Below are 41812 nucleotides of genomic sequence, written 5' to 3' on the forward strand. Positions count from 1 at the left end.
TGGAAGCACGCGCTCTACAACGCCTCGTACGGTCTGATCAACGGCTCGCTGACCTGGATATGGCGGCTGTTCGGCAGCGCGGACCCGCCCCAGCCCGACTGGATGACCACGTCGCCGCTGGCGGCGGTCGAGGTGGCGCTGATCTGGCAGTGGACGCCGTTCATGATGCTGATCCTGCTGGCCGGGCTGCAGAGCCGGCCCGCCGACGCGGTCGAGGCCGCACGGGTCGACGGCGCCTCCGCGTTCGACGTGTTCCGCTACCTCACCCTCCCCCACCTGCGCCGCTACCTGGAGCTGGCCGCGCTCCTCGGCACGATCTACGTGGTGCAGAACTTCGACGCGGTGTTCACCATCACCTCCGGCGGCCTGGGCACGGCCAACCTCCCGTACACGATCTACCAGACCTTCTACCAGGCGCACGACTACGGCCGGGCCTCCGCGCAGGGCGTCGTGGTCGTGATCTGTTCCCTGCTCGTGGCCGCCTTCGCGCTGCGCACCGTCTCGTCCCTGCTCCGCGAGGAGGTCACCCGATGAGCGCGACCACGGTACGGGCCGTCTCCCCCGCCACCCGGCGACGGCGGCGCACCGGTAGCCTGCTGGGCCTGGCGGCCTGGCTGTGCGGCATCGCCTTCTTCCTGCCCGTGGCGTGGATGGTGCTCACCTCCTTCCACAGCGAGACGGACGCGGCCACCAACCCGCCGAGCGTCGGCGCCGGGCTGACGCTGCACGGCTACCGCGAGTTCTTCGGCGCCGCCACCGGCGTCAGCCCCTGGCCGCCGCTGATCAACTCGCTGACCGCGTCGGTGGCGTCCACGCTGCTGGTGCTGGTGCTCGCCGTACCGGCGGCATACGCGCTCTCCATCAAGCCGGTGCGCAAATGGAGCGACGTCCTGTTCTTCTTCCTGTCCACCAAGATGCTGCCGCTGGTCGCCGGGCTGCTGCCGGTCTACCTCATCGCCCAGAACACGCGGATGCTGGACAACATCTGGTTGCTGGTCATCCTCTACACCTCGATGAACCTGCCGATCGCGGTGTGGATGATGCGGTCCTTCCTGGCCGAGGTGCCGGTGGAGATGCTGGAGGCCGCCTCGATCGACGGCGCCGGGCTGCCGACGACCCTGGTGCGCATCGTCGCCCCCGTCGCCCTGCCCGGCATCGCGGCCACGGCGCTGATCTCGTTCATCTTCAGCTGGAACGAGCTGCTGTTCGCCCGGGTGCTCACCGGCATCGTCGCCGGCACCTCACCGGTCTTCCTGACCGGGTTCGTGACCAGCCAGGGCCTGTTCCTGGCCAAGGTGTGCGCCGCCGCCACCGTCATCTCCCTCCCGGTGCTCGCCGCCGGGTTCGCCGCCCAGGACAAGCTCGTCCAGGGCCTCTCCCTAGGAGCCGTGAAATGAAGGCCGCAGTGATCAGCGCACCGGGCCGCGTCGAGGTCACCACCGTCGACGATCCGGCCCCAGGGCCCGACGAGGTCGTCGTCGCCGTCGCGGGCTGCGGGCTGTGCGGCACCGACCTGCACATCCTGCAGGGCGAGTTCGCCCCGACGCTGCCCGTCGTGCCGGGCCACGAGTTCGCCGGTACCGTCGTCGCCACCGGCGGCGAGGTGACGACACTGGCCGAGGGCGACCGGGTCGCCGTCGACCCCTCCCTCTACTGCTACCGGTGCCACTACTGCCGCATCGGCCGCAACAACCTGTGCGAACGGTGGGCCGCCATCGGGGTGACGACGGCGGGCGGCGCCGCCGAGTACGCCGTCGCGCCGGCCGCGAACTGCGTCAAGCTGCCCGAGCACGTGCGCACCGAGGACGCGGCGCTCATCGAGCCGCTCTCCTGCGCCGTACGGGGGTACGACATCCTGCGCTCCCAGCAGCTCGGCACCCACGTGCTGATCTACGGCTCCGGCACGATGGGGCTGATGATGCTGGAACTGGCCAAGCGCACCGGGGCGGCGGGCGTCGACGTGATCGACGTCAACCCGCGGCGCCTGGCGACCGCGCGGCAGTTGGGCTGCGGCAACGCCGCGGCCTCGGCCGACGAGATCGCCCGCCCCCGCGGCTGGGACGTGGTCATCGACGCCACCGGCAACGAGCGCGCCATCCAGGACGCGCTGGGCCGGGTCGGCAAGGGCGGCACGTTCCTCCAGTTCGGCGTCTCCGACTACGCGGCGCGCGCGGTGATCGAGCCGTACCGCATCTACAACCAGGAGATCACCATCACCGGTTCGATGGCGGTCCTGCACAGCTACGAGCGGGCCGCCGAACTCTTCGCCGCCGGCGTCCTGGACCCGGACGTCTTCATCAGCGACCGCCTGCCCCTGGACCGGTACGCGGAGGCGCTGGACCGTTTCAAGGCCGGCCAGGGGCGGAAAATCCAGGTCACTCCCTGAAAGGGAGCGGGCCAACCGGGGGATTGACGGGGGCCGATCGCCGCTGACGCGCACGTCCTGAGGCCCGTGGTGCGGGAGGTGCTGGAGCCTGGTCGGAACGCGGGGACCACGGGCCCCGCCGGCTCGTACGGGAAGCGGACGAGAGGACGGCGATGGACGACGCGGCGCTGCGGCCGGAGGGCGCCCGGCCGGTGGTACGCGCCTTCGCCGCGGGCGACGGCGGCCCGCTCGTCGCGGCCTGGGCGCGCAGTGCCCCGTGTGACCCCGTCACCCGGGAGCGCTTCCGGCGGCACGTCCTGCTCGACCCCAACTTCGACCCGGCGGGCCTCCTGGTCGCCGTGCGGGACGGCGACGTGCTGGGCGCCGCCTACGGTGTGTGCCGGCAAGTACCGGTGGCCGGCGGTGATCTGGAGCCGGCGCAGGGCTGGATCCCGTTCTTCTTCGTCGACCCGGCCGTCCGCCGCGCCGGACTCGGGCGGCGGCTGCTCACCGGCGTCCTCGACTGGCTGGCCTGGCACGGCCGCACCCGCGTCGACTTCGCCTCCTACACGCCGCACTACTTCCTGCCGGGACTGGACCGGGACGCCTACCCGCACGCTGGCCCGCTCCTGGCCCGGCTGGGCTTTCGCCCGCGGCTCGAAGCCGCGGCGATGGACCGCGGCCTGGTCGGCTACCGGATGCCCGGCGCGGTGCGCGAGCGCGCCGCCGCGCTGGCCGCCGAGGGCTTCCGTTTCGGCACGCCGCGGGACGACGACCTGGTGGGGCTGCTGCGGCTGGCCGGGGACGAGTTCGGCCCCGACTGGCCGCAGGCGATCCGCCGGGCGCTGGACGGCGGGGCGCCCCTGGAGCGCATCGTGACGGCCCACGACCCGTCGGGCCGGGTCGTGGGGTGGGCGATGCACGGGGCGTACGAAGGGCTGGTCGAACGGTTCGGGCCATTCGGGGTGCGGGCGGACCAGCGCGGCACCGGACTGGGCAGGGTACTGCTGCACCTGACGCTGGAGCGGATGCGCGCGGCGGGTGCGCACGGGGCATGGTTCCTGTGGACCGGGGAGCGGAGCCCGGCCGGGCGGCTGTACCGGTCGGCGGGATTCGCCACGACCCGCACGTTCCAGGTCTTACGACGGGAGGTACGGCCATGAGGCGGCGGCGCGTCCTGGCGGGGCTCGCGGGGGCGGCGGCGACCGCGGCGGGCTGCGGCGCGCCGGGCCGGGACGGCAGTGGCCGGCCGGGCGACCCGGTCGTGCTCACGCTGCTGTCGCACTACGCGACGGAGCCGCTGAAATCGGCGCTGCAACGGACGGTCGACGCCTGGAACGCCGGCCACGACCGGGTGCGCGTGCAGACGGCCGCGGTCCGCTTCCAGGATCTGCTGACCACGCTGATGGTGCGGCAGGCCGCGGGCCAGGGCGCGGACATCATCCATCCGTACAGTCTGTGGGCCGGGCAGTTGGCGCAGGCCGGAGTGGTACGCCCGGCGCCTGCCGAGGACGCGGCGCGCATCGGGCGCGGCTTCGCACGCGCCGCGGTCCGGGCGGCCTCGGTGCGCGGCCGGGTCATGGGCTACCCCACGGAAGTGCAGTCCTACGCGCTGTACTACAACAAGCGGCTGCTGCGCGCGGCCGGCGTGGCCGGGCCGCCGCGCACGTGGCGGGAGCTGGAGGAGGCCGCGTACCGCACCGCGCGGCGCGACCGGCACGGCAACATGCTCGTGCAGGGCTTCGGCCTGTCGCGGGCCGACGACTCGACCGTGGTGAACCAGACCCTGGCGCTGCTGGCCTCCCGTGGAGGATCGTTCCTTCGCGCCGACGGCACGCGCAGCGCCCTGGACTCCCCCGCCGGGCGCGCCGTCTTCGCGCTGGAGCGGCGGCTGATCGACCGGGGCGCGAGCGACCCCGGAACCGACCTGCTGAAAGCCTTCCCGGCGGGCCGGGTGGCGATGGCGGTCAACGGCGGCTGGTGGACCGGCAGCCTGCGGCAGACGATGGGGCGGGACTACCGCGACGTCGGGGTGGCGCCGGTGCCGGGACCCGCGCCCGGCAACCGCGGCACCCTCACCACCGGTTTCCTGCTGGGCGTCAACGCGCAGAGCCGCCACCAGCGGGAGGCGTGGGAGTTCCTGCGCTGGCTCAACGACGAGGTGGTGCCCGCCGGGCCGCAGGCGGGCCGCGCCGCCGCCGTACGGGCCACCCGGATGAGCGTCCTCCAGATGTCGGTCGGCACGATGACCGGCCGTACCGGCGACATGCGGGCGCTGCTGGCCGCCGGCGGCGACCCGAACCTCGGCCCGTTCGCCGACGCCCTGGAGTACGCCACGCCGGAGCCGAACGGACCGCGCGCGCAGAAGGCCAAGGCGCTGCTGCGCAAGAACGTCGAGGAACTGTGGACCGGCCGCCGGTCACCGGACGACGCCGTACGCAACGCCGCCCAACAGGTCGACCAGGAGCTCTCCCGCTGACCGAACGGCCCGCTCGCCGCGGGCCCCGCACGTCGGTTCGCCCGTCAGGAAAGGCTGGTGCCGGATGGCGACAACGGTCACACATGCGGACGCGGACAGCGGCGGCCCCGGAGATGGCAGCCCGCCACGGCGAAGGCCCCGCCCCCGTCCCCGTCCCCGGCAGACCGTCGTCGCCTACCTCTTCCTCACCCCCAGCCTCCTGTTCTTCACGGTCTTCCTCCTGCTCCCGCTGCTGTTCGCGGTGCTGCTGTCGCTGTCCCGCTGGGCGGGCTTCGACCTCGCCGACATCCGGCCGGCCGGCCCGGACAACTTCGCCGCCCTCTTCGCCCGCGGCTCGGCCTTCCTGACGCCGGTCCTCACCAACACGCTGCTGTACGCCCTGGGCACCGTGGCCCTGGCACTGGCCGGCGCCGTCCTGGTCTCCCACTGCATCACCCGCCTGCGCTTCCAGGGCCTGTGGCGTACGCTGTACTTCCTGCCGATCGTCACGACCGTGGTCGCGGTCGGCAACGTGTGGAAGTACATGTACGAGCCGGGCGGCCTGGTCAACGGCGTGCTCAACGCGCTCGGCCTGGACTCCGTCGCCTTCCTCCAGAACCCGGCGACCGCGCTGCCGTCGGTCGTGGTGGTCCAGGCGTGGGCCTCCCTCGGTTCGGCGATCCTGGTCCTCACCGCGGGCCTGAAATCCATCCCCCGCTCGTACTACGAGGCGGCGGAGCTGGACGGTGCCGGGCAGCTCACCGTCTTCGCGCGCATCACGCTGCCGCTGCTGCGGCCGTCGCTGCTGTTCGTGTGCGTGACCCAGTTCATCGCCGGCCTCCAGTCGTTCGCGCTGATCATCGTCATGACGGGCGAGGGCGGGCCGGGCGACGCGACCAACGTCGCCGCGCTGGAGATGTACCAACGGGCGTTCAAGTACGGGGACTGGGGCTCGGCGAGCGCGGCGGCGCTCGTGCTGTTCGTGCTGATCCTGGTGATCACGCTGGCGCAGCTGTGGCTGTTCCGGCGGAAGGGAGCGGACTCATGAGGCGGCGCAGGCGCTTTCCGTGGCTGTCGTACCTGCTGGTGGCGGCGGGCGCGGTGGTGACGGTCGTACCGTTCCTGGACATGCTGCTGACCTCGTTCAAGGGGCCGGGCGAGTACGGCAGACTGCCGTACCGCTTCCTCCCGGAAGCCTTCGCGCTCTCCAACTACCGGGAGGCGTTCGAACAGCTGAACCTGCCGCTGCTCTTCCGCAACAGCGTGGTCGCCACGGCCGTGATCACCGGTTCGGTGCTGCTGACGTCCTCACTGGCGGGCTACGCCCTGGCGAAGCTGCGCTTCCCGGGGCGCGACCTGATCTTCCGGCTGGTGCTGGCGACGATGATGTTCCCGCCGTTCGTGTTCTTCATCCCGCACTTCCTGATCCTGGTGCACTGGCCGCTGGCGGGCGGCAACGACCTGCTCGGCAACGGCGGCGCCGGGCTGACCGTGAGCCTCGCGGCCCTGGTCGTGCCGTTCCTGGTCTCCGGGTTCGGGATCTTCCTGATGCGGCAGTTCATCGTCTCCGTGCCGGACGAGGTGCTGGAGGCGGCCCGGATCGACGGTGCCGGGGAATTCACGGTGTGGTGGCGCATCGTCGTACCGCAGACCAAGCCGGTGGCGGTGACCCTCGCCCTGCTCACCTTCGTGAGCGCCTGGAACGAGTACATCTGGGCCCTGCTGGTCTCCACCGCGAACCCCGGCCTGATGACCCTCCCCGTGGGCATCCAGACCCTGCAGAGCTATCTCGACCCGAACCGCATGGTGCCCGTCATGATGGCCGGCCTCATGCTGAGCGTGCTGCCGGTACTGCTCCTGTTCCTGCTGCTCCAGAAGCACTACATCCGCGGCGTCATGCTCAGCGGCCTCAAGTAGCCCAGCGGCGCCGGCTCACGCCGCGGTCCCGCCCCACTCTTCCTTGAAGGTGACCAGGGGCCTGACGGCGGGGGCGGCGACGCCCGGCAGCAGGTAGCGCCACAGGGTGGTCACCCGCTGGTGCAGGTCGGCCCGCCCGGTGGAGATCTGGGACAGCAGCTGGGTGCCGGAGTAGGAGCTGACCAGCACCCAGGCCAGGTCGTCGACGTCCACGTCCGGCAGCAGTTCGCCCTTCCGGCGCGCGGCGTGCAGCTGCCCGGCGAACTCCTGGACCCAGTACTGGTACGGGGCGTCGTCCTGGACGCCGAACTCGCCCTGTTCGATCGCGAGCCGGACACCGGCCCGCAGCGCCGGGTTGGTCTGCAGTTCGCCGGCGAGGTACAGCGTGATGTCGACCAGCCGCTGCAGGCCGTCCTCGCCGGGCGGCATCTCCAGCCCGTTGCCCTGTTCGATCATCACGGCATGCGCCAGCGCCTCCTTGGACGGGAAGTGGAAGTACATTCCGCCCTGGGTGACCCCGGCCCGCTTCATGATCTTGCTGACGCTCGCGCCACTGAACCCGTACTCGTCGAACACTTCGGAAGCCGCCCGGAGGATGGCCTCCCGCGTCTTGACCGCCCGCTCCTGCACTGACCGCACCATTTCCCTCGGCAAACACCTGAATGGTACGGAGAAAACGCGCCCCCTGCCGCACCGGGGGCGACGCGGGACGTGATGTGGATCACTCGGATGGCCGGCGTCGCCACCCACGCGTCCGGGCGGTCGGTCCGGAGCGGCCGGGCGCAGCGCGGGCGGGCCTTCGTAACAGGCCGGAGCAACCCGTTCGCCGGTCTCCGCGTGCGGGCGGCCCCCGTCCGGGTGAGGCTCGTTCTAACAACCCCTCCCCCTAGGAGAGAGAACATGCGTCGCATAGCGATAGCCCTCGTCGGTATCACCGCTGCCGGCTTCATGGCCGCCACTCCCGCCTCCGCCGCCCCTGCGGACGGCTGGCACAAGCATCTGCACAAGCACGCCTCCCACCACCACGCGGCCGCCCATTACGAGGGCCTCAACGTGGGCGGGTCCGTCGCCTACTACGAGGCCGACGCCTCGTGGGACGCGAAGCACAAGGACCTCGAAGCTCACAAGTACCACTACCGGCACTGGGTGCGCTGACCACTCGCCACCCGGCCGCACGTTCCCGAGCGGCCCACAGCTGCCATGAAGCGCGGCCCTTCCCACCGGCTCCCGGTGGGAAGGGCCGCGCCGTGGCGAGCGGCCGGGACGATCGGGTCACCGCCCGCCCCGGGCTCAGGCCGCGGCCCGGTACTCCTCGTCCTGGTGGCGGGTGACCTCGGCGCGGACGCGGGCCAGGGCGCGACTGATCAGCCGGGAGACGTGCATCTGGGAGAGGCCCAGCTCGGTAGCGATGGCGCTCTGCGTCATGTCCTTGAAGAACCGCAGGTACAGGATGCGGCGTTCGCGTTCGGGGAGCTTGGCCAGGGCTGGCTTGACCGCTTCGCGGTCCTCTATGAGCCCGAAGCGGCCGTCCGCCGAGCCGAGGGTGTCCATCAGGGTGTAGTCGTCGTTGTCGCCACTGCGGTCCAGGGCCACGTCCAGCGACAGGGACCGGTAGGTCTCCAGCGCCTCCAGGCCGAGCAGGACGTCCTCCTCGGGCAGCCGGGCGTGCTCGGCGATCTGCGCCACGGTCGGCGACCGCCCGTCCAGGGTCGTGCTCAGTTCACGTACGGACTTGCGCACCTTGTTGCGCAGTTCCTGGGTGCGCCGGGGCACGTGCACGTCCCAGGTGTGGTCGCGGAAATGCCGCTTGAGCTCGCCGGTGATGGTGGGGATGGCGAACTGTTCGAACGCGTCGGCACGCTCGGGGTCGAAGCGGTCGACCGCCTTGACCAGGCCGAGGGCGGCAACCTGCTTGAGGTCGTCGAGCTGCTCCCCGCGCTCGCGCAGCCGGACCGCCTGACGGTGCGCCAGCGGCAGCCAGGCGGTGATCACGCGGTGGCGCAGTCGTTCCTTGCGGGGCCCGTCCGGCAGCGTGACCAGCAGCCGGAGCTCCTCGGTGGTGTCGGGGTCGTGGGCACGGCGCCCGTGGGGACGCGCGATTGTGGTGGTGGCCATCGCCGGCTCTCCTTAGACGCGGGTGGGCGGTTCGCAGGCAGTTGAGTGGCCACTCACCGGAAAACGGCAGACTGGCCCCTCTGAAAAGGGTGCCTGCTGTTCCGAAGCACTGACGCTCTTCTGTCCACGCTTTCGCGGCTCACACTCCGCGTCCCGAGATTTTCGAACGGCCGTTGCAGGAACCAGGACGAGTCGTCTTACGTTGCGCTATGTGAAGATCTTTTTGGATGTACCTGTCCAGCGGTTATCGAAAGGCGCGCACCATGACGACCCCCACCCCCGCCACGCCCTCCGTCCTGACCCTGACCAAGGAGCACGGAGCCGCCGACCTGGACGGCGTGACGAAGATGGGCATCGGCGCCTCGTGGGACGCCACCAGCGGTACCAGCGGTGGCTTCATGGGGAAGCTGAAGAAGGCCCGCGGCACCGACCTGGACGCGTTCGCCATCCTCCTGAACGGCGACGACCCGGTCCGGTTCGCCGGCCTGGACGTGACCGACCCGCTGCAGAACGGCGCGGTCACCACCACGGGCGACAACCAGACCGGCCGCGGCGACGGCGACGACGAGCTGATCGAGGTCACCTTCGACAAGGTCCCCGCCCAGGTGACCTCCATCGTCTTCGTCTGCGCCGCGTTCAAGAAGGGCAGCGACTTCGCGAAGGCCGCGAACGTCTCCTTCAAGGTGTACGACAGCACCGGCGGCAGCACCGCGCAGGTCGCCGACATCTGGCCGTCGCTGCTCGGTTCGGGCAACGCGATCGCCGTCGCGAAGGCGTACCGCGCCGGTGCCTCGTGGAAGCTGGAGGTCATCAACGAGCGCGGCACGGTCAAGCAGGGCGACCAGGAGAGCCTGCTGCGCTTCGCCATGGGGAGGTGACCGCCCCGGGCCCGGCGCGCGGGCCCGCGTTCACCCCTCGTCCAGCACGATCTGCCCCAGCACCGTCGTCGTCAGGCCGAAGTAGTCGGCGTGCACCAGCCGCCGGCCGACCGGCCGCGTGGTCCCGTTCGCGGTGACGGTGCCGGTCGCCGTGGTCCGGTCGGTGAAGTACGTCTCGTTCTCCTCGACGAGCAGCCGATGGGGCGAGGGGAAAGGGAACTGCCCTGGCGGCGGCGTCAGCTCCCCGGCCCAGACGAAACCGGTGCCGCGTGCCGTGCAGGTCAGTTCGGTGGTGGCGGCGGTCGCCGCCCATTCCAGTTCGCCGGCGGTGCGGCTCCGCTGCTGCACGGTCGCGACGACGCGGCGGCTGGCCGCCATCCCCGCCAGGCCGGAGCCGGTGAACTCCCCGACGTCGTTGGCCGCGGCCGGGCCGCTCAGCTCGACCCTGATCCGGCCGCCGGCCGTCATGGCGGCGGTGACCGTGCGGTCCGGCATCAGCTGGACGAACTCGGCGGTGACCACCTTCGACAGGTGGAGGGGGTCCACGGCGTACGGCTGGTAGCGGGCGAGGGCGGCCCGCAGGTAGGGGAAGTAGGCGGGGCTGTCGGCGAGGTCGCCGAGGTCCACGTCGATGTCGCAGGCCCACAGGCCCAGCCGCTCGTCGTACACGGGCGCGAAGGCCGCGACCGAGACCGTCGCGGGCGCCTCGCCGACGGTCTCGGCCAGGACGCGGCCGGTGGCCGTGACGGCGGCGTTGGGGAAGTTGGCGGTGCGCAGGCGCGGCAGGACGGAGTCGTCCGCCCACACGGGGTCGATGCCGCAGCGGGTGACGAGTTCGGCCGGCAGTTTGCTGCCCGGGTCCAGGACGACGGCGAGCAGTTCGTCGTCGCCGGAGCTGAACCACGGGCGGCGCAGGTAGACGCGGATGCCCGCGGCGCGCCGGACCCTGGTGACCCGGTGCGCGGCGGAGTCCACCGTGCGTTCCCAGGTGAAGGTGGGCACGACGTGGCTGACCTCGGGCGGTTCGGGGCGGCGGGTGGCCGGGACCGGCCAGCCCCGCCCGGTGGGCCCGGCGGCGGCGGGTCCCTTGCGGGTGATCAGTTCGGTGCGGTCGGTGATCGCCGGGTGGAAGTACTCGCGGAAGCGGGTGGTCGCGGTCGGCGTGTAGGTGACGTTGCGGTGGCGGGTGTCGCGGAACTCGTGCCGTACGTCGCCGAACGTGCGGGTGTCGAGGCGGGGGCCCGGGGTGAGGTCGCCCACGTGGTCGTAGCCGGTGACCCGGCGCGGCGCGGCTTCCTTGACGTCGTCGAGCCACTCCTGCCAGGTGGCGTCGATGTCGATACGGCCGGTGCTCTTGGCGTGCAGGGACAGCGTGCCGGAGACGCGCGCGGAGGTCTCCCCCGCCGTCCGTTCGAAGCGCAGGTCCGCCAGGGCCGGTGGTTCCAGCGGCTTCTCGACGGCGTGGACGAGGGTGAGTTCCGTCCACGGGGTGATCATCCAGTTCTCGCCGGCCGCCGAAGCCGCCGTCAGCTCGCGCTGCTTGTCCGGGGTCATGCGCACCGGGTCGTGCCACAGCGCGGAGCCGGTCAGCAGCTGCCAGACGCGGAACAGGCCGAGGTCCGCCTCGGCGATCCGGCAGCTCATCCGTACGGTCACGGCCTCGGCCTTGGGAACGTACACGGTCAGCACGCCGCCCACCGGCGGGTCGGGCGGGCGGTCCCCCTCGACGATCCGCAGCCGCAGCGGCCTGGCCTGCGGCCAGGTCCCGGTGAAGTCGTACGTGCGGTTCGGGTCGGCGCCGGTGCCCGGCAGGCCGCGCAGCGAGACGCCGCGGGCGAGGACGTCGGGCAGGTAGGGCAGCAGCAACTGGCCCGCGTCGTGGACGACGTACTCGCCCGTGTGCAGGCCGCTGCCGCGCGCCACGGGCAGTTCGGTCAGCGGTGAGGTGTCGCGCGGGCTGTGCTTGGCGACGTGGATCTCGCGGGCGGCCTTGAGGTCGCGGGTGACACGGGGGTCTTCCGGGAGGCTGACCACGGTGTCGAGGTAGCTGCCCGCCTCGCGGGACGCCGCGGCGAAGTACTGGCGCCGCAGCGCGTCCGGCTTGCCGGGCCCGAAGACGCCGTCGTACATGCCGTGCTGCTCGGCCATCTGGAGGGCGGTCTTGGGCGGGCTGATGTGCCGTTCGTCGAAGGCCCGGTAGCGGCGGTCGAGCCCGTCGGCGGGCGACTCCTTCTCGTGGTCGGGGACCTGCGGGTTGCGGAGGGCGGCCCACTCCTGGGGCGTGAGCGGGCGTCCGGAGTCCTCGACGGTGCTGCGGATGACCAGGTGCGGTTCCGACTCGCCTTCCAGGAAGGGCCACCGCGGGACGATCACGGGCGGCGGCACAGGCTCCCACCGGGCGTAGGTGAGCGGTTCGGTGGCGGTCCCCTCCACGGCGGGGGCGCCCGGGCCGAGGCTGTTGCCCGCGAGGTCGACCAGGCGGGCGCGCAGCCGGTAGGTACGGCCGTACCTGAGGACGGGCAGGGTGCCGGGCGTCGGCCGGAACGCGGCGGAGAGCGGGAAGCGGCCCGAGATCCCGGGGTCGGGCACCCGCGGCCGGTCGTCGGCGCCGACGGTCCGCCCGGGCGGCGGTGCGGCCAGGCTCCAGCCGTGCCAGCCGAAGAGCGCCTGGTGGACGTAGAGCTGCCGGTCGGCCGCGCGGTCGCGGGTGACGGCGGTCGCCTTGACGTGCCCCTCGTCGGGCGCTGCGGCGAGGGGTACGGGCGGCGCGCCCGGCCGCCGGATGGCGTACGTGCCGGTGCGGGCGCACAGCGGGTACCACGCGGCGACGCGGCCGGTCGCGGCGTCCACGACGCCGACGTCGACGCGCAGGCCCCGGACGAGGTGGGCGGCGTCCAGGACGGCGGCGGTGGCGGGGCTGCCGTCGGGGCCGACGCCTGCGGTGTGCCGTGCGTCGGCCTCCATCTGGTCGGCCAGTACCTGGTCGCGGTTGTCGTGGACGACGGTCAGGCCCGCGCCTTGAAGCGCCGGCAGCGCGGTGGGGTCGGCGGCGACGGCAGCGCCGGGTTCGCTCACCCCGCTCAGGTACTGGTCGATGACGCGGGAGAACTCGACGAACTTCATCGCCGCGCCGTCCAGGTCGAGGTCGACGGTGTGGACCTCGTCGGCGCCCAGCTTGAGCATCCGGTGGCCGTGGAAGCCGTCGTCGGCGGCGTACGGTTCGAAGCGCCGGCCGGGGACGTGGCGCAGGGCCGTCCAGGGCCGCAGCTTCTCGTCGTCGTTCAGCTGCCCTTGGGCGGCCGCGAAGGTGACGCGCGCCTGCCACCGGTCGGCCAGTCCGGGCGGGGGTGTGACCAGCAGGTCGAGCGCGAGGCCGAAGCGACGCAGGAGTTCGGGGTAGTCCGCGAGGAGGGCGCACGCGGTGTGGAAGTCGAAGTCCGGTTCCGCCACCGGGGGTTCGGCGGCGGCCGGGGCCGCCGTCCTCGGTGTGCGGTCGTAGAACCGGTACATCTCGGCGAGGCCGAGCAGCGCGCCGTCGTCCCGGTACTCGCGGGCGGCGCGGTCGATGTGCCGGGGGCGGTACGGGTTCGGTCCGGCGGCGGCGCCCTGCCGCTGTCCCGGAGGGCGGGCGATGAGGTCGTCGAGCCGGGAGTAACTCCCGTCGACCCGGCGGGAGAAGGTCCTGATGGTCTGGGTCAGGACGGCGCGGAGGTCGCTTCCTTGGGGGTGGTCCCAGCTGGGGGGCGGGCCCTGTGCCGCGGCGGCGCCGGCGCCCAGGGCCGCGCCGTTCTCCGACCCGCCGGTGTCCGGGAACGCGCGGCGCGCCGCCGTGGCGGTCACCGCCGCCTCGTACAGCGCCGCGACCTGGTCGCGGACGGCTCCGGCGGGGTACGAGCGCAGGGTCGGCGGCGGGTCGGCGGCGGCGAAGGCGCCCGCGGGCGCCCGTACCACCGTGTCGGGCTTGAACAGTTCGGTCCACAGCGGGCTGTCGGCCGGCGGGAAGCGCCCGGTCTGCGCCGTGGTGGGCACGACGACGCCGGGGCCGGTGGCGCCGGGCGCCAGGAACTCCACCTGGAGCGCGGACGCGTACGTACGCAGGGTCCGCGGCCAGTCCTCGAAGCCGCGGAAGTCGTCCAGGCGGGTGCCGCCGGTGAGGCGGGGGCTGACCAGCACGGTCAGCCGGAGCCTGCCGTCGGCGGCCGGGCCGTCGGGCAGTACGGTCCAGCGGATCGTCTCGGGCATGGCTCAGCTCACTTCCGCGAAGGCGGTGCAGTACTCGGTGACGGGGTCGCGCGGGGCGCCGGTGACGGGGTCGGTGTAGGGCGCCATCATCTCGGCGAAGGTGGCGCTGCGCGGTGGCGGCTCGGCGGCGCCCCCGGCGAGCGCGGCGGAGGAGCGTCCGGCGCCCACGAAACGCTTCTCGCACTCGATGGTGACCGACTGCGACCAGAAGCCGATGTGCACGCTGACGGAGATCCTGGCCCGCCCGTAGACGGTCTCGGTCGCGGTGTCGAAGGTGAGGTCGAGGTAGATCTCGACGGAGGCGGAGACGATGCCGAGGACGTCGACCTCGCCCCGGGCCCGGAAGTAGCCGGTCAGCCGGGACTCGCCGGTGGCGAGTTCCAGGCGGAAGTAGATGCCCGCCATGACGGACAGGCTGCCGCTGGCGACCCCGAAGTTCAGCGAGACGGCGGCGCCGAATTCGAGCGCGGCCTCCAGTACGGCCACCCGCTGGGGCGTCAGGACGATGCCGAAGAAGCCGCCGCCGCCCAACAGCGAGACGGTGAGCCGGAAGGGGGCCTGGCGGCTGCAGAAGGAGAAGCCGACCTCCAGCGACCTGCCGATGAAGGGCAGATCGAGATAGGCGTCCAGCCGCAGGTTCTCCAGGCTGAACACGCCGATGGCCAGGCTCGGCAGCGGCAGGCCGTAGCGGGCGACGATGCCCGAGGGCGTGACCTGGATGCCCGGCGGATCGCTGAAACCGTCCACGGGGATGAGCCGGCGCAGCGTCTGCACGAAGGAGAGCGGACCGATGAAGTCGACGCCCTTGAGGACGACGTCGATCTCGGGTTTCCGTCCGGCGCGCGCGACGAACCGCACGTGTTTGAAGCGCAGTTGGAGGGCGTTGAACTTCGGCACCAAAACGAGGGAGAAGTTCTCCAGGCTGCAGCTGATGTCGGCGCCGACGGCCAGGTCACGGCGCAGGGATCCGCGCAGGTCGACGACGAGGGACAGCCGTCCGTCCGCGTCCGGCAGGAAGACCGGGGAGCCGTCCAGGAGGACGGGCTTGATCTCCGGGTTCCACTCCAGGCGCGCGTTGACGGTCTCGGGGAGACGGAAGCCCGCGGCGGCCTGCTGTACGGCGTCGCGCAGCGCGATGACCTCTCCGGCGGCCGTGGTCCAGGTCGCCACCTGCTGCCGGGCCCGGGCCAGCAGGGCGCGCACGCCCGGGTCCGCGTCGGCGGGGAGGGTATTCAGCAGGTTGTCCAGGGCGGCGGCGAAGGCGTTGAAGGCGTCGTCGACCTGCCGCATCGTGATCGGCCCGGTGCGCCCGGAAAGGCCCTGGGCGACGAAGTCGCCGACGACGGTCACGAACTTCTCGGCCGTGTCGGCGACCTGGCGGGCGGCGGGCGGGTAACGGTCGAGTTCGCGGGCGAGCAGCTGCCGGGCCCGGCCGAGGTCGGAGAGGAAGCCGGTGACCGCGCTGACGGTCTCGGTGAAGAAGTTCGGCACCTTCAGTGCCTGGCCCAGGCTGTCCACGCCCTTGATCACCTTGGCCAGCGGGACCACGCCCAGCAGGCTCGGGCCGATCTCGTCCAGGGCGTCCAGCGGGCGGAAGAACTCCTCGGGCTTGAAGGTGCCGTTCGCGATGGCGTCGAGCGGGTCCTGCCCGCCGGGCACCGGGACGCCCGACACCGGCCCGGTCAGCCGCGACAGGCCCGACACCAGCATGCTCGGCGCGGTGAGCCCGCCGGACCGGTCGCGCCGGTCGCCGAAGTCCATCCGCAGCGGCGCGTCGGCGGGCGTCAGCAGGCTCAGGAAGACCTGCCCCGCGTTGGCCTTGCGGACCGGTCCGCCGACCGTGTCGAAGCCGGACAGCGCGTACCGCTTCGCGTAGGCGACGGGCACGGTGGTGTCCGCGCCGCTGAGCCGGCCGACGGCGGGCACGGTGGCCTGCGCCCAGCGCAGTTGCGGCAGGAACTGCGCGTTCTTCGAGACGGCCGGGTCGCCGGGCGCCGGGTCGGCCAGGGCGGGCGGCGCCGCCATGCCCCACACCATCCGGGCGACGTCGAGCCGGGTGTCGTCGGGCCTGAGGCTGGGCGCGAGGGCCACCGACTGGCCGAGGAGTTCGGCGCTGGCCGCCACGGGGGCCGCCACGGCGACGGCCGTGGCCGCTGCCGTCGGCGGGTTCGTGTCCAGCGCGTTGTACTCGGCGACGGCGGCGGCGAGGCCGGCTCCGGAGGCCAGGGTCTCGTCCAGGAAGAGCAGTGGCGTACGGAACTCCACCGTGTTCCCGCCGTGGTCGACCGCGGTGACCTTGAAGTGGAACGGCGACTCGGCGGGCGTCGCGGGGAAGAACTTCTTCCGGTCGGCGGGCGGGACGAGATTCGGCGTCTCCAGGGTGTCGAGCCGCACGCTCGTGAACGGGAACAGCACGTTCGCCAGGTCGCTCGCCGGGTCGGTACCGGACGGCAGCGGCACCTTCGGGTCGTACGTCCTCAACGGCTGCCGTACGACGACGAATTCACGCTGCACGAGGTACGCGCCGCGGTGGTCGTCGAACTTCCGCTCGGTGACACGGACGTACACCGCCTTGTGCCCGAAGGGGCACAGGAACCCCTCCCGCATCACCCGTACGTACTGGTCACGGCCCATGGCGGCCCGGTGGCGCCACTCGGAGAGCGAGACGCCCCGCGGGCGCTCCGGCCAGGTGCCGAGGCCGTCCAGCCAGCCGCCGGCGGCCGACAGCATCAGCAGCCGTACGGCGACCGGCGCGGGGACGTACGGGGTGCCGTCCGGCTTGAGGAGGCCGGCGCCGGTGGTGAGGTCGACGATGTCGCGGCGGTCGTCCGGCTCCAGGGCCTGCCGGAACGCGTAGGGCGCGCCGGGGTCGCCGCCGCGCTCCCGGTTCCACACCGCGCGGACGGTGGCGCCGTCGAAGCGGGTGTGCCAGAGCTCGACGCGGGCGCCCGGCTCCGGTGGCGGCAGCTCGCCCCGGTGGATCCAGCGGCCCTTCTGCGAGGGCGACAGGTACAGCCGGTACGGCAGTTCGACGCCGGTGCGCGGGCGGGCCGGGTCGGCGAGCGGGTCCTGCGGGCCGGCCGCGGCCACGGCGCCGTGGGCCGCCCCTGGCTCCGGTCCTTCGGGCACCGCGCCCGCCGCCTCAGCGGCGGCGAGCGACGTCCGCAGGCCGTGGCGGGTGGCCAGTTCCGCCGTCGTGGCCACCAGCCGTACCAGGGTCATGGCACGGGCCGCGGGGTCCTGGCCGCCGTCCGGTACGGCGGGCGGCGGGCGGAGCGCCGGGGGCGGCGTGTCCGGCTCGCGGGCCGCGTCCACGACGCGCAGCGGCAGCCGGCGCATCGCTTCGAGCAGCCCGCCCTCGGAGAAGGGCACCGAGTCCTGGGGGCCGACCTCGAAGACCAGTACGGTCCGGCCGCTGATCAGCGAGCCCACGGGCAGGTCGCGGGGCTCGCCGGGGACTTCGTCGCTGAACGCCTGCTCCACCGTGTGCTGCGGCCCGAAGGTGACGGTGATCAGGCCGTCCGCCGCCGGGTCGGCGCGCACCAGCCTTCTGTTGTCGGCGGAGCCTTCGGCTTTCAGCCCGGAGAAGCCGAACGACAGGTCGAGCAGATCGCTGCCGCGCAGCAAGCGCAGTGCCGCCGGAGTGGTCATGACGCCCCCTCACCCCGCGTGCCGGCCGGGCCTTCCCGGCCTGACACGCAGCCCTCTAACCTCCTACCTCCGACGGCGCACGGGCACCAGGGGGAACGACAACTTCCCTGACCCCAAAGTTTGTTCGAGTCACCACGCCCGGATCACGCCATCATGCGGCGCGGCGTAATTCCCCCTCCAACTCCCCCCGGCGCCGCGGCTAGCGTCGCAGTCGGTCGGGGGGCTTCTCCGCATACCGCCAAGGAGGCGACGGAGTATGAGCAACAATTCGATCTCACCGGACACACCGCAGGCCAGGATCTACCGGAACCAGGCATGGACGTCGGGCAACGGCCGGGCACTGCTGCGTCTCCAGGAAGACGGCAACTTCGTCCTCTACAAGGACAGCATCAGCAAGGCGGCGTGGTCTGCGGACACCGTGCCGGACGGCGGCTACGCGATATTCCAGGACGACGGCAACCTCGTGGTCTACACCGAGAACGACAAGCCGGTCTGGGCGAGCAACACCAACGGCCGCCCCGGCTCCACGCTCGTCGTACAGGACGACGGCAACGTGGTGATCTACCACGACGGAAACCCCATCTGGGCCACCGACACGGGCGACTGACCCGGGCGACCGACCCGGTACGCGCGAGCACGACTCTGCCAAGGTGCCGCCGGGGCGCGTCTCCCCGGCGGCACCCGTCGGGCTCCTCGGCCATCTCCTCGATGGGGCGTGCGGTCAGGGCCCGTTCTCCACGACGAGCCCCTCGGCGGCCGCCGGCTTGACGCTCGCCTCCGGCAGTTCCGCCGGCGCCATCGGGCCGATGGGCGGGCTCGCGTCACGGCCCGTGTTCACGCTTGCGGAAGCCCCGCCTCGGGCGCGGGGTTCTCGCGGCGGGCGCGACGGGCTCCGATCAGCAGCAGGGCGCATCCGATCGCGAAGAGCGGCCAGGGCGTGAACGGGAGGACCACGGCGCCGACGGCGGTCCAGGCCCCCAGCGTCCAGGCGATGAACGCCGGCGGGACGATGCCGCGGCGGTCCAGCCACAGCACCGTCAGGCCGATCAGGAAGAGCGGTATGCCGAAGCTCTCCACGCTCAGCCAGTACGCGCTGCCCGCCGGACTCATGTCGGCGAGGTCCTCGTGCCGCAGCCCGCCGCTGAACCACGTCCCGGCGTGGCGCGCGGCTTTCTCCACCGTCAAGGCACCGATCGTGTGCAGGGTTCCGCACAACGCGAAAATCCAGCCGGCCCACTTGATCATCCGAGTTCTCCGCTCTGGTCGTGAAGCCGCACGGTGCGGCTTCGTCACCGTTTCCCCTGTCGTCTCCGCGTAGCGGGGACCAGCGATTTCGAACCCACGGTTCCGATACTGACGTTTCGATACTCTCGTTTCGTATAGTGCAGCCATGACGGCGAGAAGGCAACGGGGTGGACGTCCCCGGGACAGTCGCGTGGACGACAAGATCCTCCAGACCACGCGTGAGCTGATCGACGAAGCCGGCTACCCGGCGCTGACCGTCGACCGGGTCGCGGCGCGCGCCGGGGTGGGCAAGGCGGCGATCTACCGCCGGCACGCGTCCAAGGCCGAGATGGCGTTCGCCGCCACCATGTACGACCGGCAGTTGCCCCCGCTGGCCCGCACCGGCTCGTTGCACGGGGACCTGCTGGCGCTGGTCCGCGCGTTCCACGTCCGCATGGCCACCCCGGAGGCCCGCCAGCTGGCACCGGCCCTGATCGGCGAACTCGCCGTCAATCCCGAGCTGGTCAAGCGGTTCCAGGACACCTTCCTGGCCGCCGAACAGGCCGCCTTCGCCGACATCGTCGAACAGGCCGTGGCCCGCCGCGAGCTGGCCGGGCCCGTCGACCCCGCGATGGCCCACCTGCTGCTGCTCGGCTGCCTGGCGTCCGCCCTGTACATCCTCAACCTGCCCGTCGACGACGCGATGCTCACCGACCTCGCCACCGCGGCCACAGCAGGCATCACCGCCCTGGCCGACCGGCACCGCAGCGCCCCCGACGAAGCCGCCGAGCAGCGCTGACAAGGCCGTTACAGCGGAAGCCTCTGCCGTATGGCAGAGGCGCGGCACGGTGATCGCGCCCGGTTCTGCCGATCGGCAGATGTTCCGGAGGGCCTGCGCGGCAGCAGGCTGGAACAGCGCCGGCGGGCACCGCTGCCGGGCGGGAGAGAGGACGGACGACCATGCCGACGCGGACCGAGCCGGAGACCACCACTGCCCCTGATTCCACCCCCGTTTCCGCCCCCGCCCCCGCTCCCACTCCCGTTCCCGTTTCCCGGTGGTGGTCGCGGTGGCCCGCCCTGGCCGGCTGCCTGGCGGCGCTGTGGTCCCTGCTGTACGGGGCCGCCGGTCTGTACTGGGCGCTCGGCGGCAGGGGTTACCCCTTCGCGGCCACCGCCGCCGACCGCTCGTCGGCCTCGCTGCTCGAACCCAGCAGCCCGGACGTCGTGGGTTACGCCATCGCCGCGGTCGGCGCGGCCGGCACGGTCGCCGGCGTGCTGATGGCACGCGGCCGGGTGCGGGGCAGAGCCCGTGGCTGGCTGCTCGGCTTCGGCTGGGTGACGGCGTGCGTCCTGGCGCTCCTGATTCCCGACTACTCGCTGCTCGGGCTGCTGGCCTTCGCCCCGCTGCTGGCGGTGTTCGCGTTCACCGGCCTGCCGGGCCCGCAGGACGGAGTGGGGGACGTCCTCTACTGGCACCGGGGCAACCTCGTCATCGTGTTCATCGGCGGCCTGCTGTGGGCCGCCGCGACCCTGGCCTGCCAACGGCGCACCGGCGCCCGGTGCGTACGCTGCGGCCGCGGCCGGCGTGCCGCGGCGCGCTGGACCACCCCGGACGCGGCGCGGCGGTGGGGCCGCTGGGCGGTGTACGCGGCCGTCGCGTCGACCGTCCCGTACGACGTGACCCGGCTCGCCTGGTACTTCGGCTGGCCCCTCGGCATCTCCCGGGACTTCCTGGCGGACATGCAGGCCACGCCGGGCCTGCTGGAGATCGGGCTCGGACTGGCGGTGGCGTCGACGGCCGGCGGCCTGCTCACCCGCGGTCTGATCGGCCGCTGGGGCGAGGTGTGGCCGCGCTGGGTGTGGTGGAAGGCGGGCAAGCCCGTCCGCCCGGCGACGGCGATCGTCCCCGCGACGACCGTGGCCCTGGTGCTCATACCGGCCGGCCTGATGAACATCCGCCTGTTCGATCCCACCATGTGGGGCACGAACGGTCCGGGCGTCTTCTGGACGACTTGGGGCGTGGCCCTCGGTGCGGCGACACTCGCGTACTACTTCCGCCGCCGGGGGCAGTGCGCGCAGTGCGGGCGGACGTCGGAGGCCGTGGACTGAACGGCGTACCAGGCCGGGCGGGCACGTCCGGTGGCGGCGGCCCGGCCGGCAGCGTCACACCCTTGGGCACCGCGGCGCGGGTGACAGCGCGGGTGTGCGGGTGTAGGGCAGCGCGGGTGTAGGGCACCGCGGGTGTAGGGCGGAGGCAAGAGGGTTACCCGTCCTGTGCCCCTGCGCGCTCCGCCGGGGGTTCCTTCGAGGTAAGGGACTCCGATGTCGCTGTTGTCAGGCGTGCCGGGGCTGACGGGGCTGCGGATGCCCCGCCTGTCGGACCTGCGGGTGCCGTTGCCGCCCCTGCCGCTGCCCGGCCCGGTGGTGGACGGTGTACGGGCGGGCGCCCGGGGCGCCGTGGAACTGGCCTGGCAGGTGGCGGGCGTCCCGAACCGTGCGGTGTGGTCGCGGCCGGGCCGCTGCTACATCGCGGTGTCCGGGGTGCAGACGGCAGATGGGGAACGGATCGCGCGGCGGGTGGAGCGCGTGCTCGAACAGCAGAAGGGGGTGGAGTGGGCCCGGGTGAACGGTCCGTCCGGGCGGGTGGTGGTCGCCCTCGGGCCGGAGGCGCCCCGGCAGGCGGAGCTGGTCGCTCTGGTGGCCCGCGCCGAGGCGAGCTGCACGGGATCGGCCGGCGGCGCGGCCTGCGACGAGCACGGTGAGTGGTGCCAGGAGCCGCATCACCCGTGCGAGGGACCCCGGACCCGGCAGTCGCTGACGGCGCTGGCCGCCGACGCCGTAGGGCTGGGCCTCGCCACCCTGATGCGCCTGGCGCCTTGGGCTCCGTTGCCCGCCGAGGTCGGGTCACTGGCCGGGATGATGCAGCACCACCCGAAGCTGCGCGCGCTGGCGGCCTGGGGGCTGGCCGGTCCCGAACAGGCCGAGTCGCTGTTGCCGGCCGTCAGCGCGTTGGCGCAGGGCGTGGCGACGCGGGGCGGCGGGCTGATGCTGGATGTCGTACAGCGGGTGGCGCAGTGGCGGGAGGCGAGCGCGTACAAGAACGCCTGGGAGGCGGTGGAGCCGCGGATGGTGCGCGGCCCGCAGGACGCCGCCGCCGAGCCGATCGTGGTCGAGCGGCCGGTGCCCGCGCCGAAGGACTCGGTGGACCGGTACACCGAACGGTCGCTGGGCATGGGGGCCGCGGCGGGGGCGGCGGCGGTGCCGTTCGCCGGGCCGCGCCGGGGGCTGGCGGTGGCGCTCGCCGGCATGCCGAAGGCGCCGGAGGCCGGGCGGGAGGGGTTCGCCACCGGCCTGGGGCGGTTCTTGGCCCTGCAGGGCGTGGTGGCGATGGACCGGGGTGTGCTGCGCAGGCTCGGACAGGTGGACTGCGTGGTGCTGGACGAGGCGGCGCTGCGCGGCAACCGTTACGACCTCGCCGACCTGGAGCTGCTGGAGGACGCGGAGCCGGACGAGACCACTGAGCAGGTGTTCGAACTGTTCGATGCCGACGATCCGTTGGAGCTACGGCGGTCGGCGGACGGCTGGGCCCTCGGCCCTCTGTCGGACCTGGCGGGGGCGGAGGACGGCGAGGGCGCGGAGGGACCTGCCGCGCAGCGGTTGCGGCAGAAGGGCTGCGACCATCTGCTGGGCCTGGCGCAGCAGGGGCGGCTGCGCGCCGTCGTGGCCCTGGCGGCGCAGACGGCGCCGGGTGCCCAGGCCGTGGCGGCGGCCGCGCGCCGTGCCGGGGCCCGGATCGTGCTCGCCTCCGACCGGCCGGAGCCGGAGTGCGGGTTCGCCGACGCCGTCATGCCGGGCGGGAAGCGCCTGGTGGCGTCCGTACGGGAGTTGCAGGGCAACGGCGCGGTGGTACTGCTCGTCTCGGGCAACCGCCGGGCGCTGGGCGCGTCCGACTGCGGCATCGGCGTGCACCGCAAGGGCCACGCGCCCGCCTGGGGCGCGCACCTGCTGGTCGGCACGGACCTGGGTGCGGTCGGGCTCATCGTGGACGCGGTGGCCGTCGCGGCGCAGGTGGACCGGGAGAGCGCGATGCTGGCCGCGGGCGGCAGCGGCGTCGGGGCCATCGCCGCCGTGCAGGCCCGCCCGTCCCGTGCCACCCGGCGCGCCTCGGCTGCCGGGCACACCGCCGGGTCCGCCGCCTTCTGTCTCGGTGCCTGGCGCGCCCGGCAGCTGCTGGCCCGCCCGCCGGTGCCGCCGGCGCAGCGCACGCCGTGGCATCTGATGCCGGTTTCCCGGGTGCTGGAGCGCCTGAACGCGACGCCGGACGGGCTGTCAGCGCGCGAGGCCGAGGCCCGCTCCTCCCCTGCTCAGCGCTCGGACGGCCCGCAGCGCACCGGCCTCGCGGCCGCGTTCGTCGAGGAGCTCGCCAACCCCCTCACCCCCGTGCTCGCGGCGGGCGCCGCGCTGTCGGCCGCGGTCGGCTCGCGCACCGACGCCGCGCTCGTCGGCGCCATCACCGGCACCTCCGCGCTGGTCGGCGGCATTCAGCGGGTGCGCACGGAAGGGGCGTTGGCGGAGTTGTTCGCGCGCTCCGCGATCAGCGCGCGGGTGCTGCGCGACGGGTCCGAGCGGCCGGTCCCGGCGGGTGATCTCGTTTCCGGGGACGTCGTCGTACTGGGCCCCGAGGACGTCGTGCCGGCCGACTGCCGCCTGGTGGAGGCCGAGGGCCTGGAGGTGGACGAGTCCTCGCTGACCGGGGAGTCCCTGCCGGTGGGCAAGGACCCGGCACCGGTGGTGGCGGCGCAGCTCGCGGACCGGCACTCGATGCTGTACGAGGGCACGACGGTGGCCGCCGGCCGGGCCAAAGCCGTGGTCGTCGCCACGGGCGCGGCCACGGAGGTCGGCCGCAGCCTGGCCACCGCGCGGCAGGCCGCCCCCACGGCGGGCGTGGAGAAGCGGCTGGCCTCCCTGACCAAGGCGAGCCTGCCGATCGCCCTCGGCTCGGCCGCCGCCGTGGCCGGTGCCGGGCTGCTGCACGGCAGGCGCCTGCGCCACACGCTGGCCTCCGCGGTGAACCTGGCGGTCGCCTCGGTCCCCGAGGGCCTGCCGTTCCTGGTCAGCGCGGCCCAACTGGCCGCCGCGCGCCGCCTCGCCGAGCACGGGGCGCTGGTCCGCAATCCCCGTACGATCGAGGCGCTCGGCCGTGCCGACGTGCTGTGCTTCGACAAGACCGGCACCCTCACCGAAGGGACGCTGGAACTCGCCGAGGTCAGCGACGGCGAACGGGCGCTGCCCGCGGGCCGGCTGGACGACGCGCGCAAGACGGTCCTCGCCGCGGCCCTGCGCGCCACTCCTTCGGCGCATTCCGCCGAGCCGCTGGCCCACCACACCGACCGGGCGGTGGCGGCCGGGGCCCGCCGGCAGCGGGTCACCGTGCGCGTCGGCGCGCCCCACTGGCGCCGCGCCGACGACCTGCCGTTCGAACCGTCCCGCGCCTATCACGCCACCGCCGGGCGCGCCTCGCACGGCACGCTGCTCAGCGTGAAGGGCGCCCCCGAGAACGTCCTGGCCCGCTGCGCCCGGCGCCGTACCGACGGCGCGGCCACCCAACCGCTCGACGACCGCGCCCGCGCCCGCCTGACCGCGACCGCCGAGGAGCTGGCCGCCGCCGGCCGCCGGGTCCTGGCGGTCGCCGAACGCCCCATGAAGAGCGGTGAACAGCTCACCGACGACGCCGTGGACGGGCTCGACTTCCTCGGTTTCCTCACCCTCTCCGACCCCGTACGGGCCGGCGCCCTGCCCGCCGCCGAACGGCTGCGCGAGGCCGGCGTGCAGATCGTCATGCTCACCGGCGACCACCCCGCCACCGCCGACGCGATCGCCTCCACCATCAACAACGGCGCCTCCCAGCATGTGTGCAACGCGGCGGACCTGGACGAGCTGGACGACGACGCGCTGGACGAGCTGCTGCCCCGGGTGGACGTGATCGCCCGGTGCAGCCCGCACCACAAGGTCCGGATCGTCCAGGCGTACCAGCGCATCGGCCGGGTCGTGGCGATGACGGGCGACGGCGCCAACGACGCTCCCGCCATCCGGCTCGCCGACATCGGCATCGCGCTGGGCAACCGGGGCACCCCGGCGGCCACCGCCGCCGCCGACCTCGTCGTCGGCGACGACCGGCTGGAGACGATCATCGCGGCGCTGATGGAGGGCCGCGCGATGTGGACCTCGGTGCGTGCCGCGCTGGCCATCCTCATCGGCGGCAACCTCGGCGAGATCAGCTTCAGCGTGCTCGCCGCCGCCCTCACCGGCCGGTCGCCCCTGACCGCCCGGCAGATCATGCTGGTCAACCTGCTCACCGACCTGGCGCCGGCGCTGGCCATCGCCGTACGCGAGCCGGCCGGGAACGGCGGCGAACGCCTCCTGAGCGAGGGCCCCGACCGTTCGCTGGGCGCCGCGCTCACCCACGAGATGCTGCTGCGCGGCCTCACCACGACCCTTGGCGCGACGCTGGCCTGGGGCGCCGCCCGGCTCACCGGCAGACGCCGCCGGGCGGGCACCGTCGCGCTCGCGGCGGTCGTCGGCACCCAACTCGCGCAGACCGTGGTCACCGGCGGGCCCGACCGCAAGGTGCTGGTCGCGGGCCTGGGGTCCGCCGCCGTGCTGGTGGCGGCCATCCAGACGCCGGGCGTCAGCCGGTTCTTCGGCTGCACCCCGCTCGGCCCGGTGGCGTGGGGCATCACGCTCGGCGCCATCGCCTCGGCCACCCTCCTGGGCGCCGCGGCCACCCCCCTCGTACGCCGCCTGCCGGCCCCGCACCTCGCGCCGGAACCCGAAAAGCCGACCGGCTGACGCCCCGTCTCCCCCGCCTGCCCCGTCCCTCCTCAGCCGAAGTCGTAGTCCTAGTCCTGGCCTTGGCCCTATTCCTGCTCGAAGTCGTAGTCGAAGGTGTACGCGACGGACTGCTCGCCGTGCCGGGCCGTGAACGCGCCGGTGCCGCGCAGGCCGGCCAGGTCTCCCGTGGCCGAGCCCGGTACGACCTCGAAGGTGCAGTACACGCTCCCTTCGTCGTCGAACGAACCGCGCTCCTCCACGACGAAGGCGCCCTGGCGCCCGTCCAGGCTGCCGTCCAGCAGTTCCATGCCGGTGAACGTGCCGGTCTTCTCCGTCACGTAGACGATGGTGTACTCGCAGGTCGTGTGCGCGGCCTCGATCCCGCCGGAGAAGGCGTTGGTGACGGTGGCGTGGGCGAGCCGCGGGTGCGTGCCGTCCGGGCCGACGGCGCGCTCCTCCCAGCCGGCGTACGTGAAGTGGCCGGTGGCCTGCGCAGTCGTGGTGCCGTCCGGTGCGGACGCGGTGGCGGTCTGTGCGGACATGGTGATCCTTTCGGTCGGCGGCGCGGTGTTTCCCGCGGCGCGTGACCAGATCCTGTCGCCCGTACCTGACACCTTCTGTCAGGTACGGCGGCACAATGGCCGCATGCGCGCCGACCGCCTGCTCGCCCTCCTCCTGCTGCTCCAGAACCGCGGACGGATGACCGCCCCCGAGCTGGCCGCCGAGCTGGAGGTGTCCCTGCGTACGGTCTACCGGGACGTCGAGGCGCTCGGCGCCTCGGGCGTCCCGGTCCGCTCCGAGCGCGGCCCGGCCGGCGGCTACTCCCTGATGGACGGCTACCGCACCCGGCTGACCGGGCTGTCCGACGCGGAGGCGGAGTCGCTCTTCCTCGCCGGCATGCCGGGGCCGGCGCGCGAACTGGGCCTGGGCGCCGCCCTGGCGACGGCCCAGCTGAAACTGCAGGCCGCGCTCCCGGCCGGCTTGGCGGACCGGGCCCGCCGCCTCCAGGACCGCTTCCATCTGGACGCACCCGCCTGGTTCCGGGACGCCGACCCCGTACCCCACCTGGCCACCGTGGCGCAGGCCGTGTGGGAGCAGCGGGTGCTGCGCGTCCGTTACCGCGCCTGGGGCGGCGAGGTCCGCAGGGAACTCCGCCCGCTCGGCCTCGTCCTCAAGGGCGGCATCTGGTACGCGGTGGCCTGGACGGACGGTCCTGCATCGAGCCCCGCACCGAGCCCCCCACCGGGCCCCGCACCGAACAACGCCCCCATACCGACACGCACCTACCGGATATCGCGCCTCCTGACCGCGGAACCGACGGATACCTCCTTCGAGCGCCCGGCCGCATTCGACCTGGCCGCCTGTTGGGCGGAGTCCTCGCGCCGCCTGGAGGCCAGGCTGCACCAGGGCACGGCGCGGCTGCGGATCTCGCCACGCGCACAGCGGCTGCTGCCCATGCAGTTCGGCGCGGCAGGCACCCGGGCCCTGGCGGACGCCGGCCCGCCGGACGCCGAGGGCTGGGTACTGGTGGACCTGCCGATCGAGGCACCGGCCGTCGCGGTCGGCGACCTGCTCAGGCTCGGCACGGAGGCGGAGGTACTGGGCCCGCCCGAGCTCCGTACGGCCGTCGCCCGCACGGCGGCCGAACTGGCGAAACGTTACGCGGCGTTGCCTTGAGCGGGCCCGGGAACTCCCCCGCACGCCCCTTCGTCGTACCTGCATGAACAGCACCACCGACCGTCCCGGCTCCCCCGCTCCCGCCACGCGCGACGACTGGCAGGAGCTGGCGAGCGACTGGGACAGCCTGCGGAACGGGTACGGCCTGGACGACGAGGACGAGGCGGTCCTCCAGTGCGTCCGTGCCCTCAGCACCGGGCAGACGGGCCCGGACGCCCTCCTCTGGACGCTCGGACTGGTCACCATGGCGCCCTACATAGCCGCCGTCGGGCCCGGGCCCGGTGTCGAGGCGCAGGTGGTCGAGACGCTTTCCGCGGTGGTACGCGCGCATGACGGGCAAGCGTGCACGCACGACCGGCACCCGTTCGAGTCGTACGCGGACGACTTGGACACCCAGCTCGAACAGCTCCCCGACGTGCTGGACGACCTGATAGCCGGCCACCACGGGCCCACGAGCGCCCCGTCCCGTGCCGGGTTCCTGGAGAGCTGGCGGTGCCCCCGTAACGTCGCCGGGTTCGCCCGCGTGGCCCTCGGCTACGTCACCGGGTGAGGTCCGCCGCTCCGGATACCGCCAGCGTGGCACCCAGGTGTGCGGCGACCTTCCGGCCGATGCGGGCCAGTGGGCCCGGCTGGGTCATGGCGTGGTGCGTACACGCGATGTCGTGGCTCTCGATGTCGCCCGTCACCAGATGGCGCCACGCTCCGGCGGTCGGCGCGTGGTCCGGCTTGCCCTCGGTGGCGTGGAAGTAGAGCAGGTCGCCGTCGAAGACGCCTTCGGAGAAGGTCGGCAGCAGTTTGACCGAGTTGGTGAACACCTCGGTGACGGCGGCGAGCCGGTCCTCGCCGAGGGCCGGGTGCTCCTTCAACGAGGCGAGCAGTTCGTCGGCGCCGTCGTGCTCGCGCAGGACCGCCGCCACGCCGGGGACGGTCAGCGGCCGCGTGAACCGTTCCGGTTCGTGTCCCGCCGCTTCCAGGAGCAGGCTCAGGATGTCGTGTTCCGTCACGTCGGAACCCGTCGTTCCGTGCGGGTCGATGGGGCGCGAGTCGAGCATGGCCAGCAGCGCCACCCGCTCCCCCCTCGCCTGTAGCCGGACGGCGGCGGCATGCGCGAGCGCGCCGCCGAGGGACCAGCCCAGCAGGTGGTACGGGCCTGCGGGCTGCACGGCGCGGATCTGCCCGACGTAGTCGGCGACCATCTCCTCGAAGGTGGCGGGCAGGTCGGCGCGCTGCGCCAGCCCGCGCGCCTGGAGCCCGTACACCGGCACGTCAGGCCCGAGGTGGCGCAGCAGCCCGGCGTAGCACCAGCTCAGGCCGCCGGAGGGGTGGAAGCAGAACAGCGGGGGCCGGGTTCCCTGGGTGCGCAGCGGCAGCAGCACCTCGAAGCCGTCCGAGCCACCGCCGTTGTCCATGAGGCGGACGAGGTCGGCGACGGTGGGTGCTTCGAACAGCGCGCGGATGGACAGTTCGGTGCCGAGCGCGGAGCGGATGCGGCTGATGAGCCTGGCCGCCAGCAGGGAGTGCCCGCCGAGGGTGAAGAAGTCGTCGTCGATGCCGACCTGCCGGACGCCGAGCACCTCGGCGAACAGGGTGCAGAGCGCCTTCTCCCGGGAGTCGCGCGGCTGCCGTCCGGCGGAGGCGGCGCGGAGTTCGGGGGCGGGCAGGGCGGCGCGGTCCAGCTTGCCGTTGGCGGTCAGCGGCAGCTGTTCCAGGAGGACGAAGGCGCTGGGGACCATGTATTCGGGCAGGCGGGCGGCGGTCCAGGCGCGCAGGGCGTCGGTGCCGACCGGGACGGGAGCGGGTGCACCGGCCGGTGCGGGGGCGGCGGCGCGGTCCGGTTCGGCCCGGCGGGAGCCCGGGATGCGGGCCTGTGCGGTACGGCCGGCCGTGGCGCCGGTGGTGACGGGCACGACGTACGCGGTCAGGCGCCGGTCGCCGGGAGCGTCCTCCCGGACGGTCACCACGGCGTGTTCGACGCCCGGGTGCCGGGCCAGCGCCGTCTCGACCTCGCCCGGCTCGATCCGGAAGCCGCGCATCTTGACCTGCCCGTCGGTGCGGCCGAGGTATTCGAGGGTGCCCTCGGCCGTCCAGCGCGCCCGGTCGCCGGTCCGGTACATGCGCGAGCCCGGCGCGGCGCACGTGCAGGTCGCCCCGGGGCCGCCGCACGTGCCGCCCGCCGGCCCGCTGCCCGCGTGCGCGAACGGGTTGGCGACGAACCGCTCCGCGCTCAGCTCCGGCCGGTTGAGGTAGCCGCGGGCGACCTGGTCGCCCGCGAGGTACAGCTCCCCCGGCACGCCGGCCGGCACCGGGTTGAGCGCGGCGTCCAGCACGTACGCCTGGACGTTGCGCCCCGGGCGCCCGATGACCGGTTGGCCGCCCTGCCCGCCGATGCGGCAGTACACCGCGTCGACGGTGCACTCGGTCGGCCCGTAGTAGTTGTACGCGGTGGTCCCGGGCAGGGTGCGCAGCGTCTCCCACAGGGAGGCGTCGACGGCCTCGCCGCCGACCATGAGGACGCGGGGTCGGTGCCGTTCGCCGGTGCACAGGCCGGCGGCGATCAGCTGGTGGAGGTAGGTGGGGGTGAGGTCGAGGAAATCGATGCGCCGGTCGGCGACGTAGTCGACGAGGGCGGGCGGGTCGAGCCGTACGGCGTCCTCGACGAGGTGCAGTTCGTGTCCTGCGGCCAGGAACAGCGGGCCTTCCCACGCGGTGTCGAAGGAGAAGGCGGCGGTCAGCGCTGCTCGCAGGCGGCGCCGGGCCGCGGCGGTCTCCGGGTCGATCAGTTCGGCCCGGTGGTCGAAGAACAGGTTGGTCAGCTGGCGGTGTTCGACGACGACGCCCTTGGGCTGCCCGGTGGAACCGGAGGTGTAGCTGACGTACGCGGCGTGGCCCGGCGCCAGGGCGGCGGGCCGGTCGGCGTCCGTGGGGTCGGTGTCCGGTTGCCGGCCCAGGGCCCGCGCGGCGGCCGGGGTGTCGAGGCACAGCGCGGCGGCGGGGTCCGGCAGGCGGGTGGCGGTGCCGGTCGTGGCGACGACGCACACCGGGCGGGTGTCCGCGAGCAGGAAGCGGATGCGCTCGGGCGGCAGTTCGGGGTCGACCGGTACGTACGCGGCGCCCGTCTTGAGCACCGCCAGCAGCCCGGCGATGTGCTCGGCCGTGCGCGGCAGGGCCAGCGCCACGAACGTCTCCGGCCCCGCGCCGCGGGCGATCAGGGCATGCGCCAGCCGGTTGGCGCGGGCGTTCAACTCGTCGTACGTCAGGGTGGTGGCGCCGCAGACCAGGGCGGTGGCGGCGGGCGTGCGGCGGGCCTGTTCCTGGAACAGCTCGGGCAAGGTGGTGGCCGGCACCGTACGCGCGGTGTCGTTCCAGCCGGTCGTCACCCGGCGGCGCTCCGCGGCCGGCAGGAGGTCGATCGAGCCGACGGACCGTTCGGGGTCGATGCTGGCCAGCGTGTCCAGCAGGGCGAGGAAGCGGCGCTGGTGGGCGGCGGTGGTCCCGGCGTCGTACCGGTCGGGGTCGGCGTTGAAGTCGATGCGCAGGGAGCCGTCGGCGGTCCGCTCGTAGACGTTGACGCCGAGGCCGGTGACCGGTCCGTTGGAGAGGTTGTGCAGGGTGGCCGGGTGGCGTCCGAAGCTCAGCTCCGGGTCGTACCCCATGATGTTGATGCCCCAGTCGCCCAGGTATCCGCCGGTGTGCGCGACGCCGAGGTCCTGGACGAGGTACGGCGACGGGAAACGCTGGTGGCGCAGCAGGCCGCGGGCCCGCTCGGAGGTGTGCCGCACCAGCTCGCGCACGCTCGTGTACGGGCCCAGCTCGATCTGGAGGGGCAGCACGTTGGCGACCATGGACGGCACGCTGCGGGGTACGGCGCCGGGGCGGGCGGTCACGGTCAGGTCCAGCATGACGTCGCCGGTGCCGCTCATCCGGTGCACGTAGAGCCCGAGGGCGGCCATCGCCACCACCGGCAGCCCGGCCCTGGACTGGCGGGCGAGGGCGCGGAGCCCGTCGGCGGCGGGTGCGGCGAGGTGGCCGGTCTCGCGGACGAAGCGGTGCGGTACGGCGGCCAGCCGGCTCGCCAGGCCGGGGTCGGTGGACCGGTCGGCGAAGCGTTCGGCCCAGTACGCGCGGTCCCTGGCGAAGCGGTCGGAGGCGCGGTACTGCGCCTCGTCGGCCAGGAGCTGGTCCAGCGTGCCCAGTGGACTGGGCGGGCACCCCCCGCCCGCCTCCAGGGCGGTGTAGACCTCGGCGACGCGCTGGATCAGGAGCGAGAAGCCGTAGCCGTCCAGGACGATGTGGTGCAGGCTCATGTAGAGCACGCAGTGGTCGCCGGGCAGCAGCAGCACCGCGAAGCGGAACAGCGGCGAGCGGCCCAGGTCGAGCGGCTCGCGCAGGTCCTCCTCCATCCACTGCCTGGCCCGCGTCCACGGGTCGGCCGGCGGGACGATCCTGGCCGGCCCCGGCGGCGGGCCCTGGGCCGGGACGGTGGCGTCCCGCAGGTCCACGAGGGGCAGCGGCCAGTCGTCCGCGAGGTCGGGCACCTGCCAGACCCCGCCGTCCTCGTCGGTCTCGAAGCGGACCTGTACGGCCTCGGTGTCGGCCACGGCGCGGCGCACCGCGGCGCTGAGCACGGCCAGGTCGACCGGGCCGTGGATGTCCACGTACTCGGCGGCACGGTAGATCGGGTTCTCCGCGTCCAGCTGCTGGGAGAACCACATCCCCGTCTGCGCGGCGGTCAGCGGCAAACGACCACCGCGGTTGCCTGGCTTCCTGTTCATGCTTGCCGTCTCCTGACGAAGGTGCTCGGGTTCAGCGGCGACCCGGCCGGTGGCCGGCCACCCGGCAGGTCGCGACGCACGCGCCATACAGGGGCAACGAGCACCACGCGACTGGTGTATCGGTTCGTCGGCAAATCTCTTTGCACGCGTGTACGAAGACGGGGCGGCGAACGGGCCGGGCGACCGCACAAGCGCAGCTCACAGGCGCACTACCGGTGTTCAGGCGGTGCGGGGCACGGGCCGGGCGGCTTTCCGGAGGGCGGCCCGGCCCGTCGGTTTTCCGTCGAATATCTGCACCAGGAAGGCACCTTACGAACGTTTCGCGGGCCCTTCGGCGGTGAACCGGCGAACTCCTGTCACCCGGCGGACCGTACGAGATCCGACGGGTCGGTGTTCGCCCCGCACACGACGACGCACACCCGCTCCCCCGGCGCCGGCCGGTACGCACCCGACCGCAGGGCGGCGAAGGCGGCCGCCGTGCCGTGCTCGACCGCCAGCTTCCGGTCGTCCCACAGCGATTGGCGCGCACCGACGATCGCCTCGTCCGGTACGAGCAGGGAGACCGCCCCCTCCTGCCGCGCCCAGTACAGCGCCGTCTCGCTGACGCGCCGCGCGCCCAGCGAGTCGGCGGCGACCGAGTCCACCGGCACGTCGACCACCCGGCCGGCCTCGACCGCGGCGTTCAGCGCCCGGCAGTTCTCCGGTTCGACGGCCACGACCCGTACGCCGTGGTGGCGCGCGGCCGCGGCGACGCCGCTGAACAGCCCACCGCCGCCGACCGCGACCACGACCGTGTCCAGGCCGGGCAGCGCGGTAAGGATCTCCTCCAACAGGGTGCCGGCGCCGGCCGCGATCAACGGGTGGTCGTACGCGTGCGACTCCAGCGCGCCGGTCCGCGCGGCGTGCTCCCGGGACGCCTCCAGCGCGGCCGCGTACTCGGTCCCCGCCTGGCGTACGTCGGCGCCGAGCACACGCAGCTTGGCGACCTTCACCGCGGGGGCGGTCTCGGGCAGGAACACCGTCGCCCTGATGCCGTGGCGGCCCGCGGCCCAGGCACAGGCCAGCCCGGCGTTGCCGCCGGAGGCGATGACCACCCCGGCCTCGGGCATGCTGCCCGCCTCCAGGTGCGCCGCGATGAAGTTGGCCGCGCCACGGGCCTTGAAGGACCCGGTGTGCTGGGTGAACTCGTAGGCGAGCCAGCCCTCGCCGGGGCCGAACGCGCCCGGGTCGACCGGTGCGACGGTGACCGGACGCACATACCCGGCGATCCGGCCGCCGGCCGCCTTCACGTCCTCGTAGCTGATGCTGCTCATCGCGGAACACTCCCCGGGGTCGAAACGTCGGACACGGCACCGTCCCGGCCACCGGAACCACCTACCCCGCCGACCGGACCCGCCCAGTTGATCACGATCCCGCCAGAGTGGATGATCTTGATCATGTCTCTCACGTTCGGGTGTCGTTGTACTCCTGGACCAGTCGGCGCTGCTCGGGCGATTCACCCACCGGGTTGCGCGCCCAGCGGTAGAGGCCGTCGACCGTACCGCCGCCCGCGGCCAGCCACGCTTGTATACCTACTGTCTCTGCGCTCCCGGTGGCAGCGGTGCGGAGAGTCCGGGCACCGACATCATTTCCTGGGGATCGCGAGCCGCCAGCCGACGACGATCCTGCAGTCCCTGACGGTGCAGTCCACGACCAGCCTCAGGCGAACGGCAACACGGGACCGCATCCAGCACGTCCCGACCCCCGCGCCCGGCATGGTTCGCACGGCCGTAATCCACCAGGTAGACCGTGCCGTCCTTGGCAACAACGCCGTGACACAGCGGCCCGGAAGGAACGCATGACCGCGGCGGCACCAGTCGACCGTCAGCCCGACCCCTTTCGTCATCGTGCGATGAATCATCACTCCATGCACCGGCCCCCAGCCACCATGTCCGGCGCGGTTGTGCGCGCGCCAGTTGCCGACCTCACGGATCTACACATCCTCGGCGCGCAACACCGCGATGAACTGGGCGGCCGTCATAGGTGACGCCATGGATGCTCGCTTTCTCGCTGTACAGCAGACGGCCCAACTCAAGTACCTTCCGAGAGCACCCCCGTGCCACCTACCAAGAAGCGCACCGGGTGGCGAACGAATCGCACAATTGGCAGCGAAGGGTTCCGCTTAATAAGCGCTAAGGTTTCGAGAAGGAATGGCAATAGTGGCCGCTCTGGTATATTTCAAAAAGCTTTCCGAGGATGCTCATGCCATCGTCTGCGCGTTCGGTGAAGATATTCCCGAGATGACAAGGCGTCTGTCGGTGGACAGGACCACGCGTCGGCCTCAGCCAGATGACGAAAACATCGACTACTTGTTTCTCAAGGCGTCACGAAAAATCAATGCCGTGTACGACGAACGGGGGGAATGGCCTGAGCGCGGGATGAGCGCCAGTTGATCTGACCGGCGCCGCTCGCGCCTATGTCGTCACCCCCGCGCCCGGCGGGCAGCCCTTACAGCGCCTGGCTGCGGTCACGCAGATCCTCCTTGATGATCCGGTGGTATCGGTGCTCACCGGCGGCGGCAGGCGCTTCCAGTCCAGCGACGGCCAGGTGCACAGAGCGGCAGGTCTGCGCCGCTGGCGACGGTTCCCCGTCGTCGTCCAATATTTGACCTTGGGTTTGCGTCAGACCGTGCTGCAGTAGCCCGAGCACATGGCCTCCCTGCTGTGCCCGCCCTCCAGCGACACGTAGTTGCCTACTCACGGCCCAGCGTCCGCAGACATCTCATCTCGGTCCTGGCATCAACAAGAAAAGATCAAGCCACTTGGCACGGCGCCTTGTAACGGGAGAGTGCGACATCAAGGTCGCTACAGTCATGCCGCGAAATAGGACAGTGCGCACCAAGGTGCACCTCGGAATGTGAACTTCCTATTCAACTGCCAGCTGATCGAGGACGTTTTTCGGGCAGCCCATCGACGAAGCTGTTGACTCCCGTCTTTTCTTCGTTGAGGATCTGGGCAGAAACCCCGCAAGAGGGGTTGAGAAGGGGGAATTCTATGAGAATGACCAGCAGACCGTTAGCTCTCGGATTCGCGAGTGCGGCACTCGCAGTTTGTACCCTTGCTACGCCAGCCGCCGCAGACGGCCCTGTCATCGCTGCAGATAACTCCGACGTAGGCCAGGTCACCACCCACAAGCGTGGTGACGGCACGAAGCCGCCCGCAGAGCTGGGAAACCCCTCTGAATGGGGTGTGGCGAAGATCGAAATGGAAGCTTCGGCAAGCTCTGGTAAGCCACTGTCGAATGCATGCGTTCCCGCCAGCGGCGGCAAGTGGTGCTACGGCTGGTACGCGGCCGATTCGGACGGCAAGTACTGCTACTCGAACTATCTGCATCAGGATAAGTGGCACTCGTCCTCGGTGAAAATCGCCGGCGGATGGAAGTACAGCGGTTCCACGAAACCCGGCACCCCCTCCAATGCCAACCGCACGGCGGGCTACGCCTACACCTGCTACACCTACTACAGCATCGACTAGGTTCGGATCCCTGCATCAAGCAGTGACTCCCCGGTAGGTGGGGTAGGTTGATGCGCCACTCCGAGCGTGATCAGTCGTCCGCGCAGCCTCGGAGTGGCGCCACCCCCGACTCTGCCCCAATCACGGAACAGGCAAGAAAAATCACACGCTTACCGCGCACTCGCGTCGTACCGCTCACAGCGTCTCTCGGAGCGGGTTTGCTGCTTGGCCTAATAGGTCCCGTTGCCGGAAAATGGGACAATCCCGTTTGCGCCGCCCTAAGTCTCGTTTTTTCCGGCGGATGGTCATGGGCCTGTTATGCATTCTTGGTAGGATACTTCTGCCGATCAAAAATCGAGTCAGCCCTGCTGTCGTCTTCTGGGTTGGCTCTCGGCGTGGTCACCTACTACCTATTCAAGGACATGAGCCCCGCCATTCCGGGCGGGCTGGAGTCTGGCGCCTCCGGCGAAAATATTTTCTCCAGGATTCTCATATGGGGAATAGCAGCTTTCGCCCTCGGGGCACCTGTGGGGCTCTTGGGTAACCTGGCGCGAGTGCCAGGTGTCGGCGGCCTCCCCTTCCGGCTCATCATTCCACTTGTAGCCTTTTTTGAAACCTCCATGCGGCTGATGGCGGAAGCGGATGGACAAGGCCCGGTAGTCGGAATTACTTGGAATGTGATTCGATTCGCCGCAGGTGCTGTTGCGTTGACCCTGGTAGGTCACACGGTCTGGAGTTGGTGGCACACTCGGCGTACTCGTTCCTCACGGGAGGGTGAGCACCGCGCCAAAGATGGCATCACGCCTGTGTGACCTTCTGAAACAGGTTCTCCGGTGTCTGTAAGCACTTGTTTTTGCTCCAGTGCACGAAGTCGTCTTGGCTCCACCGCCGGGAGAGAGCGTGCATGGGTGTGATTCACGCCCCTGTGGTCCGGGAAGGGGCGTTGACGGTAGTTCTGAAGCCTCAGCGGACCTCCGTCAGCGCATCCCCGACAGGTGCGTGGAGGGTTGCCGACCCGGCGCGACTCAAGCCGCGGACCTGCCGGCCGATCCGCTGGCTAACGGCGCCGCCTGCGAGGCGGCCGGTTCGGATGTTGGTCGCGCCTCACTGCTAGATCTAGCCGCCGGCCGGGACGACAGCGACGTGGCCCGTCGCTGGAAACGTCTGAGCCAGGGCGAGGGCCGACGTCAACCAGCGATGACCGGCGCAGACAAGCGACATCAGGAACCGGAGCCCAGACCGACTTCAGCGATTTCGCCGTTCGGTTCCGGCCGCAGCGGGCCACCGGTAATACGAACCTGGTAGAAGACGCCCACATTCTGTTGCTCTGGCCCGCCGGGGATGACACGTTCGGCCTCGGGAACCACCCGGGAGCCCACGCCCAGCAAGCGTTCGGCTACCGCACCGCAGCTGGTCTCCTCGGCGACCTCCCCTTACAGACCCCCCGGGCATACGGGAAGTTATGCCGCCATCGCACGCGGTCACGCTTGCCGCAAGTCTCCTCGCTCCGTCGGCAGAAGCCCGGGAAATTCCGGACCAATCCATGGTGTTGCCGCTTGCGCAGACCGTGGACAACGGCTCGGTGATGTGGCGGGCTTTCGAGCTGTCACCGCGCAATTCGGCGATGAACGGTGGAACGGCTACGCCGGTTTCGTTCCGTGTTGTCACCGTACGTATGGGCCTCTCAGCATGCTAATACCCCGCGCCGGATGCCGAACGCGGGGCGTAGAGGTGGGCGCGCTCTGACGCTAGACGGCCGGTACTGGCCGTACGGACTTCACAGAAACATCGCGTTCGCACTCCGCGTGCACCGCGGGGTAGGGCGACTACAGATAGTCGCTGACGGTCGTCCGGCCTTCGAGGGCCAGTGACCGGGGTCGTACGTGAGCGCATCCAGCAGCTTTTCTTTCAACTTCTTCTCGTGCCTGACCCACGCGCTCTCCGCGTCCGCCGCGGCACGCACTTCCTCGTACAGCGCCACCAAGACCGCCCCGACTGCCGGCGCGGCCGCACGGGAGGCACACCGAGCCCGGCTGGACGCCTTCGCTCCGTGGACCCGGTCGTCCTGGCCGGCCCCTCATCGCACGGCCTGGTCTGGGCAAGTACGGCCTTGGAACGCCGGACACGGCGCTGCGCCATCAAGCACCGCCCTGCGGAGTGTCGGTGACATGCGGGCAAGGCTGTCGAAGAACCGGTCGAGGAAGCAGCGGCTCTGCGCGGGGCAGGTCGAAGGGCCCCGGTCCGCAGGAGGGCGAGGGCGACACCAAGGCATAGGAACGTGCGCTCGCCCGGACTCGAAACGGAATTTTGGGCAGGTGGGCAGGCTGGCGCCGGGGTACCGGGCCGACGTGGTTCTGGTGGACCTCACGGGGCCGCACGTCCAGCCGGTGCACGATACTGCCGCGGCCCTGGTCCACAGCGTGCGTGCGGGTGATGTCCGTACCACCGTCGTGGACGGCCGCGTCCTGATGCGCGATCGCGTCCTGCTGACCCTCGACCTGCCCGGCATCCTCGCCGAACTCCGCACCCGCCTGCCGGCCCTCCGGGGCCGCGGCCACGGCCGCCGCGTGCAACGGTACGACGGATAGCACAGACCCCGACGGGGCCGGCGTGCGGCAGTACGGCACGCGTCTGGGTATCGTCGGCCCGGCGGGCCGGTAACCGACCCATACCGGCATCACGCATACCGGCATCACGAAACGCGAGAGGTACAGGCGCTGTGCGACGCCCCCAAGGCCGCGATCACGACCGCGGTCACGAATACGGCCGCGACCGCGGACCGGCCCGTGCTCACGGCCGGCCCCAGAACCGGTCGCGAGCCGACCACCCCCAGGGCACGCGCGACGGGCTGGCCGGGGAACTGCGCCGCATGGACGGCGCCTCGTACGGCAGGTACAAGGCGCTCCTCGGCTCCTGGTCCATGCCCGGCTTCACCCTGGAGGTGATCCGCGGGCAGTCCGATCCGTACGCGCCGCCCGCGCGGGTCGCCCTGCGGGTTCCGGCCGAGGAGGCGGGCTTCCCGGCGGACCTGTGGGAGTCGCCCGTCCGGCGGCGGGCCCTGGCGAGCTACCTGGCCAGGCGTGCCGCCGAGGCCGCCGACCACCGGGCGCTGCGCGTGGACGCGGGCGGCCAGGAGGTACTGGAGCGCAGTTCCTGCCTGGTCGACCCGCGGGACGGCGCGGTGACGCTGCGGCTGGGCGTGGACCTGCCCGGTCACGGCCGCCGTATCGACGGGCACGCCGCGGAGCACATCCTGTGCGGTCTGCTGCCGCAGGTCGCCGAGCGCGCGCTGCGCTACGCGGCGCTGGACGCCGATGACGTACGGGCCTTCGCCGACACCGTCGAGGACTCGGACGCGCTGCGCGCCGCACTGCCCGGCCTCGGGCTGGTGGCGTTCGTCGCCGACGGCGCCGTGCTGCCGCGGCGCAGCGGCGTGGACGACCGCCCGGCGTCCGGCGGCGGGGTCGTCCCCTTCGCCTCCCCCGGGGAACTGCGGGTCTCGGTCGACCTGCCGCACGCGGGCACGGTCACCGGCATGGGCGTACGCGAAGGCGTCACGCTGATCGTCGGCGGCGGCTTCCACGGCAAGTCGACGCTGCTGCGGGCGCTGGAGACGGGGGTGTGGGACCACGTTCCGGGGGACGGCCGCGAGCGGGTGGTGGCCCGGCCGGACACCGTCAAGATCCGTTCCGAGGACGGCCGCCGGGTCGAGCGGGTGGACGTACACGCCTTCGTCGACCACCTGCCGAGCGGCGCCGACACCACCGACTTCCGTACCGACAACGCTTCCGGCTCCACCTCGCAGGCCGCCTCCCTGTGCGAGGCCGTCGAGGCGGGCGCCCGGGTCCTGCTGATCGACGAGGACACGGCGGCCACCAACCTGATGATCCGCGACGCGCGGATGCAGGCGCTGGTGGCCAAGGAGCGGGAGCCGCTGACGCCGTTCGTGGACCTGGTGCGCTCCCTGCACCGTGACCACGGCGTCTCGACCGTCCTGGTGATGGGCGGCTCCGGCGACTACATGGAGGTCGCGGACCAGGTGCTCATGATGGACGCGTACCTGCCGTCCGATGTCACCGCGCGGGCACGGCAGTTGGCGGCGGTGCCGACCGGCCGGACCGCGGAGGCGGAGTCCTTCCCCGGCGTCGGGCACCGCCGTCCTGACCCCGCCTCGCTCGACACGTCGGTACGCGGCCGGTCCCGTATCCGCGCCCGGGGCGACGACGCGCTGACCCTGGGCGAGCACGACATCGACCTGCGGGCCGTCGAACAGATCGCGGACGCACGCCAGGTGGTGGGCATCGGCCTCGCCCTCGAACTGATGGTGCGGCGCGGGTACGCGGACGGCGAGCGCACGCTGGCCGAGGCGCTGGACCTGCTCGACGCCGACCTGGCGGACGGCGCGCACCGGCTGCTCGCCGTCCGGGACGAGGACTTCGCCCTGCCGCGCCGCCACGAGATCGCGGCGGCCCTGAACCGGTCACGCGGCCTGCGGGTGCTGGGTCGTCCGGCCGGGGTTCGTTCTTCGGAGTGACGACGTTTGCGACGAAGCCCGCCACGAAGTCCGGGGCCTTCGTGGCGGGCTCGTCCGCGGGCGGTGCTCAGTCGATACAGAACTCGTTGCCCTCGATGTCCAGCATCGGGATGCACGAATCACTGCCGTCGTACAGCGTGCGCACGTGTACGGCGCCCAGCGGGACCAGTCGCGCGCACTCGGCCTCAAGCGCGGCGAGGCGCTCCTTACCCACCAGTCCGGTGCCGACCCGCACATCGAGGTGCACCCGGTTCTTGGCGGCCTTCCCTTCGGGGACGCGCTGGAAGTACAACCGCGGCCCCACGCCCGAGGGGTCGACGCAGGCAAACCATGCGTCCTGCTGCTCAGGCGGCTGGGAGGACTTGAAATCGTCCCATGTGGCGAAGCCCTCCGGTGGCGGCGGTATGACGTACCCCAGCACCTCACACCAGAAGCGAGCGAGACGCTCCGGTTCCGCGCAGTCGAAGGTGACTTGGAACTTCTTGATCGCTGACATCGGCGCACCCTACCAGGGGCACTCCGCCGTGCCGTGCCGCCTGCAGCCGTCCCGCGAACGGCCTTTGGCATGATCCACCCATGAGCACCGTGATACCTCCCGTCGTCCCCGCCGGCCGGCTGCGCGACAGCGAGCAGCCCACCCTTCCGCTCCCTCCGGACGCCGAGTTACGCCCGTGGCGTCCCTCCGACGCGCACGCGCTGGTCGCCGCCTGCCAGGACCCGGCGATCCGGCAGTGGAACAGGCCCGAGCAGGTCTCCCTTGAGGAGGCACGGGAGAAGATCGCGCGCTGGCACCGGCGGTGGCACGACGAACAGGCCGCCATCTGGGCGATCGCCGACCGGGACGGCGGCGAGGTGGTGGGTTTGGCCGGCCTGGGGGACATGGATCTCAAGGGCGGCAGCGCGGAGTTCCTCTACTGGCTGCTCCCGGCTGCGCGGGGGCGCGGACTCGCGGTGGCGGCGACGCTTCGTATCAGCCGGTGGGCCCTGGAGGACCTCGGTCTGCACCGGCTGCGGCTCGCGCACTCGGTGGCCAACCCGGCGTCCTGCCGAGTGGCGGAGAAGGCCGGCTTCCAGCTCGAAGGCACCCTGCGCAGCGCGCTGCTGCACTCCGACGGCTGGCACGACGAGCACCTGCACGCCCGGGTCGCGGGCGACGACTGGCCCACGCCCTGAACGGGGGCGTGGGCCGCAAGTCGTGAGGCCCCCGTACGTACGACGCCCGGGCTCACTTGGTGGTGTGGCCGGAGAGGCGTTCGACGCCGCGTAGGAGGGCGGAGTGGTCGAGGGGGCCGTCGCCTTGGGCGCGCAGGGCGGCGACGAGGGAGGCGACGAGGGTGCCGGTGGGCAGGGCGGCGCCGACGGTGCGGGCGGCGTCGGTGACGATGCCCATGTCCTTGTGGTGCAGGTCGATGCGGAAGCCGGGGGTGAAGTCGCGGGTCAGGAAGTTGGTCTTCTTGCGGGTCAGGACGGTCGAGCCGGCCAGGCCGCCGTTCAGGACGTCCAGGGCGGCGGCGAGGTCGACGCCGGACTTCTCCAGGAAGACGACGGCTTCGGCGCAGGCCTGGAGGTTGACGGCGACGATGAGCTGGTTGGCGGCCTTGACGGTCTGGCCGGCGCCGTGCGGGCCGCAGCGCACGATGGTGGTGCCCAGGGCCTC

30 protein-coding genes and 3 pseudogenes (1 of these 33 only partly in view) are annotated in these 41812 nt (G+C 72.3%); 21 read left to right on the forward strand and 12 right to left on the reverse strand.

Annotation, left to right across the window (positions count from 1 at the left end; all coding sequences use genetic code 11):
- The 7 genes from ACH4OW_RS17505 to ACH4OW_RS17535 all read left to right on the forward strand — a co-directional run.
- On the forward strand, nucleotides 1–534 hold the 3' portion of the coding sequence (locus tag ACH4OW_RS17505; protein ID WP_398028612.1) for a carbohydrate ABC transporter permease. 456 nt of this gene lie to the left of the window's left edge; 534 of the gene's 990 nt are visible here — the last part of the coding sequence; the start codon falls outside the window, past its left edge; it ends in the stop codon at nucleotides 532–534.
- Entirely contained in the window at nucleotides 531–1397 is an 867-nt protein-coding gene (locus ACH4OW_RS17510) for a carbohydrate ABC transporter permease (protein ID WP_398028614.1), read from the forward strand. Before ACH4OW_RS17505 ends, ACH4OW_RS17510 begins: the two co-directional genes overlap by 4 nt.
- Nucleotides 1394–2386: a zinc-dependent alcohol dehydrogenase family protein gene (locus ACH4OW_RS17515; protein WP_360132915.1), complete on the forward strand. Its 993-nt coding sequence runs from the start codon at nucleotides 1394–1396 to the stop codon at nucleotides 2384–2386. The genes ACH4OW_RS17510 and ACH4OW_RS17515 overlap by 4 nt, the downstream gene beginning before the upstream one ends.
- Nucleotides 2387–2538: 152 nt before the next feature.
- Nucleotides 2539–3528, forward strand: coding sequence for a GNAT family N-acetyltransferase (locus ACH4OW_RS17520; protein WP_398028616.1), 990 nt, complete (start codon nucleotides 2539–2541; stop codon nucleotides 3526–3528).
- Nucleotides 3525–4844, forward strand: a complete 1320-nt coding sequence (locus ACH4OW_RS17525) for an extracellular solute-binding protein (protein ID WP_398028618.1) — start codon at nucleotides 3525–3527, stop codon at nucleotides 4842–4844. The genes ACH4OW_RS17520 and ACH4OW_RS17525 overlap by 4 nt, the downstream gene beginning before the upstream one ends.
- 64 nt (nucleotides 4845–4908) lie before the next feature.
- Complete coding sequence (locus ACH4OW_RS17530) at nucleotides 4909–5871, forward strand: sugar ABC transporter permease (protein ID WP_360132923.1); 963 nt, start codon at nucleotides 4909–4911, stop codon at nucleotides 5869–5871.
- Nucleotides 5868–6740, forward strand: coding sequence for a carbohydrate ABC transporter permease (locus tag ACH4OW_RS17535; RefSeq protein ID WP_398028621.1), 873 nt, complete (start codon nucleotides 5868–5870; stop codon nucleotides 6738–6740). The genes ACH4OW_RS17530 and ACH4OW_RS17535 overlap by 4 nt, the downstream gene beginning before the upstream one ends.
- 15 nt (nucleotides 6741–6755) lie before the next feature.
- Here the strand turns inward: ACH4OW_RS17535 and ACH4OW_RS17540 are convergent, their stop codons facing one another.
- Nucleotides 6756–7382: a ScbR family autoregulator-binding transcription factor gene (locus ACH4OW_RS17540; RefSeq protein WP_360132929.1), complete on the reverse strand. Its 627-nt coding sequence runs from the start codon at nucleotides 7380–7382 to the stop codon at nucleotides 6756–6758.
- Nucleotides 7383–7640: 258 nt separating this feature from the next.
- Here ACH4OW_RS17540 and ACH4OW_RS17545 point away from each other — a divergent pair, with 258 nt between their 5' ends.
- On the forward strand, nucleotides 7641–7895 hold the full coding sequence (locus tag ACH4OW_RS17545; protein WP_398028625.1) for a hypothetical protein: 255 nt from the start codon (nucleotides 7641–7643) through the stop codon (nucleotides 7893–7895).
- 135 nt (nucleotides 7896–8030) lie between these two features.
- Here ACH4OW_RS17545 and ACH4OW_RS17550 read toward each other — a convergent pair whose 3' ends face one another.
- On the reverse strand, nucleotides 8031–8855 hold the full coding sequence (locus ACH4OW_RS17550) for a SigB/SigF/SigG family RNA polymerase sigma factor (RefSeq protein WP_398028627.1): 825 nt from the start codon (nucleotides 8853–8855) through the stop codon (nucleotides 8031–8033).
- A 263-nt stretch (nucleotides 8856–9118) separates the two neighbouring features.
- Between ACH4OW_RS17550 and ACH4OW_RS17555 the strand changes: the two genes are divergently transcribed.
- The gene (locus tag ACH4OW_RS17555; RefSeq protein ID WP_360132938.1) at nucleotides 9119–9733 is read left to right on the forward strand and encodes a TerD family protein; all 615 of its coding nucleotides are present in this window, start codon (nucleotides 9119–9121) and stop codon (nucleotides 9731–9733) included.
- A 30-nt stretch (nucleotides 9734–9763) separates the two neighbouring features.
- On the opposite strand, the gene ACH4OW_RS17560 is transcribed toward ACH4OW_RS17555, so the two are convergent.
- Together ACH4OW_RS17560 and ACH4OW_RS17565 are read right to left on the reverse strand one after the other, a co-directional pair.
- A complete protein-coding gene (locus tag ACH4OW_RS17560) occupies nucleotides 9764–13975 on the reverse strand; it encodes a hypothetical protein (protein WP_398028630.1) in 4212 nt (1403 codons plus the stop codon).
- A gap of 3 nt (nucleotides 13976–13978) precedes the next feature.
- Nucleotides 13979–17626 carry a hypothetical protein gene (locus ACH4OW_RS17565; RefSeq protein WP_398028632.1) on the reverse strand — a complete coding sequence of 1216 codons (3648 nt, stop codon included), beginning with the start codon at nucleotides 17624–17626 and terminating at the stop codon, nucleotides 13979–13981.
- 256 nt (nucleotides 17627–17882) lie between these two features.
- Here ACH4OW_RS17565 and ACH4OW_RS17570 point away from each other — a divergent pair, with 256 nt between their 5' ends.
- Complete coding sequence (locus tag ACH4OW_RS17570; protein WP_360132946.1) at nucleotides 17883–18233, forward strand: hypothetical protein; 351 nt, start codon at nucleotides 17883–17885, stop codon at nucleotides 18231–18233.
- 227 nt (nucleotides 18234–18460) lie between these two features.
- On the opposite strand, the gene ACH4OW_RS17575 is transcribed toward ACH4OW_RS17570, so the two are convergent.
- Complete coding sequence (locus ACH4OW_RS17575; protein ID WP_398028635.1) at nucleotides 18461–18871, reverse strand: DUF6463 family protein; 411 nt, start codon at nucleotides 18869–18871, stop codon at nucleotides 18461–18463.
- A 190-nt stretch (nucleotides 18872–19061) separates the two neighbouring features.
- On the opposite strand from ACH4OW_RS17575, the gene ACH4OW_RS17580 reads away from it, so the two are divergent.
- From ACH4OW_RS17580 to ACH4OW_RS17590, 3 genes are all read left to right on the forward strand, one after another.
- Nucleotides 19062–19649 (forward strand): TetR/AcrR family transcriptional regulator, encoded by a 588-nt coding sequence (locus tag ACH4OW_RS17580; protein WP_398028637.1) that lies wholly within the window; start codon nucleotides 19062–19064, stop codon nucleotides 19647–19649.
- 161 nt (nucleotides 19650–19810) lie between these two features.
- Nucleotides 19811–20959, forward strand: a complete 1149-nt coding sequence (locus ACH4OW_RS17585) for an NYN domain-containing protein (RefSeq protein WP_398028640.1) — start codon at nucleotides 19811–19813, stop codon at nucleotides 20957–20959.
- Between the two features lie 213 nt (nucleotides 20960–21172).
- On the forward strand, nucleotides 21173–25699 hold the full coding sequence (locus tag ACH4OW_RS17590; protein ID WP_398028642.1) for an HAD-IC family P-type ATPase: 4527 nt from the start codon (nucleotides 21173–21175) through the stop codon (nucleotides 25697–25699).
- Nucleotides 25700–25767: 68 nt separating this feature from the next.
- Here ACH4OW_RS17590 and ACH4OW_RS17595 read toward each other — a convergent pair whose 3' ends face one another.
- Nucleotides 25768–26223: a DUF3224 domain-containing protein gene (locus ACH4OW_RS17595; protein WP_398028644.1), complete on the reverse strand. Its 456-nt coding sequence runs from the start codon at nucleotides 26221–26223 to the stop codon at nucleotides 25768–25770.
- A 103-nt stretch (nucleotides 26224–26326) separates the two neighbouring features.
- Between ACH4OW_RS17595 and ACH4OW_RS17600 the strand changes: the two genes are divergently transcribed.
- Both ACH4OW_RS17600 and ACH4OW_RS17605 read left to right on the forward strand, forming a co-directional pair.
- Entirely contained in the window at nucleotides 26327–27358 is a 1032-nt protein-coding gene (locus tag ACH4OW_RS17600) for a helix-turn-helix transcriptional regulator (RefSeq protein WP_398028646.1), read from the forward strand.
- A gap of 43 nt (nucleotides 27359–27401) precedes the next feature.
- Nucleotides 27402–27908 carry a hypothetical protein gene (locus ACH4OW_RS17605; RefSeq protein WP_398028648.1) on the forward strand — a complete coding sequence of 169 codons (507 nt, stop codon included), beginning with the start codon at nucleotides 27402–27404 and terminating at the stop codon, nucleotides 27906–27908.
- Here the strand turns inward: ACH4OW_RS17605 and ACH4OW_RS17610 are convergent.
- The 3 genes and pseudogenes from ACH4OW_RS17610 to ACH4OW_RS17620 all read right to left on the reverse strand — a co-directional run.
- Nucleotides 27898–32130 carry an amino acid adenylation domain-containing protein gene (locus ACH4OW_RS17610; RefSeq protein ID WP_398028650.1) on the reverse strand — a complete coding sequence of 1411 codons (4233 nt, stop codon included), beginning with the start codon at nucleotides 32128–32130 and terminating at the stop codon, nucleotides 27898–27900. The genes ACH4OW_RS17605 and ACH4OW_RS17610 overlap by 11 nt on opposite strands.
- Before the next feature lie 356 nt (nucleotides 32131–32486).
- Complete coding sequence (locus ACH4OW_RS17615; RefSeq protein WP_398028652.1) at nucleotides 32487–33443, reverse strand: threonine/serine dehydratase; 957 nt, start codon at nucleotides 33441–33443, stop codon at nucleotides 32487–32489.
- 405 nt (nucleotides 33444–33848) lie between these two features.
- A pseudogene (locus tag ACH4OW_RS17620) lies at nucleotides 33849–34102 on the reverse strand (N-acetylmuramoyl-L-alanine amidase); the annotation flags it as partial.
- A gap of 226 nt (nucleotides 34103–34328) precedes the next feature.
- Between ACH4OW_RS17620 and ACH4OW_RS17625 the strand changes: the two are divergent.
- The 3 genes from ACH4OW_RS17625 to ACH4OW_RS17635 all read left to right on the forward strand — a co-directional run bounded on the left by ACH4OW_RS17625 (nucleotide 34329) and on the right by ACH4OW_RS17635 (nucleotide 36433).
- Complete coding sequence (locus tag ACH4OW_RS17625) at nucleotides 34329–34562, forward strand: hypothetical protein (protein WP_398028654.1); 234 nt, start codon at nucleotides 34329–34331, stop codon at nucleotides 34560–34562.
- 606 nt (nucleotides 34563–35168) lie between these two features.
- Nucleotides 35169–35642: a lactococcin 972 family bacteriocin gene (locus tag ACH4OW_RS17630; protein WP_398028657.1), complete on the forward strand. Its 474-nt coding sequence runs from the start codon at nucleotides 35169–35171 to the stop codon at nucleotides 35640–35642.
- Nucleotides 35643–36016: 374 nt separating this feature from the next.
- A complete protein-coding gene (locus ACH4OW_RS17635; protein WP_398028660.1) occupies nucleotides 36017–36433 on the forward strand; it encodes a hypothetical protein in 417 nt (138 codons plus the stop codon).
- 304 nt (nucleotides 36434–36737) lie between these two features.
- On the opposite strand, the pseudogene ACH4OW_RS17640 reads toward ACH4OW_RS17635, so the two are convergent.
- Nucleotides 36738–37051: pseudogene (locus ACH4OW_RS17640) on the reverse strand (NUDIX hydrolase); the annotation flags it as partial.
- Nucleotides 37052–37933: 882 nt separating this feature from the next.
- Here ACH4OW_RS17640 and ACH4OW_RS17645 point away from each other — a divergent pair.
- Both ACH4OW_RS17645 and ACH4OW_RS17650 read left to right on the forward strand, forming a co-directional pair.
- Nucleotides 37934–38209 (forward strand): annotated as a pseudogene (locus tag ACH4OW_RS17645) (amidohydrolase family protein); the annotation flags it as partial.
- A 131-nt stretch (nucleotides 38210–38340) separates the two neighbouring features.
- Complete coding sequence (locus tag ACH4OW_RS17650; RefSeq protein WP_398028662.1) at nucleotides 38341–40155, forward strand: ABC-ATPase domain-containing protein; 1815 nt, start codon at nucleotides 38341–38343, stop codon at nucleotides 40153–40155.
- Between the two features lie 67 nt (nucleotides 40156–40222).
- Here ACH4OW_RS17650 and ACH4OW_RS17655 read toward each other — a convergent pair whose 3' ends face one another.
- Nucleotides 40223–40651, reverse strand: coding sequence for a VOC family protein (locus ACH4OW_RS17655; protein WP_398028664.1), 429 nt, complete (start codon nucleotides 40649–40651; stop codon nucleotides 40223–40225).
- A gap of 80 nt (nucleotides 40652–40731) precedes the next feature.
- Between ACH4OW_RS17655 and ACH4OW_RS17660 the strand changes: the two genes are divergently transcribed.
- Nucleotides 40732–41328 (forward strand): GNAT family N-acetyltransferase, encoded by a 597-nt coding sequence (locus ACH4OW_RS17660; protein ID WP_360132985.1) that lies wholly within the window; start codon nucleotides 40732–40734, stop codon nucleotides 41326–41328.
- A gap of 52 nt (nucleotides 41329–41380) precedes the next feature.
- Here ACH4OW_RS17660 and ACH4OW_RS17665 read toward each other — a convergent pair.
- A partial coding sequence (locus ACH4OW_RS17665) for an NAD-binding protein (protein WP_398028667.1) occupies nucleotides 41381–41812 on the reverse strand: 432 nt, incomplete at its 5' end.

This window comes from Streptomyces sp. NPDC017056, from assembly GCF_044332485.1.
In the GTDB taxonomy this organism is placed as follows: domain Bacteria; phylum Actinomycetota; class Actinomycetes; order Streptomycetales; family Streptomycetaceae; genus Streptomyces.

Bases quoted from the DNA above. Each gene is read 5' to 3' on its own strand.
- ACH4OW_RS17510 (WP_398028614.1), top strand. From the start codon at position 531: ATGAGCGCGACCACGGTACGGGCCGTCTCCCCCGCCACCCGGCGACGG.
- ACH4OW_RS17515 (WP_360132915.1), top strand. From the start codon at position 1,394: ATGAAGGCCGCAGTGATCAGCGCACCGGGCCGCGTCGAGGTCACCACC.
- ACH4OW_RS17520 (WP_398028616.1), top strand. From the start codon at position 2,539: ATGGACGACGCGGCGCTGCGGCCGGAGGGCGCCCGGCCGGTGGTACGC.
- ACH4OW_RS17525 (WP_398028618.1), top strand. From the start codon at position 3,525: ATGAGGCGGCGGCGCGTCCTGGCGGGGCTCGCGGGGGCGGCGGCGACC.
- ACH4OW_RS17530 (WP_360132923.1), top strand. From the start codon at position 4,909: ATGGCGACAACGGTCACACATGCGGACGCGGACAGCGGCGGCCCCGGA.
- ACH4OW_RS17535 (WP_398028621.1), top strand. From the start codon at position 5,868: ATGAGGCGGCGCAGGCGCTTTCCGTGGCTGTCGTACCTGCTGGTGGCG.
- ACH4OW_RS17540 (WP_360132929.1), bottom strand. From the start codon at position 7,382: ATGGTGCGGTCAGTGCAGGAGCGGGCGGTCAAGACGCGGGAGGCCATC.
- ACH4OW_RS17545 (WP_398028625.1), top strand. From the start codon at position 7,641: ATGCGTCGCATAGCGATAGCCCTCGTCGGTATCACCGCTGCCGGCTTC.
- ACH4OW_RS17550 (WP_398028627.1), bottom strand. From the start codon at position 8,855: ATGGCCACCACCACAATCGCGCGTCCCCACGGGCGCCGTGCCCACGAC.
- ACH4OW_RS17555 (WP_360132938.1), top strand. From the start codon at position 9,119: ATGACGACCCCCACCCCCGCCACGCCCTCCGTCCTGACCCTGACCAAG.
- ACH4OW_RS17560 (WP_398028630.1), bottom strand. From the start codon at position 13,975: ATGCCCGAGACGATCCGCTGGACCGTACTGCCCGACGGCCCGGCCGCC.
- ACH4OW_RS17565 (WP_398028632.1), bottom strand. From the start codon at position 17,626: ATGACCACTCCGGCGGCACTGCGCTTGCTGCGCGGCAGCGATCTGCTC.
- ACH4OW_RS17570 (WP_360132946.1), top strand. From the start codon at position 17,883: ATGAGCAACAATTCGATCTCACCGGACACACCGCAGGCCAGGATCTAC.
- ACH4OW_RS17575 (WP_398028635.1), bottom strand. From the start codon at position 18,871: ATGATCAAGTGGGCCGGCTGGATTTTCGCGTTGTGCGGAACCCTGCAC.
- ACH4OW_RS17585 (WP_398028640.1), top strand. From the start codon at position 19,811: ATGCCGACGCGGACCGAGCCGGAGACCACCACTGCCCCTGATTCCACC.
- ACH4OW_RS17590 (WP_398028642.1), top strand. From the start codon at position 21,173: ATGTCGCTGTTGTCAGGCGTGCCGGGGCTGACGGGGCTGCGGATGCCC.
- ACH4OW_RS17595 (WP_398028644.1), bottom strand. From the start codon at position 26,223: ATGTCCGCACAGACCGCCACCGCGTCCGCACCGGACGGCACCACGACT.
- ACH4OW_RS17600 (WP_398028646.1), top strand. From the start codon at position 26,327: ATGCGCGCCGACCGCCTGCTCGCCCTCCTCCTGCTGCTCCAGAACCGC.
- ACH4OW_RS17605 (WP_398028648.1), top strand. From the start codon at position 27,402: ATGAACAGCACCACCGACCGTCCCGGCTCCCCCGCTCCCGCCACGCGC.
- ACH4OW_RS17610 (WP_398028650.1), bottom strand. From the start codon at position 32,130: ATGAACAGGAAGCCAGGCAACCGCGGTGGTCGTTTGCCGCTGACCGCC.
- ACH4OW_RS17615 (WP_398028652.1), bottom strand. From the start codon at position 33,443: ATGAGCAGCATCAGCTACGAGGACGTGAAGGCGGCCGGCGGCCGGATC.
- ACH4OW_RS17630 (WP_398028657.1), top strand. From the start codon at position 35,169: ATGACCAGCAGACCGTTAGCTCTCGGATTCGCGAGTGCGGCACTCGCA.
- ACH4OW_RS17655 (WP_398028664.1), bottom strand. From the start codon at position 40,651: ATGTCAGCGATCAAGAAGTTCCAAGTCACCTTCGACTGCGCGGAACCG.
- ACH4OW_RS17660 (WP_360132985.1), top strand. From the start codon at position 40,732: ATGAGCACCGTGATACCTCCCGTCGTCCCCGCCGGCCGGCTGCGCGAC.